54 protein-coding genes (2 of these 54 cut by a window edge) are annotated in these 57,671 nt (G+C 57.2%); 29 read left to right on the forward strand and 25 right to left on the reverse strand.

The features are described from left to right. Window positions 1–494: the 5' portion of a class I adenylate-forming enzyme family protein gene (locus RB602_RS00265; RefSeq protein WP_317081869.1), read on the reverse strand. The gene continues 1,222 nt to the left of window position 1, outside the view; the window shows 494 of its 1,716 coding nt (coding positions 1–494); the start codon lies at window positions 492–494; its stop codon lies beyond the left edge, outside the window. A gap of 68 nt (window positions 495–562) precedes the next feature. On the opposite strand from RB602_RS00265, the gene lgt reads away from it, so the two are divergent. From lgt to RB602_RS00280, 3 genes are all read left to right on the forward strand, one after another. Next, complete coding sequence (lgt, locus tag RB602_RS00270) at window positions 563–1,447, forward strand: prolipoprotein diacylglyceryl transferase (RefSeq protein WP_317081871.1); 885 nt, start codon at window positions 563–565, stop codon at window positions 1,445–1,447. Window positions 1,448–1,458: 11 nt separating this feature from the next. Beyond that, window positions 1,459–2,511 (forward strand): class I SAM-dependent methyltransferase, encoded by a 1,053-nt coding sequence (locus RB602_RS00275; protein WP_317081873.1) that lies wholly within the window; start codon window positions 1,459–1,461, stop codon window positions 2,509–2,511. A 256-nt stretch (window positions 2,512–2,767) separates the two neighbouring features. Further along, the gene (locus RB602_RS00280; RefSeq protein ID WP_317081875.1) at window positions 2,768–3,442 is read left to right on the forward strand and encodes a COQ9 family protein; all 675 of its coding nucleotides are present in this window, start codon (window positions 2,768–2,770) and stop codon (window positions 3,440–3,442) included. A 15-nt stretch (window positions 3,443–3,457) separates the two neighbouring features. Here the strand turns inward: RB602_RS00280 and RB602_RS00285 are convergent, their stop codons facing one another. Together RB602_RS00285 and RB602_RS00290 are read right to left on the reverse strand one after the other, a co-directional pair. Then, window positions 3,458–3,982 (reverse strand): hypothetical protein, encoded by a 525-nt coding sequence (locus RB602_RS00285; protein ID WP_317081877.1) that lies wholly within the window; start codon window positions 3,980–3,982, stop codon window positions 3,458–3,460. A gap of 77 nt (window positions 3,983–4,059) precedes the next feature. After that, window positions 4,060–5,103, reverse strand: coding sequence for a TAXI family TRAP transporter solute-binding subunit (locus tag RB602_RS00290; protein WP_317081879.1), 1,044 nt, complete (start codon window positions 5,101–5,103; stop codon window positions 4,060–4,062). 108 nt (window positions 5,104–5,211) lie between these two features. On the opposite strand from RB602_RS00290, the gene RB602_RS00295 reads away from it, so the two are divergent. The 4 genes from RB602_RS00295 to RB602_RS00310 all read left to right on the forward strand — a co-directional run bounded on the left by RB602_RS00295 (window position 5,212) and on the right by RB602_RS00310 (window position 9,357). Then, window positions 5,212–5,475, forward strand: coding sequence for a FeoA family protein (locus RB602_RS00295; protein WP_317081881.1), 264 nt, complete (start codon window positions 5,212–5,214; stop codon window positions 5,473–5,475). After that, window positions 5,472–7,334 (forward strand): ferrous iron transporter B, encoded by a 1,863-nt coding sequence (gene feoB, locus RB602_RS00300; protein WP_317081882.1) that lies wholly within the window; start codon window positions 5,472–5,474, stop codon window positions 7,332–7,334. The genes RB602_RS00295 and feoB overlap by 4 nt, the downstream gene beginning before the upstream one ends. A gap of 48 nt (window positions 7,335–7,382) precedes the next feature. Beyond that, the gene (gene ssb, locus RB602_RS00305; protein ID WP_317081885.1) at window positions 7,383–7,913 is read left to right on the forward strand and encodes a single-stranded DNA-binding protein; all 531 of its coding nucleotides are present in this window, start codon (window positions 7,383–7,385) and stop codon (window positions 7,911–7,913) included. A 70-nt stretch (window positions 7,914–7,983) separates the two neighbouring features. Then, a complete protein-coding gene (locus RB602_RS00310) occupies window positions 7,984–9,357 on the forward strand; it encodes an MFS transporter (protein WP_317081887.1) in 1,374 nt (457 codons plus the stop codon). A 3-nt stretch (window positions 9,358–9,360) separates the two neighbouring features. On the opposite strand, the gene RB602_RS00315 is transcribed toward RB602_RS00310, so the two are convergent. The 4 genes from RB602_RS00315 to RB602_RS00330 form a co-directional block, all read right to left on the reverse strand. Continuing rightward, window positions 9,361–10,620 carry a YdcF family protein gene (locus RB602_RS00315; RefSeq protein WP_317081889.1) on the reverse strand — a complete coding sequence of 420 codons (1,260 nt, stop codon included), beginning with the start codon at window positions 10,618–10,620 and terminating at the stop codon, window positions 9,361–9,363. Between the two features lie 124 nt (window positions 10,621–10,744). Continuing rightward, window positions 10,745–13,357 carry a TonB-dependent receptor gene (locus RB602_RS00320; RefSeq protein WP_317081891.1) on the reverse strand — a complete coding sequence of 871 codons (2,613 nt, stop codon included), beginning with the start codon at window positions 13,355–13,357 and terminating at the stop codon, window positions 10,745–10,747. 100 nt (window positions 13,358–13,457) lie between these two features. Beyond that, the gene (locus tag RB602_RS00325; RefSeq protein ID WP_317081892.1) at window positions 13,458–14,570 is read right to left on the reverse strand and encodes an ROK family transcriptional regulator; all 1,113 of its coding nucleotides are present in this window, start codon (window positions 14,568–14,570) and stop codon (window positions 13,458–13,460) included. A 134-nt stretch (window positions 14,571–14,704) separates the two neighbouring features. Next, window positions 14,705–17,344: a helix-turn-helix transcriptional regulator gene (locus RB602_RS00330; protein ID WP_317081894.1), complete on the reverse strand. Its 2,640-nt coding sequence runs from the start codon at window positions 17,342–17,344 to the stop codon at window positions 14,705–14,707. Between the two features lie 309 nt (window positions 17,345–17,653). Here RB602_RS00330 and RB602_RS00335 point away from each other — a divergent pair, with 309 nt between their 5' ends. Genes RB602_RS00335 through RB602_RS00350 form a run of 4 tightly spaced genes read left to right on the forward strand, consistent with a single transcriptional unit; the run spans window position 17,654 to window position 23,707 of the window. Further along, a complete protein-coding gene (locus RB602_RS00335) occupies window positions 17,654–19,759 on the forward strand; it encodes a TonB-dependent receptor (RefSeq protein ID WP_317081896.1) in 2,106 nt (701 codons plus the stop codon). Between the two features lie 13 nt (window positions 19,760–19,772). After that, complete coding sequence (locus RB602_RS00340) at window positions 19,773–21,008, forward strand: metal-dependent hydrolase family protein (RefSeq protein ID WP_317081898.1); 1,236 nt, start codon at window positions 19,773–19,775, stop codon at window positions 21,006–21,008. Between the two features lies 1 nt (window position 21,009). After that, window positions 21,010–22,590 carry an ROK family protein gene (locus RB602_RS00345; protein ID WP_317081900.1) on the forward strand — a complete coding sequence of 527 codons (1,581 nt, stop codon included), beginning with the start codon at window positions 21,010–21,012 and terminating at the stop codon, window positions 22,588–22,590. A gap of 16 nt (window positions 22,591–22,606) precedes the next feature. Next, window positions 22,607–23,707: an S-methyl thiohydantoin desulfurase family protein gene (locus tag RB602_RS00350; protein WP_317081902.1), complete on the forward strand. Its 1,101-nt coding sequence runs from the start codon at window positions 22,607–22,609 to the stop codon at window positions 23,705–23,707. A gap of 126 nt (window positions 23,708–23,833) precedes the next feature. On the opposite strand, the gene RB602_RS00355 is transcribed toward RB602_RS00350, so the two are convergent. Both RB602_RS00355 and RB602_RS00360 read right to left on the reverse strand, forming a co-directional pair. Beyond that, the gene (locus RB602_RS00355; protein WP_317081904.1) at window positions 23,834–24,370 is read right to left on the reverse strand and encodes a YceD family protein; all 537 of its coding nucleotides are present in this window, start codon (window positions 24,368–24,370) and stop codon (window positions 23,834–23,836) included. Beyond that, entirely contained in the window at window positions 24,367–24,900 is a 534-nt protein-coding gene (locus RB602_RS00360) for a ubiquinol-cytochrome C chaperone family protein (protein WP_317081906.1), read from the reverse strand. The genes RB602_RS00355 and RB602_RS00360 overlap by 4 nt, the downstream gene beginning before the upstream one ends. Window positions 24,901–25,044: 144 nt before the next feature. On the opposite strand from RB602_RS00360, the gene RB602_RS00365 reads away from it, so the two are divergent. Beyond that, the gene (locus RB602_RS00365; RefSeq protein WP_317081908.1) at window positions 25,045–25,530 is read left to right on the forward strand and encodes an outer membrane protein assembly factor BamE; all 486 of its coding nucleotides are present in this window, start codon (window positions 25,045–25,047) and stop codon (window positions 25,528–25,530) included. 7 nt (window positions 25,531–25,537) lie between these two features. Here the strand turns inward: RB602_RS00365 and RB602_RS00370 are convergent, their stop codons facing one another. After that, window positions 25,538–26,860: a hemolysin family protein gene (locus tag RB602_RS00370; RefSeq protein ID WP_317081910.1), complete on the reverse strand. Its 1,323-nt coding sequence runs from the start codon at window positions 26,858–26,860 to the stop codon at window positions 25,538–25,540. 96 nt (window positions 26,861–26,956) lie between these two features. Then, window positions 26,957–28,210 carry an FAD-dependent oxidoreductase gene (locus RB602_RS00375; RefSeq protein ID WP_317081912.1) on the reverse strand — a complete coding sequence of 418 codons (1,254 nt, stop codon included), beginning with the start codon at window positions 28,208–28,210 and terminating at the stop codon, window positions 26,957–26,959. A 180-nt stretch (window positions 28,211–28,390) separates the two neighbouring features. Between RB602_RS00375 and RB602_RS00380 the strand changes: the two genes are divergently transcribed. Then, window positions 28,391–30,730, forward strand: a complete 2,340-nt coding sequence (locus RB602_RS00380; RefSeq protein ID WP_317081914.1) for a DNA translocase FtsK — start codon at window positions 28,391–28,393, stop codon at window positions 30,728–30,730. 41 nt (window positions 30,731–30,771) lie between these two features. Next, window positions 30,772–32,832: a beta-propeller domain-containing protein gene (locus tag RB602_RS00385; protein WP_317081916.1), complete on the forward strand. Its 2,061-nt coding sequence runs from the start codon at window positions 30,772–30,774 to the stop codon at window positions 32,830–32,832. A gap of 33 nt (window positions 32,833–32,865) precedes the next feature. On the opposite strand, the gene RB602_RS00390 is transcribed toward RB602_RS00385, so the two are convergent. The 3 genes from RB602_RS00390 to RB602_RS00400 are packed head-to-tail and all read right to left on the reverse strand — an operon-like array spanning window position 32,866 to window position 34,340. Continuing rightward, on the reverse strand, window positions 32,866–33,591 hold the full coding sequence (locus tag RB602_RS00390; RefSeq protein ID WP_317081918.1) for an SDR family NAD(P)-dependent oxidoreductase: 726 nt from the start codon (window positions 33,589–33,591) through the stop codon (window positions 32,866–32,868). After that, complete coding sequence (locus RB602_RS00395; RefSeq protein WP_317081921.1) at window positions 33,588–34,001, reverse strand: hypothetical protein; 414 nt, start codon at window positions 33,999–34,001, stop codon at window positions 33,588–33,590. Before RB602_RS00395 ends, RB602_RS00390 begins: the two co-directional genes overlap by 4 nt. A 21-nt stretch (window positions 34,002–34,022) precedes the next feature. Next, complete coding sequence (locus RB602_RS00400) at window positions 34,023–34,340, reverse strand: hypothetical protein (protein WP_317081922.1); 318 nt, start codon at window positions 34,338–34,340, stop codon at window positions 34,023–34,025. Window positions 34,341–34,436: 96 nt separating this feature from the next. On the opposite strand from RB602_RS00400, the gene RB602_RS00405 reads away from it, so the two are divergent. Beyond that, entirely contained in the window at window positions 34,437–34,877 is a 441-nt protein-coding gene (locus tag RB602_RS00405; protein WP_317081924.1) for a winged helix-turn-helix transcriptional regulator, read from the forward strand. Window positions 34,878–34,912: 35 nt separating this feature from the next. On the opposite strand, the gene RB602_RS00410 is transcribed toward RB602_RS00405, so the two are convergent. Both RB602_RS00410 and RB602_RS00415 read right to left on the reverse strand, forming a co-directional pair. Next, entirely contained in the window at window positions 34,913–35,335 is a 423-nt protein-coding gene (locus RB602_RS00410; RefSeq protein WP_317081926.1) for a hypothetical protein, read from the reverse strand. 34 nt (window positions 35,336–35,369) lie between these two features. Continuing rightward, a complete protein-coding gene (locus tag RB602_RS00415) occupies window positions 35,370–35,732 on the reverse strand; it encodes a response regulator (RefSeq protein ID WP_317084596.1) in 363 nt (120 codons plus the stop codon). Between the two features lie 53 nt (window positions 35,733–35,785). Here RB602_RS00415 and RB602_RS00420 point away from each other — a divergent pair, with 53 nt between their 5' ends. The 4 genes from RB602_RS00420 (at window position 35,786) to RB602_RS00435 (ending at window position 38,509) form a co-directional block, all read left to right on the forward strand. Then, on the forward strand, window positions 35,786–36,055 hold the full coding sequence (locus RB602_RS00420; RefSeq protein ID WP_317081929.1) for a DUF3572 domain-containing protein: 270 nt from the start codon (window positions 35,786–35,788) through the stop codon (window positions 36,053–36,055). Next, the gene (locus RB602_RS00425; RefSeq protein WP_317081931.1) at window positions 36,052–36,705 is read left to right on the forward strand and encodes an HAD family hydrolase; all 654 of its coding nucleotides are present in this window, start codon (window positions 36,052–36,054) and stop codon (window positions 36,703–36,705) included. Before RB602_RS00420 ends, RB602_RS00425 begins: the two co-directional genes overlap by 4 nt. Window positions 36,706–36,860: 155 nt before the next feature. After that, window positions 36,861–37,325: a RidA family protein gene (locus RB602_RS00430; RefSeq protein ID WP_317081933.1), complete on the forward strand. Its 465-nt coding sequence runs from the start codon at window positions 36,861–36,863 to the stop codon at window positions 37,323–37,325. Window positions 37,326–37,336: 11 nt separating this feature from the next. Then, window positions 37,337–38,509 carry a GNAT family N-acetyltransferase gene (locus RB602_RS00435; RefSeq protein ID WP_317081935.1) on the forward strand — a complete coding sequence of 391 codons (1,173 nt, stop codon included), beginning with the start codon at window positions 37,337–37,339 and terminating at the stop codon, window positions 38,507–38,509. Here RB602_RS00435 and RB602_RS00440 read toward each other — a convergent pair whose 3' ends face one another. Both RB602_RS00440 and panC read right to left on the reverse strand, forming a co-directional pair. Further along, on the reverse strand, window positions 38,510–38,806 hold the full coding sequence (locus tag RB602_RS00440; RefSeq protein WP_317081937.1) for an SEL1-like repeat protein: 297 nt from the start codon (window positions 38,804–38,806) through the stop codon (window positions 38,510–38,512). Between the two features lie 164 nt (window positions 38,807–38,970). Then, a complete protein-coding gene (panC, locus tag RB602_RS00445; RefSeq protein ID WP_317081938.1) occupies window positions 38,971–39,831 on the reverse strand; it encodes a pantoate--beta-alanine ligase in 861 nt (286 codons plus the stop codon). Window positions 39,832–39,997: 166 nt separating this feature from the next. Here panC and RB602_RS00450 point away from each other — a divergent pair, with 166 nt between their 5' ends. The 4 genes from RB602_RS00450 (at window position 39,998) to pgmG (ending at window position 43,639) form a co-directional block, all read left to right on the forward strand. Next, window positions 39,998–40,819: a division plane positioning ATPase MipZ gene (locus RB602_RS00450; protein ID WP_317081939.1), complete on the forward strand. Its 822-nt coding sequence runs from the start codon at window positions 39,998–40,000 to the stop codon at window positions 40,817–40,819. Between the two features lie 168 nt (window positions 40,820–40,987). After that, a complete protein-coding gene (locus tag RB602_RS00455) occupies window positions 40,988–41,575 on the forward strand; it encodes a phosphoribosyl-AMP cyclohydrolase (RefSeq protein ID WP_317081941.1) in 588 nt (195 codons plus the stop codon). Between the two features lie 93 nt (window positions 41,576–41,668). Continuing rightward, window positions 41,669–42,145, forward strand: coding sequence for a J domain-containing protein (locus RB602_RS00460; protein ID WP_317081943.1), 477 nt, complete (start codon window positions 41,669–41,671; stop codon window positions 42,143–42,145). A 63-nt stretch (window positions 42,146–42,208) separates the two neighbouring features. Next, window positions 42,209–43,639 carry a phosphoglucomutase/phosphomannomutase PgmG gene (gene pgmG / locus RB602_RS00465; RefSeq protein WP_317081944.1) on the forward strand — a complete coding sequence of 477 codons (1,431 nt, stop codon included), beginning with the start codon at window positions 42,209–42,211 and terminating at the stop codon, window positions 43,637–43,639. 194 nt (window positions 43,640–43,833) lie between these two features. Here the strand turns inward: pgmG and xth are convergent, their stop codons facing one another. From xth to RB602_RS00495, 6 genes are all read right to left on the reverse strand, one after another. Then, entirely contained in the window at window positions 43,834–44,628 is a 795-nt protein-coding gene (gene xth, locus RB602_RS00470) for an exodeoxyribonuclease III (protein ID WP_317081946.1), read from the reverse strand. 136 nt (window positions 44,629–44,764) lie between these two features. Next, the gene (gene erpA, locus RB602_RS00475; RefSeq protein ID WP_317081948.1) at window positions 44,765–45,106 is read right to left on the reverse strand and encodes an iron-sulfur cluster insertion protein ErpA; all 342 of its coding nucleotides are present in this window, start codon (window positions 45,104–45,106) and stop codon (window positions 44,765–44,767) included. Between the two features lie 70 nt (window positions 45,107–45,176). Beyond that, entirely contained in the window at window positions 45,177–45,575 is a 399-nt protein-coding gene (locus RB602_RS00480; protein ID WP_317081950.1) for a BLUF domain-containing protein, read from the reverse strand. Window positions 45,576–45,682: 107 nt separating this feature from the next. Continuing rightward, window positions 45,683–46,321 (reverse strand): glutathione S-transferase family protein, encoded by a 639-nt coding sequence (locus tag RB602_RS00485; protein ID WP_317081952.1) that lies wholly within the window; start codon window positions 46,319–46,321, stop codon window positions 45,683–45,685. Between the two features lie 82 nt (window positions 46,322–46,403). Further along, window positions 46,404–48,734, reverse strand: a complete 2,331-nt coding sequence (gene clpA / locus RB602_RS00490) for an ATP-dependent Clp protease ATP-binding subunit ClpA (RefSeq protein ID WP_317081954.1) — start codon at window positions 48,732–48,734, stop codon at window positions 46,404–46,406. A gap of 160 nt (window positions 48,735–48,894) precedes the next feature. Continuing rightward, window positions 48,895–49,092, reverse strand: coding sequence for a DUF1192 domain-containing protein (locus RB602_RS00495; protein ID WP_317084598.1), 198 nt, complete (start codon window positions 49,090–49,092; stop codon window positions 48,895–48,897). Between the two features lie 97 nt (window positions 49,093–49,189). Here RB602_RS00495 and RB602_RS00500 point away from each other — a divergent pair, with 97 nt between their 5' ends. The 6 genes from RB602_RS00500 (at window position 49,190) to RB602_RS00525 (ending at window position 56,207) form a co-directional block, all read left to right on the forward strand. Beyond that, a complete protein-coding gene (locus RB602_RS00500; protein ID WP_317081956.1) occupies window positions 49,190–50,194 on the forward strand; it encodes an NAD(P)H-quinone oxidoreductase in 1,005 nt (334 codons plus the stop codon). Window positions 50,195–50,346: 152 nt separating this feature from the next. Beyond that, complete coding sequence (locus RB602_RS00505) at window positions 50,347–51,291, forward strand: UDP-2,3-diacylglucosamine diphosphatase (RefSeq protein ID WP_317081958.1); 945 nt, start codon at window positions 50,347–50,349, stop codon at window positions 51,289–51,291. Between the two features lie 21 nt (window positions 51,292–51,312). Further along, window positions 51,313–52,341: a glycosyltransferase family 4 protein gene (locus RB602_RS00510; protein ID WP_317081960.1), complete on the forward strand. Its 1,029-nt coding sequence runs from the start codon at window positions 51,313–51,315 to the stop codon at window positions 52,339–52,341. A 158-nt stretch (window positions 52,342–52,499) separates the two neighbouring features. Further along, window positions 52,500–53,204, forward strand: a complete 705-nt coding sequence (locus RB602_RS00515) for a DUF1013 domain-containing protein (RefSeq protein ID WP_317081962.1) — start codon at window positions 52,500–52,502, stop codon at window positions 53,202–53,204. A gap of 8 nt (window positions 53,205–53,212) precedes the next feature. Beyond that, a complete protein-coding gene (locus RB602_RS00520; protein ID WP_317081964.1) occupies window positions 53,213–54,358 on the forward strand; it encodes an MBL fold metallo-hydrolase in 1,146 nt (381 codons plus the stop codon). Window positions 54,359–54,500: 142 nt separating this feature from the next. After that, a complete protein-coding gene (locus RB602_RS00525) occupies window positions 54,501–56,207 on the forward strand; it encodes a long-chain-fatty-acid--CoA ligase (RefSeq protein ID WP_317081966.1) in 1,707 nt (568 codons plus the stop codon). Window positions 56,208–56,376: 169 nt separating this feature from the next. Here the strand turns inward: RB602_RS00525 and RB602_RS00530 are convergent, their stop codons facing one another. Beyond that, on the reverse strand, window positions 56,377–57,671 hold the 3' portion of the coding sequence (locus RB602_RS00530) for an NADH:flavin oxidoreductase/NADH oxidase family protein (protein WP_317081968.1). Its footprint extends 7 nt past the window's final position; only the last 1,295 of its 1,302 coding nucleotides appear in the window; its start codon lies beyond the right edge, outside the window — the gene reads right to left on this strand; its stop codon occupies window positions 56,377–56,379.

Raw genomic sequence — 57,671 nt, forward strand, 5'->3', positions numbered from 1 at the left:
ATCTGCGAACCCGGCAACTGCTCCCCTTCGAGCCGCGCGGCGCGTTGTTTGTCCGCCAGGACCAGCTTGCACTCGACGGCATTGATCCCCTGGGCCAGCTCCTCGCCGGCCCACCAGCCATTGAGCAAGGTAGCCACGCCGCCAGCCATGATGATGCCCATATAGGCGACTATCCAGTTGGCCGAGTTGCGCGCCGCGATGCCGACTCGGTCCCCTTTTTGCAAGCCATGCTCTGCCAGCAATCCCTTGGCCACCTGATGCGCAGCGGCATAGGTCTGGGCGAAGCTGAGACGCAGATCGCCATCGACCAGAAACTCCGCATCACCATGCTGGGCGCAGAAATGGGCGAAATAATGCGACAGGCTGGGCGGTGCCATGGCCAGCATCGGCAGTTGCTGACCATATTTTTCATAAGGGACGGTCGCCAGAGGAGCGCCCTCTGCCGTCATCTCGTCCATCGTCACCTGCATCATTTTATCAAGCTCTGTCGCCATTCGTCATCTCTCCTATTGGTATTATTGTTTCAGCCCTATATGCAGGCGAAAATCATTGGGGAAAAGCCTTGATACTGTCTATTCTCGCCAGTTCTACCGACTATTTACGTTTTGAAGAGCTGGGATTGTCCAAAACGCTCTTCACAATCGGCTTTTTTGAGCTGCGCTGGTACTCGCTCGCCTATCTTGCCGGGATATTGGTCGGCTATTGGTATCTTTTGAAACTGATCGCCCAACCCGGTGCGCCAATGGCGCGGCGCCATGCCGATGATTTCATCCTTTATGCCACGCTAGGCATCATCCTGGGCGGACGGCTCGGCTATGCGCTGTTCTATAAGCCGGAACTGTTCACCACCTTCACCGAAGGGGAGCTTATTAGCTACAATCTGCTGCGTATCTTTGATGGCGGCATGTCATTGCATGGCGGCGTTCTTGGCGTTTTGCTTGCGATCTGGCTAATGACGCGCAAGGAGAAGCTCTCCTTTCTGCGCTTCTGCGATTATATCGCCTGTGTCGTGCCGTTCGGGCTGTTCTTCGGGCGGTTGGCGAATTTCGTCAATGGTGAGCTTTGGGGCCGTCCTACCGATATGCCCTGGGCGATCATCTTCACCAATACCGACCCGCTGGCGCTGCCACGCCATCCGAGCCAGCTTTATGAGGCCGCAAGCGAAGGCCTGTTGATGTTTATCATCCTCTACTGGCTGTTCTGGCATACACGCAGCCGTTACAAGCCCGGCCTGCTTGTCGGTGCAGCGGCGGTTATCTATGGCGCGAGCCGCTTTATCGTCGAATATTTCCGCAATCCCGACGCGCATCTGATCGAATTTGCCGAGCGCACCGGGCTCAGCATGGGCCAATGGCTTACCGTGCCGATGATCCTGATCGGGCTGGCGTTGATTGCCACCGCCGGCAAGCGCAAGGTTAGTGCCGATCCTGTACCGCGTGAGGCTTGAGGCGTCAGCACATGCCCTCTGAACTAGCGCAGCGATTTGCCCGTGTGATTGAGTCCACCGGCCCTATATCGGTGGCGCAATATATGGGCGAGGCCAATGCTGCCTATTATGCCAGCCGCGATCCGCTGGGGGCTGCAGGCGACTTCATCACCGCCCCGGAAATCAGCCAGATGTTTGGCGAGATGATCGGCCTGTGGTTTGCCGATCTGTTTCTGCGCTCGGGCTATAAGGGGCAGCCGCATTATGTCGAACTCGGCCCCGGGCGTGGCACACTCGCCAATGATGCACTGAACGCCATGGCGAAATTCGGCGTCGAGCCCAAGGTGCATTTTGTCGAATTCAGCCCGGCGCTGCGCGAAAAACAGGCGGCGCTGCGACCCGATGCCATCTGGCATGATATGCTCGATACCTTGCCGCGCAGCGGCGCGCTGCTGGTGATGGCGAATGAGTTTTATGATGCGCTGCCGGTACGTCAGCTCATCGCCACCCATGCCGGATGGCGCGAACGTGTTGTCGCGCGCAATGGCGAGCGCTTTATGGCCCTGCCCGGTGCGCGTCCGATGGATGCAGTGGTACCCGAGCAATTCCGCAATGCGCAGCAAGGCAGCATATTGGAAACCTGCCCGGCCGCCAGCGGCTTTGCCTATGAACTGTCAACACGGATCGCGGCGCAGGGCGGCGCAATGCTGACCATCGATTATGGCTATGACACACCACAGCTGGGCAGCACATTGCAGGCGGTGCGCGCGCATGAAAAGGTCGATCCGTTCAGCGATCCCGGCGAATGCGACCTCACCGCGCATGTCAATTTTGATGAGCTGAAACAGATTGGCCTGTCGCAAGGGCTGAACGCCTATGGCCCGGTTGGGCAAGGTGCGTTTCTGAAAGCGCTGGGCATACAAACGCGGACCCAGATGCTGTCGCAGCAGAACCCCGATCACGCCGAAGCGCTGAAGGCCGCACAGGACCGGCTGATCAATGAAGATGACAGCGCCATGGGCGAACTGTTCCGTGTCCTCGCGGTAACCGGCGCAAGCTGGCCCGCACCGGAAGGCTTTGCTTAATTCATCCTCCCCGGCACGGGGAGGGGGACCGTCGAAGACGGTGGAGGGGCACCCTCGGCATGTCTCAAGCTATAAGATGCAGAGAGGTCTTAGCTCCCATTATGTGGGCCTCCCAAAATAGGATCATGCGGCATGTGCCCCTCCACCAGCTCCGCTGGTTCCCCTCCCCCGAGGGGGAGGATTGTTTGAGATGCTGTTGAGCCAAGCCGATATCATCCCTAAATAGGGCCTACTATTGCAATGCTGGAGCATGAAGATGCCTGACCAAGCTATTCCAAGCCTGCCCGAAGACCCAACGCTGGAGGAAATCCAGCTATTCCTCGCGCCACATATTGCCGAGGAAGCGGCCTTTGATGGCTGGAGCGATGAGGCGCTGACCTATGCCGCCGAGGCGCATGATATCGACCCGGCAACAGCCCGCCTCGCCTATCCCGATGGTGCGATGGATATGATCGATGCCTGGATCCAATCGGTCGATGCGCTGATGCAGGCAGAATTCACCGAAGAGCGCCTGGCAACCATGAAAATCCGCGAAAAGATCACCGAGCTGGTCTGGTATCGCATCAGCGTGGTCATGCCATTGAAAGAAGCGTTGCGCCGCGCTGTCTCGCTGATGGCGCAACCCCAAAATGCGCCCCGCTCCGGTCGGATCAGCTGGCGCTCTGCAGACCTGATGTGGCGCATGGCGGGCGACACCGCCACCGACTATAACCACTATACCAAGCGCACCATTTTGATGGGCGTCTATTCCACCACGCTGATGTGCTTCCTCGACGATGAGAGCGACGAATATGAAGACACCCGCGCCTTTCTGGAGCGGCGGATCGAGAATGTGATGCAGTTTGAAAAAGCCAAGGCGAAGTTTCTCAAGCCACGGGAAGGCTTTGACCTGACGCGGTTTCTGGGGCGGCTACGCTATCGTGCGGATTAAGCGCCCTCCGCTAACTCACATATCCTTCCAGCACACATCGAGCGAATCGTTGATCCAGCATTGCTCTCCCGGTTCGCGATAGGCGGTGCCGAAACCGGGCCGTTCACCATCGCTCATCCGCACCGACATTCCCGCCCGTGTCGGCGTATCTGCCTCGATGATCACTTCGACAATCTGCTCAAAAAACGGCAGGCCATCGCTGCGCACCATGGTGAAGCTGTCGCCGCCAAGGATGAAATATTCGCACTGGCCCTTATACTCTACGTCGCCGGGCGCGGAGGAGACGGTGCAGTCCACTGTTTTCGATGGCCCATCGGCCTTGTCTTTCGCCACCGAGTTTTTCAATTCCTCGGTGATCTTGGCCTCTTCCTCGCTTTCGGTCTTGGGCTTTTCGCCCTTGGCCGGTGGCTTGTCACCCGACGCGGCAACATCGCTTCCTGAAGACGATGTTTGTGCCTCGGCTTCATCACCATCGTCGTTTATTTCCGGTTCATTACAAGCCGCCAACGCCAAGACCGATGCCAATATCAGAATACGCATAATACCCCCTGTCACTATTCACAAAGGCACATGTAAAGTCAGCACTTGCCAAACGCCGACCGTTCGGAATATCGGGCCTATTGCAGCCCCGCTTCACGAAAGTAACTCTCTGCACCAGCATGGAGGAAAAGGCCCTCTGGCATCCCCGAGGACATTCGCTCCGCTGTGAGGGGTTTAAGGCTTGGATGCAGGATGGTGAATCGGTTCACATCTGACAGGGTCAATCGGGTGACGTCATAAACCGTACGCGAGTCAACATTGGTCGAGGACACGAGCAAGGCGGATGTTCCGATCGTCTGAACATCGCCGCTCATGCCGCGATACGCCCCATTGGGAATGCTCGCGGCGCGCAAGCCGGGCTCGGCAGCCAGCATGGTGTCAATCGCTGCGCCTGTCACGGGAACAAGGACCGCATCACAGGCGGTTGCGGCTTCCGTGATGCCGGAATTGATCACCCCATCCACGACGATATAAGCATCTATGTTACGGTCACAAAGATCCATGACCGCATTGCCAATTCTGCCGGGCTGTTCCGATATTGATGTCTGGGTCCAGCCTTTGGCGGCAAAAATGGCATCTGTTATTGCTGCCGCGTCGGAGCCTTCGCCCCCAAGCGCGACCTTCTTGCCCTTCAGATCATCAAAAGTCGCAATGCCCGCATTGGGGTGCGCCACAACAAACATCACCTGTTCGTGCAGCCGCATAACGAAGCGAAGGTTATTGGCTGGCCCGGCTGAGGCGAAAGGGCCAGTTCCTGACCAGGCTTTGCCGACAAGATATTCATTGGTGATAGCGAAATCCATCTCTCCATCGAGGAGCGTCTGGAGATTGTACCCGCCGCCAGCTGTGGCTTCGACAGACACTCGCAGCCCCAACGCGCGAGCCTGTCGAGCTGCGACACGCGCAATCGCACCTCCAGCCGGATAGCTGACGCCCGTAACGTGTCCGGTTCCAATAGTGGCGAATCGTAAATCTTGTGCGAGGGCGGATGCTCCAATGAGAAGGCCGCAAGCAACCAACATAGCCAATCTCTTGAACATCGACTCCTCCATTTTGGATATATATTCATCAGTAATGGGCCTAACGCAACCGCAAAGCTGGCATAAGTTTGAGCGATGCATGCATTGCGCAAACGGACCTAATGATAACCATTTGCAATAACGCGGGAGACAGCCTAGAGCGAGGTAAGCGCAGCATTGGGCTGTGCGTTCCAATCAACAGCGTGCCGCATGTTCCTCGACCAGCTTTCCCCCGGCCACAGTGCCGAGATCACCGATATTGCATGGGACCAGCTTTCCGATGATGAAGGCCGCCGGTTGCGGGCGCTCGGCATCTATGAGGGGCAGCGGGTCGCTGTACGGCATCGCGGGGTGTTTTTCGGGCGCGACCCGATCGCACTGGACATTGGTCGCACCACTATTGCGATCCGACGGATGCACGCCAGACTGATCGGTGTTGCCGAGGCGACGAGTGCTGAGGAGACAGGCCAATGACCGCCGCGCAGCCTCTCATTGCTTTGGTCGGCAACCCCAATGCCGGCAAAAGCGCGCTGTTCAATGCGCTGACCGGGGCGCGGCAGAAGATTGCCAATTATCCCGGCGTCACGGTGGAGCGCAAAGCCGGACGGATGGCATTGGCCGATGGTCGCCCGGCGGAGATTATCGATCTGCCCGGCAGCTATAGCCTCAACCCGACCAGCCCCGATGAAGCGGTGACGCGCAAGGTGGTGATGGGCGAACAGGAGGGTGAGCGCCAGCCAGACCTGATCATCCTCGTCATTGATGCGACCAATATGGAACAGCATCTCGCCTTTGCGCTCGAGGTGCTGGCGCTGGGCCGTCCGGTGGTGATGGCGCTCAATATGGTCGATCTCGCCGCCCGTGATGGCCTGACGATAGACCCTGCGCGGCTTTCGGCACAGCTGGATATTCCGGTGGTCGAAACCGTGGCTGTGCGGCGTCGCGGCCTTGAAGAGCTGAACACGGCAATAAGCGAGCGCCTGTCGGCAAGTGACGCAACGCACCAATTGCCGATCACCCCGGGCGCACCAATGCGCGAGCGGCGGCGTTTGGCCGAGACCATAGCGCGCGAGGCGATTGTCGGCGAAACAACGAGCCGCCGCCTCTCACAACAGGCCGATGCGATATTACTCCACCCGATCTTTGGGCCGCTGATTCTGTTAGCACTGTTATTCGTTATCTTTCAGGCGGTGTTTAGCTGGGCCGATCCCCTCATGGGCCTGATCGAAAGCGGCGCGGAAGCTCTTTCTGGCCTGGTCACCGCGACATTGCCCGAAGGCTTTTTCCGCGACCTTATCACCGAAGGCCTGATTGCTGGCGTCGGATCGGTGGTCGTGTTCCTGCCGCAAATCCTGATCCTGTTCCTGTTCATCCTGCTGATGGAGGCATCAGGCTATATGGCGCGCGCCGCCTTCATCATGGACCGATTAATGGCACTGGTCGGCCTGTCGGGCCGCTCTTTCATTCCGCTGCTCTCCTCCTTTGCCTGCGCCATTCCGGGCATTATGGCAACGCGCAGTATCTCGGACTCGCGCGACCGTCTCACCACCATCCTGATCGCACCGCTGATGACCTGCTCGGCGCGCCTGCCGGTCTATACCGTGATCATCGGCGCATTTATTCCCAATACCAGCATCGCCACTGGTGTCGGGCTGCAAGGCCTTGTGCTGTTTGGCCTCTATCTCTTCGGCGTGGTCGGCGCGATGCTGGTCGCATGGGTGCTGCGCGCCACTGTCACCCGTGGTGCGGCAGGCGGTTTTCTGATGGAAATGCCGAAATATCAGGTGCCGCGCCTCCGTGATGTGCTGCTCGGCCTGTGGCAGCGGGCATGGATATTCCTGCGTCGCGCCGGCACCATCATCTTTGCCGTCACCATCGGCCTGTGGCTGCTGCTCAGCTATCCGCAAAAGCCGGTAGGCAGCGATATCAGCCAGGTCGATTACAGCGCCGCTGGACGCATTGCCGGAGTGATCGAGCCGGTGGTCGCCCCGATAGGTTTCAGCCGCGATATCGCGCTGGCGCTGATCCCGGCCATGGCCGCGCGCGAAGTAGCCGTTGCCGCACTCGCCACCACCTATGCCGTCGATGCCGAAGATGAGGATGAACAGGCGGTTGAACTGGGTCAGCAGCTTGCCGGACGCTGGTCACTGCCCACCGCGCTGGCGTTTCTCGCCTGGTTCGTTTTTGCGCCGCAATGCCTCTCCACCATCGCAGTCACAAGGCGCGAGACCAATAGCTGGCGATGGCCGATTTTCATGCTGGTCTATCTTTTTGCGCTGGCCTGGATTGCGGCGGGGATAACCTTTTGGACGGCTAGTGCATTGGGCCTGTAATTTGCTAGACAATGCCCCGAGCAAACACAGAATCTAAAGGGCATTTCCATGGCAGGATCGGTCAACAAGGTCATTCTTATCGGCAACCTCGGCGCAGACCCGGAAGTGCGCAGTTTTCAGAATGGCGGGCGCGTCTGCAATTTGCGCATCGCCACCACCGATAGCTGGAAGGATCGCAACACTGGCGAGCGCCAGGAGCGCACCGAATGGCACAGCGTTGCCATTTTTCAGGAAGGCCTTGTAGGCGTAGCCGAGCGCTATCTCAAAAAAGGCTCCAAGGTCTATATTGAAGGCGCCCTGCGCACCCGCAAATGGCAGGACCAGTCAGGCAATGACCGCTACACCACCGAGGTTGTGCTGCAAGGCTATGGCGGCAACCTCACCATGCTCGACAGCCCCGGAGGCGGCCAGCGCGGCGGTGGCGGCAATTATGGTGGCGGTAATGATTATGGCTCAGCCGGTGGTTCCGGCGGCGGATCAAGCTGGGGCCAGACTTCGGGTGGTTCTTCTGGTGGCGGCTCCGGCAGCGGAGGCCCTGCTGGCGGCTATGACGATCTCGACGACGAAGTGCCGTTTTAACCCATAGGTCCTAGGGTAATACCTCATGATGTGGCATCGACACAAGCTTCTACGACCCTAAGCTTGGCCCGTGAAACCAGAGACTTCACAAAAATCACATCAACAAAGCGGGACGCTCTCTACACCCGCCATGCTTGGCTATTGCGGCGGCAATCTTGGCAAGAATATTCTCGCCGGGTCGCTGGGGTTGTTTCAGCTATACTTTATGACCGATATATTGGGGCTGGCCCCGGCGCTAGCCGGGGTTCTGGTGTTGCTGGCGCTGCTCTGGGATGCGCTGCTCGATCCGCTTGTCGGTCTGTGGTCCGACAGGGTCTATAATCGTTTTGGCAAATATGGCGCGTTCATTCTGTTGGGAGCGCCGCTCGCCAGTGCCAGCTTTTTGCTGTTCTTCTTCCTGCCCTTTCTCTTTGGTTCAGATGGTGCAGGTTTCTGGCTCGTGCTGGCGGCACTGCTGCTGTTTCGCAGCTGCTATACCATTTTGGATCTGCCGCATAATGCGCTGATTGCCCGCATATCGCCCGATAGCCGTGAGCGCGGGAAGATTGCGGTAACGCGGTTTTTCTTCAGCTCTTTGAGCATGTTGATGATCAGCGGCGCATCGTTTCTGATCTTTTCGGATCAGGCAGGCTCAGGCGAGGCCTGGCTGTTTGCTCAGGCGGCACTGGTGGCGGCAGGCATCTCGCTGGCGGTGATGTGGCTGTCATGGCTGTCGGTTGCACGGCGCGATCGTGCAGGGCCGCGACAAACACGCCGCGAGTCATTCTCCTGGCAGGCGCATCTGGCCGCATTGCAATTGGGTGATGTGCGCCTGTTGCTGGCGGCAGGGATGCTCGGCGCTTTCGGGCCACCGACTTTCATGCGCATGCTGCCCTATATGAATGTCTATGTCTTTGCTGACGACCGTGCTGTTTCCACCGGGCTGCTCGCCATCGTCCTTGGTCAACTGGTGTCGGCACCGGTCTGGGCCTGGCTGTCGCATCGGTGGAACAAGGCCACCACCATGATTGCGGCGCACGGCCTGTTGATCCTGGCGATGCTGGCGTTTCTTGTGACGGTAGAGACCGTCGGCCCCATATTCTGGGCGCTGACCTTTGTCATGGGTATTGCCTATTGCGGTATGTTCTCGATTGTCTGGGGCATGGGCGCAGATGTGATTGATCTGATCGAACTGCGCACCGGGGTGCGGTTGGAGGCGATCCTGATCGGCCTGCTGGTGCTGGTTATGAAGGCGGGAGAGGGGCTAAGCGGTGCCGCTATTGGCATGGGGCTTGATCTGGCAGGCTTTAGCGGTAACAGCATCAGCGATCAGGGACGCAGCGCGATCATCTGGCTTGCCTGCCTGATCCCGATCGTTGCGGCCAGCGGGGCCATGCTGTGTCTCTTTCGCTATTCGCTCAGCCATGCCGAACATGCGCGCATTCGTGCGGCGCTTCCAGGCTAGACGCTATGGATCCAGCGGGTCGCGGGCATCTCTATGAGTGCTGAGCGGGTTGATGCGGAAGCTGTAATCATAGGGTGATATCCGTTCAACGAATTCGCGCGGAACATAGCCCAGCTCCTCGATACAGCGGCGGCGGAACTCTTCACTTTGGGCGTAGCGGCTATGGCCGGTACTGGTAGAAACCAGCGCCAATTTATCCGTGGGCACGCCATAGCGCAGCATCAGCCGTGCGGCATTGCGAAAGTTGGTGGTGGTATGGCGGGCATAGGGCTCCATTATGATCGCGGCCTCTGGCACAGCATAGCGTTGCATCAGCACGCGTTTCATCTCCAGCGCCTCATTGATCGGGGTGCGCGCCGGATGGACATTGCCGCCCGATACAATCAGCAGCGGCGCCAGGCCGGAATGATAGAGCCGCGCGGCATGGGCGAGGCGTATTTTGCCAAAGCTGCCAACGCGCTGCCCCGGCGCATCGGGGCCATCGCCCAGCACCAAAATGGCGCTGTAACGAAAGACAGACCAGTCAATCGCCGCCACGGCATTTTGGGCAGCACGGTTGTGATGGCTATGCAGATCGGGGAAGTATCCGGCATTTTCACGCATATTGACATGCAGCAAATGCAGCGCCGTGCGATAGCCGGGGTCATCAGCCAGGGTGGTTGCATCACCGCGTGTATGCCGAAGCCAGCCGAGTAACTCGACGGTGAGCTTGGCGAAATCCTCTGATTGCGGATCAAAGGATATCGCATCAATCCGGGGATAGCGTGGTTCTTCGCCGAGGCCATAAATGGCTATGATATGGTTCTGCGCCGCCACCAGGTCGCGCCAAGCCTGATCGAGCAGCGCGCCATCATCAAGTGCGGCATGTCGGGCAAATTCACCGCTGGCCCGCATATTTTTGGCAAGCAATGGCAGTGCCGACGATGCATCCAGCGCGGTGCGCAGAACAGAACCGGCCTCCTCAGTCTCATCGGCTGTCCATTGCAGAGCGCGATATGTGCAGGCCGTATCCGTCCCGCAGCGCTCTACCTCATGGTCTATGCGCCGCACCCGCTCCGCCAGCACCGAGCGCAGCAGCACATTGTCTGCCAGCATCGGCGCCAGATCTTTGCTGGCAAGCCGGTGCGCCAACGGGAAGACCCGTGAGGCGACCAGCTTCGGATCAGCAAGTGGCTGCGCAGCAAGATGCGCCTCTGCACTTGCTTGCTCTGCCAGAGCGTGGCCGGGCACGGCACTGCTGCCCAACAGAAGTAGCGCGGCCATTGCTGGTCCCGCGATTGATGCGATACGTCTCTTGCCTAAATCCATGCCAAACCTTTGCGCCCTATCCCCATTGGCCGGGCGGTGTCTGGCTGGGGATAGCCAGACGCCGCCCGTATTCCTCGCCTCAATAGCGGAAGGTCAGCCCCAGATGGAACTGGCGGCCGATAATCGTTTCGCCAAAGAGCAGATCGAAATTCTCTCCGGTCCATTGGCGCCGACGCGAGTTGGTGAGGTTTCGCCCTTCCAGTGAAACGAGGAAATTGTCGGTAATATAGTAGCGCAGAGATGCATCGATCTGCTCAAAGCCATCATCGGTGCGGTTGGCGCGGATAAGGAAATCATCGGTATAGTTATAGACGACACGGGCCTCGAAATCACCGGTATTGTAGAACAAAGAGGCGTTGGCGATCAGATCAGCCTGCCTTATCCGCCGGTCAAGCGTGGTGCCGTCCAGAAAGGTGGTCTCGCCATCTAGGAAGGTGACATTGCCGGAAAAGCCAAGCCCCTGTAGCACCGGCGGCAGAAAAGGCATGGTGCCGACATAGGCCTGCAGTTCGAGACCCTGCACCATTGAGTTGGACGCATTGGTGTTCTGGGCAAAGATCACCGGCTCACCATCCAGCTCCCCCTCGGTTTCGGTGAAGAAGATGTCGCCATCGATCTCCTTGCGGAAGATCGCCGCTGACAACAGGCCCTCGCCATTGTTGAAATAATATTCGAGCGAGAGATCGAAATTGTCCGAGATACGCGGTTGCAAGTCGGGGTTGCCGCGGCGGATGCGGCGGATGCCCTCATCGGTCTCCTCTGCCGGCGTATCAATAGTAGTAACCGCCAGATCATTCGGATTGGGCCGCCCCAGAGTGCGGCTATAGGCACCGCGCAGGAAGAGATTATTCGCCAACTCCCATTTGACGTTTATTGAGGGCAGGAAATTGTCAAACGAGCCGCTCACCGCCTGGACCTCAGCCTGGGCGCCAGCGCGGAAATCGGTATGCTCATAGCGCACGCCCGCAATGATATCGAGATTGTCGGTGCGGTAGGTCACCATGCCATAGGCGCCGATAATATCTTCCTCATAGTTGAAATCGGGCGTTGTCGAACGCCGATCATCACGCGGTATATTGAGCGAGTCAAAGAACGCGTTCACCGCCTGACCATCATAGAAAAGGAAAGCATCGGGCGAATAATCCGAAGTAAAATTGTCATTGGCGAGCAGCGGAGCCAGAGAGGTGTTGGCCGAGAGTTCGTTGAACTCGTCTGCCGAGAAACGAAATTCCTCATTGTCGCGCACACGTTCAAGATTACGATAGGCAATACCCGTCTTGAAGCCAAAGCCGCGATCACCGGCGAGATTATTATAGCCGATGTTCATCAACGCATTGAGCACCTGCTCATCCGTGTTGAGATCACGCTGGCGGATAAACGACAGCGCATAGTTTTCCGGATCGCGGAAATAGGACGGATCATTGAAGGTTGAGCGTGTCGGCACCGTGGTCGAGGCGTCGATATCCACCCCGAGCTCCGGCACGAATGGTGTGCGGAACACCAGCGCCGGGGTGTCATGGTCAAAATTCTGCTCGGCCCAGCCAATATCGGCATCAAAATTGACCCGGTCGCCGATCAGCGCCTCAAAATGGCCCTGCACGCCAAAACCCTGGGTGCGGATTGGGAAGTCATCAAAGTTGAGCTCCATCCGGCCATTGGCAAGCTGCGCCTGATCAGGGCCGGTTTCGATCAGATCATTGGCGGAGAAGCGCAGATTGTTGCGATATCGAACCTCATTTTCCTGTTGGCGATAAAAATAACCGCCAACCGAGGCATAGACATCATTCTTGCTATATTCGAACTTGCCATTGCCGCCATAGCGCTCCTGATTGTTGGAGGTCAGCGAGGAATCAAAGCGGGTCGGCGGTGTGACATTGTCAAACCGGTTTTCAATGCCGCCTACAGTAAACAACCGGTCCTGTTCGCGCGGCCGCTGGCCATAAAGGCCTGTAAGGACAATGCCGAATTCATCCTCTGCGCCGAAACGCTGCGAAAAGGTGCTTTCGAGACGGAAGGCCTGCTCCTGCTCATCTGAATCCTCTGCAATATCATTGGCGGTAAAATAGCTGCCGGTGACTCGCGCTACCAGAAAGGTTGGATCATCTGAGTCAAAGGCCGAGCGAGTGACAACATCGACATAGCCGCCGATCGAACTGCCATCCATATCGGGTGTGAAGGTCTTGTAGACATCCAGCCGCTTGACCGCTGTTGACGGGAAGAACTCGATATTCACATTGCGCCCGCCACCGCCAAAGGAGCCGGACGATGGTACGCCAATGCCATCAAAGGTGACATAGTTGAGATTGGCGTCGATGCCACGCACATTGACGAAACGGCCTTCATCCTCGTCAAATTCGGCGGCAACACCGGGAATCCGGCGCAGCGCGTCGGCGACATTGAAATCGGGCACCGCCGCGATCTCATCCTGTGACAAGGAATCGGACACGACGTCGCGTTCGACCTTTTTATTAAGCTCTTCCCGACCCCTTGCGCGGGTGCCGGTGACCACGATGGTTTCGCCCTGAATGATGCCTTCCTCGCCAGAAGCATCCTCAGCCGTTTCGTTCTGCTCAATATTGTCTTCGGCGTTTTCGCTATCGCCATTGTCTGCGGCCTGTGCGGGGACGGCCATAGTCCATGCCATCGCGATCAGACTGCCACCCAGTATTCGGTAGAAATGCTGCTTTCTCATAATTTCCCCCATCACTGCGCCATGGCAGAAACCCCGGCGCTTCTCTCAGGCAGGGAAAATAGAGATTCGTTATTAAACTTAAGTGACAAGTTTAATATTATTATTCGAGCTGCCCCGAAAACTCATGCAGCGGTAGATAGGCCGCTCCCATGGCGGTAACCGCGCTGCCCAGGGATGATGCGTGCAATTTTGGCGCGGGACGCTCTGAAAAGCTGCCAAACAGGCTCGGCGCGTCCATGGCCGACACCAAAGCCTCGAGCAGCTCGGTCGGCAGCGCGCCCGACAGATGGATACTGTCAGGGTCAAACCAGGACCAGGCCGATTCCACGAGCTCTGCCAGTTGTGGCCCTGCCCGCTCTGCCCATTGTGCGCCCATTGCCGCCTGATCGCTATCGCCCCAGTTCATTGTCTCCAGCGAGGGCAGCTCCAGCCCCCGCTCGGCCATAAAGCCAAGCAGATCAGTGCCTGACGGCCGCGCCTTATCGAGCGGGAAAAACGCGCCTATCTCTCCGGCATTGCCATGGCCGCCGCGAAACGGTCGTCCCTCCAACACCAATCCGCCGCCAATGCCATAGTTGATCAGCAGCGTAATCAGGCAGCGGGTCTCGCTCGGCGCATGATAATACTCCGCCAAGGCCGCCGCGGTGGCATCATTCTCCATAAAACAGGGCAGGTTCAAAGCTTCTGAGAAATAGGCAGTAAGGTTGATATCGCGCCATGAGGCATGCTCATCGACAAGCCGCATATGCTCATGATCGGCAAAGAAATACCCCGGTACCGCGAATCCCAGACCCAAGATCCGATCAGCGTCAAACAGCCGCACCTTGCGCGAAATCTGATCGATATGCTCCTGCACCAGCATCGCCACTGACTCCGGTCCATTGCTGGGCATATCGGCAATGTGATCATCCACCAGCGCGCCGGTAAAATCCACGGCAACAATGCGAATACGCCCCGGCGACATCGCCACACCAAAGCTCAGCGCACCACCGGGCTCAAGCTTCAGCGGAAGCGCAGGCTGCCCCCGGCCGCCCCGAATACGTTCCCCCTCACCGATAAGCCCGGCAAGCAAGAGGTCACGCGTCAACTGGGTAATCGGCCCGGAGCCCAATCCTGAAATCTTGCCTAAAGCCGCGCGGGTCACCGGCTGATGCTGACGGATTAGCCGCAACACACGGCGATGCGATTCATTGAGTTTAAGCGAGAGAGCCATGCATCCTTGAAGCCAATATGTGATTATACTTCAAGGTTAATTTTAAAATATGGATATTGCTCGGCTGCCTGTTGGTATGCTTTGGTGTTGGAGAAAGGTACTCAGGTTACAAATTTTGTAATGCACAACTCCACTCAAAGAGCGCGGCGATACGCTTCTGAGACCGCGTCTTTGCGATTTTCAACTTCGAGTTTCGCAAAGATATTCTTGAGGTGATGCTTCACCGTTTCTGGTGACACGCCAAGATTGCGAGCGATCAGCTTTGTCGGTTGTCCTTTTGCCAATTCCGCCAGCACATCGCTTTCCCTTGGCGTGAGGAGCTTGGCAAGCTTTGCGGAATGCATGGACTCATCCCATAAGCTCAGAATTGTCGTGAGATGCGCATCGTTCGCATCATCAATATGGGCTGTCCGCATCCCCTCAAGAACAGGTGCGAGATTAAGCGATAGATCGAAATAGGGCCTGACTATTCCCGCATTGTGATGGACTGCCAGCGATCTTTCCAGACACAAGCGCGCCGCCTCTTCGTCTCCCATCTGTGTATAGGCTCCAGCCATTGCGATTCGCGCGAGCTCGGCGGTTAAGACCCGCCCCATTTGTTCGGCGCGCCGACAGATTTCTTGTCCAAGCACGAGCAATTCTTGCGGTTCCTCTCTTGACAAGTGCAGGTTTGATGACGACCGCAGAAAAGCCTCTACAAATATCCAGTTCCAATGGGCGTGCTGTCGCTCTGCCTTCCATGCGCCCACCAGATCACACGTCTCATAATGTGCCGCCGCCGCATCGACTTCCCTGCCGCGAACAAGGAGTTCAACGCGCAGCGCATCCAGTGTCGGCAGCATATTGTTGAGCCCATAGAGTGATCGCTGTTTTATTGTGCGATCCAGATGCTCGATCGCCCGCGGGATAGAGTCCTGCTGGGCAATACAGCGAGTCTTGGTAACATCTCGTGCCTCAATCAACTCCATAAAAGTCGCTTCACGCACTTCTGGCACCGCTCTTATATTGGCTTGCGCGTCGTTCAGCCTATCCTGCTCATAAAACATCTTTGCCAGGAAGCTATTGCCGACGCGTATCAACAGCTCTTCACGGCCGACAAAGCCATCCCAATGGTGCGCGAGATTCTCGCTAAAATACCATGCGGCCCGGTCGAACTCGCCAGATTGAAAGGCAATCATCCCCAAATGTGGGGAAATGGAAGGCAATTGCGATGAGAAGGCAAGGCGATCACAAACCTCCTCATATTCTGTAACTGTCTTCTGCGCCTCAATGATCGAACCATGCCGCGCTTCAAGAAAGAATTTGAATGCCAGGAAAAGGCCGAGAATTCTTGGCTCGTCTTCCGATCTGCGGCGAACCAGCACTTCAATTGCGGGCATGCGTTCCTCAAGAAAGGCATGGATAGGTTCGCAAGCGTCAATCAGCATCGCGCGGCCCAGCTCGACAAGTAACGCCAACTCCTTGCTATTCAGAAGCAGGTCCTGCGGCTGCTGGTCCAGCAACTGTTGGAAGCGAGGATAGAGATGCTGCGCACCCAATCCGTCTCCCAATGTTATCGCACGCAATATCTGCGTACCACTTAATGCAACGCGACCGTCGATGAGAGGCCGTGGCATCTGGCTGAGGAACGACCAGACCTTGGCCGGTCCGTGGCTTAAAATGGCCAAGGGTCCGCCAATCTCCTCAAATATCTCAGCGGCAAATTCGGGGTTATGGGCTTCCATCGCATGCTCAATGGCGCGAAAGATATCGCCGCGATCGGTGAAATAGCGAGAAGCACGGAGATGAAGCTCTGCTACTGCGCTTGATCCCTTGCGCATCAATGCCTGTTGAAGATACCCCTGCATCACCGGGTGAAGCTTGAGTGTCAGCACGGGCTCGGTCTGCGAGCTGATGAGCGGGTCAAGCAGGGTAAGTGCCATCAGGGTCGCCTCAGCGCGATCCGTTCCCGTGAGCGCTTCAGCTATACCTGCATCAATATAATCAATGATCGAGCAATCGATCAGCAAGTCGGCCTGTTCCTTAGGCAGCGTCCCGACGACCTCTTCTGCAAGAAAACCAAATAGTTCTGAATGTGGCCGCAGCAGATTCTCGACAAGGTGCGCATTGCCGCCTGGCTGGCTGGCCTTGATGCGAGCAAGCTGCAGCATCATCGGCCACCCCTCGGACACCTCCAAAACACGCGTTATCGTTGCATTGTCGCAGGTATCTCCAAGCAATTCGCGTGTTTCCGTATCCGAAAGCGCCAACGCCGCAGCATCAATGGCCGTGGCTGTTTCATCGAGAAGAAACCGCGCCAACCGTGCTTCATCAAAATGGCGCGAAGCGAGCAAAACGCGATGCCCATCGGGCAGCAATGTGACCAACAACTCGATAACAGAATAGGCCTCTTCGCCTGCAATGCGCTCGAAATCATCAATGACCAGCACCGACGGCTCGGATTTGTTCTCTAAGGTCGCGATGATCGCTGAAATCGTTGGCCGACATTCGGCAAATGCCGTGTCTGAACGTGCCAGAGCCAGCCGCAAAGACTGGACAAAGTTCTCCGCTTCGGAATCGGAGTTCTCACAGGTCAGCCATGCCAGTGTTGCACCTTGATACTCAAATCTGGCACCGATCTGGCCTAACAGCGTGCTTTTGCCAAAGCCGCCCGGCGCCAGCAAAATTGTGAGCGGATAATCTGTTCCTGAGACTATGCGATTAACCAGAGCTTGTCTGAGCACCTGATTGCGCAGCACTTTGGGCGGACGATATTTGCGCTCTTCCACTTTCATCTGTGCGCATCCCCCAAGGTTCTCGGCACATCCCCCACCTGCATTATTGCGCAAGATGCGATCATGCGACGACAAAGACAAGTAGGGGAAAGAAGATGGGACCAGCATGGTTGTTTAAGGCGGAAGTTCACCGTCATTTTGGACCAAACATCCCATTTTGTGTGACCCGTGCGTCGCCGCTGATCACTACTGAGGCAATAGCCTCAAAATCTTATGCTGCGACCGGGTCAGGCTCCAAAGAGCCGAATTGAATTGATCAAGGGAGGGATCAAAATCATGAGAAACTCTAAATTGCTTTCAGCTTGCAGTGTGTTCGCACTGATTGCCTATCCGGGCCATGCATTCGCTCAGAGCAGCGAGCCTGCGGAACAAGAAGCGGAACAGGAGGCCGAAGACACGCAATACGGCAATACGATTATTGTCACAGCGCAGCGGCGTGAGGAGAATCTTCAGGAAGTTCCTGCGCAGATCACTGCCTTTACCGCGGACATGATCGAAGACGCCAGCATCAGGTCGACGCAGGATTTTGTTAATCTCACACCCAACATGTCGCTCGACAGTTCAGACACCTATAACAACACCTTTGTGGTGGTGCGCGGTGTAACCCAGATCAACAATGCCGATGCACCGGTTGCGATCGTCATCGATGGCGTGCCGCAGAATGATCAGAAGCAGTTCAACATGAATCTGTTTGATGTTGAGCGGATCGAGGTGCTCAAAGGGCCTCAAGGCGCGCTTTATGGCCGTAATGCCATTGGCGGCGCGGTCAACATCGTGACGCGTGAGCCGACCGACTATCTCTCTGGCTTCGCCATGGCGAGCTATGGCCGAGGCGATGCGGTCAATCTGTCGGCGGGCATTTCCGGGCCTCTGGGCACCGACAATATCAAATTCCGCCTCTCCGGTGTCTATGTCACCGATAATGGCCGGATCAACAACACTTTCGCCAATGAGAACGTGGATTTTGTCGACCACGATTATACCATCCGCGGTCGGATCACGGCCGATGCTGCTGATTGGCTCGAACTTGATCTGAGAGGATCTTACCGTGACTTCGATGCTGGAAGCCAGTTCGACTCCGTCGTGTTCAGCGGCGATGCGAATGATTTTGTTAATCCGCAAAACAATCTGATTGGCTTCACAACCGGCGAGCAATGGGACCTCACATTCAAAGCCGATGCGGATTTGGGCTTTGCAACCCTGACCAGCATCACCGGTTATAATGACGTATCCGAGGTTAATCGTGGCGATCTCGACTTCCGCAACCCGGTCGACAGTCCCGGTGGTTTTCTTGGCCTGGGCATCCAGGTCGGGCAAGGCCAGGATCGCTTTGTCGAACTGTTCAGCCAGGAATTGCGCTTCACTTCACCCGATGATCAACCTGTGCGCTGGATTGCCGGGGTCTATTATCTCAATACCCAAAGAGCGTTGCGCACACGGGGTTTCGTTGACCTTGATGGAACGTTCGAACAGATCGATAATCCAGCGCTTTTGCTGATCGATCGACAGGAAGCGAACGAGTTCGACTCATACGCCGTATTTGGTCAGCTTGACGTTGACTTGACGGACTCGCTCACCCTGTCGGCTGGCCTGCGCTATGACCGGGATGATCGTGAACAAACTGATCTTGCAACCAATAATGTGCGCTCCGCCTCCTATGATTCAGTGCAGCCAAAGGTCACTCTGACGTATAATTTTGACGACGAAAAACTGCTCTATGCCACGTATGCGACCGGCTTCCGCTCCGGCGGTTTCAACGCTCCGGGCGTCGCTTTGGATAGCTTTGAGGATGAAACACTCGAAAATTTTGAGGTTGGCTTCAAAACCACGCTGGCTAACGGGAAGCTGCGCTTTAACGGTGCGGCCTATCTCTCAAATGTCAATGATTTCCAGTTCTTCTTTGTTGAGGCAGCAACGGCCTCGCAGATTATCTCCAACATCGACAGGGTGCGGTTGTTCGGTTTTGAACTTGAGGCCCAGTATTTCCCGCGTAGCGACTTACAGTTTTTCGCCGCTTTGGGCAGCACCGACAGCGATATCAGGGAAATCACTGTCTTTCCCGGAAATGAAGGTAATCGCACACCGAAGACCACGCGCTATACCGTCAATATGGGGGCGCAATACACGCCAGAATTGAGCGATGATCTCGATGGCTTCTTCCGCATCGACTATGAGCATCGCGGTGATCGTTTCTGGCAAGTTGATAATGTAGACGTGCAAGAGCCGCTTAATTTGCTCAATTTCAGGCTCGGGATCGAGAATGACACCTTCGGTGTCTATTTCTGGGGCAAGAACATCACAGGAGAGAGATTCTTCACCGACTTCAATCCGCGCGAATTCTCCGGGCTTGATATTGATATCGGCTTCCGGGGACAGCCCGCAACATATGGCGTAGAAGCCCGCTTCAACTTCTAGGTCGGGGCAGACCATGTCATTCGCTCTCACAAACTTTCGCCTGTTTGATGGCGAGAACCTTCTGGACGGCTTGCATCGGGCGGTTGTGGTTGAAGGCGATCGCATTGCTGACATCTATGACAGCGTGGAGGCGCTGTCGCCCGAGGTTGAGCGCATCGACCTGAACGGCTCCACCTTGATGCCGGGCCTGATTGATGCGCATTTTCATTGCAACAGCCCTTCGCTCGATGTCGGGTCGATCGACCATTTGCATCCCTCGCATCTGGCCCAATTTGCGCGCGAACATCTTGAATCCATGCTCAATCGTGGCTTCACCACAGTGCGAGACGCGGGCGGGGCGGATTACGGCTTGGTCAAATCCATCGAGGAAGGCCTTATCAGCGGGCCACGGCTGTTCATTGCCGGCCGTGCTATCTCGCAAACAGGCGGGCATGGCGATTTGCGCGCAGCGCATGCATTTGAGCCTTGTGGGTGCGGCTATAAGGGTGTGCTCGCAATGGTCGTCGACGGCGAAGATGCCATGCGCGCCGCCGTGCGCAATGAACTGCGCAAGGGCGCGCATCAGATCAAATTATTTGTTTCCGGCGGCGTGCTTTCGCCGACCGATCCCATCTGGATGGACCAGTTTACCGATGTCGAGATCAAAGCAGCGGTTGAAGAAGCGGAACGCTGGCGCACCTATGTCATGGCGCATTCGCATACTGCTGAGGCATCAACCCGATGCTCGGTCAATGGCGTGCGCTCAATTGAGCATGGTACTTTGATCGACGCTGAGGCGGCAAAAATCATTGCTGATCATCAGACATATGTTGTCCCGACAATCTCGGTCATGCAATCGCTGGGCGAAGAGGTCAAAACCCTGCCACAGGCGGCGATGGATAAGCTGGACCGACTCCTCGATGAAGCAGGTGAAGCGATTGCCCATTGTCACAAGGCGGGGGTCAAGCTTGGCCTGGGAACCGACCTTTTCGGGGAATTGCACGGACGCGAGCTGAACGAGTTTACCGCGCGGGCGCAAATTGACGGCGCGCTTAACGCCTTGCGCTCGGCAACCAGTGTCAATGCCGAAGTCATGGACATGAAGGGCCAAATCGGGGTGATCCAAAAAGGCGCATTCGCAGACATGATCGCCATAGACGGAAACCCGATTGAGAATATTGGCCTGTTCGACGATCCGGACAACACGATCAGAATGATCATGCGCGGCGGAAAGACCATACGAAACACATTGGACTGCGGAGTAGCCTGAAATGACCAAAGCCTCGAACGGACGCTCTTCAGCGTCAAAACTCCGACTGGGCATTGATGTCGGCGGAACGAACACCGATGCGGTTCTGATGGACGGTGATAATGTCGTCGGCGCGGTCAAGCGCGCGACATCTGAAGACATTGCACAAGGCGTGATCGACGCGGTCACCGCCTTGCTAGACGAGACGAGCTCGTCTCCGTCCGAGGTGTCTCGGGTGATGATCGGGACGACGCAATTTGTGAACGCCTTTTTGCAGCGGCGCAATCTGGCCCGCACCGCCGTTTTGCGCGCGGCTTTGCCAAAAACAGACGGGGTTCCGCCCAAGGTGTGCTGGCCCGAGGATCTGCTGGCGAAGATCGGCCATAATGTGCACATGGTCGAGGGCGGCGCTTTCTACACCGGCAAGGATTATCGCACGCTGGATACAGATGCGGTCGCCAGAATTGCAGCGCAACTGGTGGAAGACGGCGTTGAGTCTCTGGCAATTTCCAGCGTCTTCGCCCCGATACGGCCCGATCTTGAAGAGGCGATTGCAGATATAGTGGCTGACATCGCCCCCGGCATAGCGATCACAAAGTCTGCCGATCTCGGCGGTGTGGGGCTGGTAGATCGAGAGAATGCGGCCATCATCAATGCAAGTCTGGTGCCTTTCGCGCATCAGGTGGTCGCTTCGATGCAAGGCGCATTTCGTGACATGGGGTTCGCGGTCAGTCCCTTGTACAGCCAGAATGACGGTACGTTGATTACCGGAGAGCGCGCCGAGGCCTTTCCGATCCTGACATGCGCGGCGGGACCGACCAACTCGATCCGCGGTGCCGGTTTCCTGACCGGCTCGCAAGATGCCGTCGTTGTCGATATTGGCGGCACCACCACGGATATCGGGTTTCTCACCAAGGGGTTTCCTCGGGAAACTTCCAGTGCAAATTACATTGGCGGCGTCCGCACCAACTTCCGCATGCCGGACATATTGTCGATCGCGCTGGGCGGTGGATCGCATGTGAAGACCGATGGCGACAACATCTCGATTGGCCCTGAATCTGTTGGCTTCCGCTTGACAGAAGAAGCGATGATCTTTGGTGGAACGGCCACCACGGCGACGGATATTGCGGTCGGCTCGGGCCTTGCCAGCTTGGGCGATGTCACCAAGGTCCAGTCTCTGCCGGATGATCTATTGAAGCAAGCGGTCGGCATGATGCAGCACATGGTTGAAGATGCCATCGACCAGATGCGTTCGAGTGCGAAGCCTATAGACGTGATTTTGGTTGGTGGCGGTTCCATCCTGATTGGCAATGATTTGCGCGGCGCGGCGCGGCTGTTGCGGCCGGAACATGCAGGCGTTGCCAATGCCGTGGGCGCTGCCATTGCGCAGGTCAGCGGGCGGATCGACAAGCTCTATGACTATGGCGAGGCTGGCCGCGAAGCAGCGCTTGAGCGTGCGAAGAGCGATGCGATTGCCAACGCAGTCTCCGCAGGCGCGACAGAGAATACAGTCGAAATAGTCGATATCGAAGAACTGCCGATGACGCATATGCAAAGTTCGGCAGTGCAAGTGCGCGTCAATGCGGTTGGCGAACTGAGCTGAGGCGGGAGACAGGGCGATGAGCATTATCCAAAACCAGAATGACATCCGCGATATGGCACGCGGCGCGGTTTTCCTGGGCGCAGGCGGCGGGGGTGACCCGCAAATTGGGGAGCTTTTTCTGCACAATCAATTGGCGCAGGGACGCAAGCCAAATATCGTTTCGGCAGAGACACTTGATGATGACGCCTTTGTCGTCTCAATCGCCGGGGTTGGCGCTCCTACGGTTCTGGTCGAATATCTTGTGAGCGAAGCCCATTTGCTCGACCTGCTTGAGAAAGCCGAGGCATTTTATGGCCGCAAGGTTGATGCCCTGATTTCCGCAGAAATCGGTGGCGCAAATTCGATGTTCCCGCTGGCACTCAGCGCGTCCACGGGATTGCCCGTTATTGACGCCGATGGAATGGGCCGCGCATTTCCGCATCTCGAAATGACAACATTCAGCGTCTATGGCTCCAAGGCAACGCCCGCAATCGTTACCGATGAATTGGGCAATAAGGTCACGCTCGATTTGCTGACAGATCGTCTGGCTGAGGAAACCCTGAGGCCAGTCGTGGCAGCCCTTGGCGCCATGGTCTTTTCAGCGATCTATCCGATGACGGCGAAATTCGTAAAGGCAAACGCCGTACATGGTTCGATAACGCACAGCCTCGCTATCGGCAGATGTATCCGCGAAGGCCGCGACAAGAGCGAAGATGTCTTCGAAACGCTGCTGCAATATCTCAATCAACCCGATGAAGATCGTCACGCCAAAATTCTGTTTGATGGCAAGATTGTCGATGTTTCGCACGAAACACGTGACGGATGGCATTGGGGCAAGGCGGTCTTGCGACCGCTCGATAACGGTCCGGACGAATTCGAGATCGAGATTCAGAATGAATTTATCATCGCGCGCAAAAACGGCGAGCCAGCAGCAGTGGTCCCCGAGCTTATCATCGTCCTTGACCGCGAAACAGGTGAACCGATGACCGCAGAGATGCTGCGTTACGGTTTGCGTGTGAAGGTCGTCGGATATAGCTCTGCTGAAATCATGCGCCGCCCTGAATGTTTGGAGGTCTGGGGACCAAAGGCATTTGGCCTCGACATGGACTTTATGCCCATTTCCGAATGCGTGGCCTGATTCCCTGTTGCTAGTGTGGCTGTTGCATGAGCTTCGAGTTTGTTAGGTGGCAGGGTCCCGGCACCGTGCGCTTACTATAGCTTGAATTCTGTTAAGCAGCTCTTCGGTGAATAATTGCCTTGCTTATCAGTCCTTTTTCAGCGCACCCAGCGCGGCGAATGGGCTTTCCTTCTCTTCACCCTCGCGCAAAATGCCTTTCCGGCTGATCGCCGCATCAGCATTAGGTCCGCGCGGATAAGGGTCTAGCGCCAGTGCCAGCGTCTGCGCCACAGCCTCGCCGATATCAAAACGGCCATTGTCCATTGGCATAAGGTCGATATCATCCTGCTCGACCAGTATCTCGGCTTCATCGCTGTCATCTGCCAGCGTCTCTTCGGCGACAAAGTGGAGTTGAAATGGCTGGTTAATATGGCTGGCAAAATCCTCCAGCGTGATAACACAGCTTTGGACAATATCGGCCCTAAGTGTGCCGGTGACATGCACATCCTCGCCCTGGCGTTCATAGGAACAGTCTGCCGACAGCGTATTGATGCGCACGAGGCCAAAGCGCGCAGCTAATGCGGCGCATTCTGCTTCGCTTGCGGTAATGCTCGCAGGCGCCTGTTCCAACTGTGCGGCAAAAGCCAAACGCGACAGTTCTGCTAGGTGCGTATCACCACTCATAGAATCTCTCCCGCCAGCACGGTATCAATGCCGCGTCCAACCAGACCGGCATGCACGGCAATCATCCCGTCACACGCATAGCCAAGCGCCTCCTCGCTGACCTCGGTCTGATAGACATTGCGGCGCAGCACATCTTCGAGCGCAGCGCGGCGCGCATCATGATCTTCCAGCGCGAATGCCTCGCGCAAGCCGCCCAGACGGCCGCCCAAAATGCTCATCATTTTGCCGACACGCTTGCCGACAACTACATCGCCCACGCCTTCCTGACGCAATTGCCCGTCCATATCATCAACGAACAGCTCGGTCAGTGCCACCCCTGCCTCGGCCTTGTCCGGAGCGTCCTCCAGCCGCAACAGCACCAGCGATAACAGGGTAACCAGAAGATTGAACCGCCCCTCCACATCATCAGCGACTCCGCCATCGAGATACCAGTGCGGCTGTCTGCCCAGTGTAATCACCGAGTTATAGAGCGGCACCATCGCATCTTTGCGATCTGGACCACGGGAAAACAGGCGCGAGAAAATAGACATGGCGGAAAATTCACTTCTGGTTCAGCGAGGGATTGAGAAAAGTCTTGCGGCAAATATATTGCTATTTGCCGCGCCAGATGCAATGCGCGATGGCGTTGGCAGCTTATGCCATACACAAGGTAAGACAGGCACGAACAGAAAGCCATGACTATCAAGGCGAACTCCATCCTTATCGCCAGTGCTATCGCACTCATGCTGTTGAGCGGTTGCACCCGGCTGCGGGCCCATCGTGGCTATGTTGTAGATCCGGTGCTCACCACTTCGGTTTCGCCCGGCATTGATGACAAGCGCTCTGTTGAAGATATGCTGGGCCGCCCGACTTTTGTTGGACAGTTTAATGAGAGCGAATGGTTCTATGTCTCGCGAAATACCAAACAGCTCGCCTTTTCTCGTCCAAAGCCTGAGCGCCAAACGGTGCTGCGCGTGCGTTTTGATGAGCGCGGTCAGGTCGTGGATGTTGCCGAAACCGGTGTAGAACTGGCCGTCAATCTCTCCCCCGATGGCGATGCCACCCCGACACTCGGCCGTGAACGTGGCTTTTTTGAAGACCTGTTCGGCAATATTGGTGCCGTTGGCGCGGGCGGCCCCGGCGGCCCTGGTGGTCCGGTTGGTCCCGGCGGCGGGCCTTAACCTTAGTCTAATCCGACTCTACAGCTTCTTTGGCATCGGCGACCTGCCGAGCGATCAGCTTGTCGATCTTGCGACCATCCATATCGACAATTTCAAAGCGCCAGCCCTGATCCTCAAACTGCTCGCCCTCCTCTGGAAGATGGCGCAATATCGCAAGCGCATATCCCGCCACTGTTGCGAAATCACGTGTCTCGTCAAATCTGAGACCAATGCGTTCCGCCAAAGCATCTGCGGGTAGCGCGCCGGAAATCAGCAGCGAGCCATCATCACGTTCCAAGATCGCGGGCAGGTCGCCATCTTCCTGATCCGAAACAAAGTTCCCCGCCAGCGCGGACAAAAGATCAGCAGGGGTTACGATCCCGTCAAAATGGCCATATTCATCATGCACCATCGCCATGGCAACATCGGCCTGTTGCAAAACGCCAATGGCATCCATGGCATCGACTTGATCGGGGATGATGGCTGAAGGGCGCATCAAGGCGCGAATATCGGGTTGCTCATTTTGGACAAGGCTGCGCAGCAGCTCACGCACTTTCACGACGCCGATAATCTCATCGATCGTGCCCTCGGCGACTGGCCAGAGGCTATGCTGAGAGCGCTCAAGCAAAGCGGAAATCGCATCGCTATCGGCATCGACATCGATCCAGTCAACCTCGGTGCGTGGCGTCATCACCTCTCGTACAGGGCGGTCGGCCAGTCGCACCACGCCGGAGATAATCGCCCGCTCCTGCTCTTCGATCACGCCCGATTTTGTCGCTTCGGCAAACACCATTTGCAGCTCTTCGGCGGTAACCAGATCATCGGCGGTGCGGCGCAGGCCGAGCAGGCGAAAGATCATCGCGCTGGTCATATCCAGCACCCAGACCAGAGGCGCGGCGATACGCGCCAACAGGTCCATGGGTATGGCCATCACCACCGCAATCCGCTCTGCCGAGCGCAGCGCGATCTGCTTCGGCACCAGTTCACCAATCACAAGCGAGGCATAGGTGGTGAAGCCGATCACCAGCGCAAAGCCAAGCGTCTGCGCCAGATCAGCAGGAACGCCCAGCGGCTCCAAACGTGCCGCCACCGGACCGCCCAGACTGGCGCCGGAATAAGCGCCTGCGATGATACCGATCAGGGTAATGCCGACCTGGACGGTAGAGAGAAAGCGCCCCGGATTGGCGGCCAGCTCAATCGCCTTGGCCGCTCCGCTATTGCCCTTTTCCGCAAGCGCCGCCAGCCGCGCGGTGCGCGCCGACACAATCGCCAGTTCGGACATGGCGAAGACCCCGTTCACCAGCACGAGAACGAGAATGATGATGAGATCAAACCAGGGAAATGGTGGCATTATGCTTTCCCTATTGAGGAAAACGCCGAAAAGCACAAGCGCCCGCATGTAACCTCTAGTCTAGCGCCAATGCGACTATACCAAGCTTCTCAGCCCTTATACGGCGACACCCTGCAACAAACGCGGCAAATTGCCGCTTTCACCGCGCGCTTCTGCGGCAAGCCAGTTGCGCAGCGGTTCGACCGCGCCCACCGCCTCCATGCCGGTACGGCGCAGACCAGCGAGCGGTTCGGGCAATGCGAAAATCCGCATAAGGCTGTCAGTGACCGACGCCATCAGCGTGACATCGCCTGCACGCCAGTCGCTATAGCGTTGCAGCATATCACTATTGCCGCATTCCAGCCCCATGCGCACCGCCTCGGCCATGATCTCGGCGAAACAGGCGACATCGCGCAGGCCAAGGTTAAAGCCCTGCCCGGCAATCGGATGCAGGGCATGGGCCGTATCGCCGATCAGCACTGTGCGTCCGCGGACAGGATTGGTAACATTGTGAAAGGTGAGCGGGAAGCGACCGCGATCACCGGCAAGCTGCACATCGCCGGTGATATCGCCAATATGGCGCGCCAGCTCAGCACAAAAACCGCGTGGTCCCAATGCCATCAAGCCATCCGCCTGCTCCGAAGGCATCGACCAGACGAGAGAGCTGCGATGCGGCGGCAGATCAGAGCCATCAGACACATCACCCAGCGGCAATAGCGCCACCGGGCCTCCGGGGAGAAAATGCTGAAATGCGACGCCATCATGGCCATGCGCATGCGCCAAAGTCGCGACAATGGCATGATGGTCATAGCCCCATTCGGTCGCCGAGAAGCCGCCCGATTTCAGACTTTGCGAATGCCTGCCTTCGGCGACCACCTGTACATCGGCGGTCAGCTCTGTCCCATCATCCAGTGTGAGCGTCACGCCTGAATCATGCTCTTCGCGCGCAACGCAGCTTTTGCCGAAATAGCAGCTTATCGCAGACTCTTTGGCAATCTGGGCAAGCAAAGCTGCTATCAGGGCCGTATTGGGCACCATGTAGCCCATGACATCGCCTTGCTCGGCATCGAAGCGCAGCGGTTTCGCGCCCTGCTTTTCGCGCACCGCAATGGCGTTGATCGGAGAGGCAGCATCGCCCAGTTGTTCTGCAACACCGATAACATCAAACATTTCCCAACTTGAGCGGATAATCGCGGTCGCGCGCTGATCATCTTGCTGGCTGACATGCGTTGCCGGATCGACCGGATCAATCAGATGCACGCTGAGGCCCGAGCGCGCCAGCGCCAGTGCCAGCGTCAAGCCGATCATTCCGGCTCCGGAAATGGCAATGTCGTAATGCAAGGGCGGCGCGGGCGAGTCCTGTTTGGTCATATTGTGGTTTTTAGGGGAACGGGACGCAGGTTGCAAAAGGCAAATTATGCCAATGTTCTATCGTAATAATACAGTTGCAAAGCTAGGTGAATCCACGAGTCGCTACCTATCTCAGACTTGACGGGGAGTCCTGAGTCTGCGCATAATTGGCATCTGAATAACGATTATGGACTGACAGCTATGGCCAGCAGGGCAATTGCACAGAAAAACAGCGACTGGCGCGCGATTATGCGTCAGAGCCTTGGCCGCAGCCTTGAGCTGATCTTCGGCGCAACACTGTTTATCTTCGTCATCTTCTTCGCGCTGGCGCTGTTTAGCTATAGCCTGACAGACCCTTCCCCCAGCACCGCAGCGGGCGGAAGCGTCAGCAACTGGATGGGCCGCCCCGGCGCATGGATTGCCGAACGTGCGCTGAGCTTTTTCGGTCCCGCCTCAGTGCTGTTTCTGCCCTTTGCTTTCGTCACCGGGCGGCAGCTGTGGCGCAATGATGAAAAGCGCAATGGCTGGCGCTCTCTGGCGCTGATGACCGCTGGCACGGCCTTTATCGCCGCCGCTATTGGTCTGGCCTTCCCCGGCACAGCAGGCGATTTGCCAGCCGGATGGGGCGGCCTAAGCGGCCTTACCGCCACTATCACGGGGGACGCGATAACATCACGCCTGCCGGAAGCAGCGCAACCATGGCTGGGTATCGCGGTGACCGCATTGCTCGGCCTTGTCGGCGCGGTGAGCGTTTGGCGCGCTATTCCGGTTGACCGCAATGTGCTGCGCCTGCCCAGCTTCACCCTACCGCGCCTCGCCCTGCCATGGGGTGGCAAGAGTGAGGACAATGAAGAAGAAGGTAATGCGCCGTTTATCGCCGATCCAGAGACCGACAAAGCTCCGGCAAAACCCGCCAAGCCTCGGCCCTCTGTCGAGCCCGACAACCGCCCGCCACCGGAGATCAGCGAACCCTCATTGCCACCAAAACAGGCCCAGCTTGGTCCGACCAGCCGTCAGGGCGACTTTTTTGGCGATTATGATCTTCCCGAGCTTGATCTGCTCGATCAGGCTGAACATGCCGAAGGGCCGCGTCTCGACAAGGTAGCGCTGGAACGCAATGCACGCTTGCTCGAAAGCGTGCTCGCCGATTTCCGGGTGCAGGGTGAAATCAAGGCGGTCCGGCCCGGACCGGTGGTCACCATGTATGAGCTGGAACCCGCCCCCGGCACCAAGGCCAGCCGCGTGATCCAGCTGGCCGATGATATTGCCCGCAATATGTCCGCCATCTCGGCGCGCATCGCGGTCATCCCCGGGCGCAATGTCATCGGCATCGAACTGCCCAACAAGAAACGCGATATGGTGGTGCTGCACGAGATGCTGGCGAGCCATCACTTTGCCGAGCATAAGGGCCAGCTGCCAATCATTCTCGGCAAGAATATCAGCGGTGACCCGGTAATTGCCGATCTTGCTCCCATGCCGCACCTGCTGGTTGCGGGCACCACCGGATCGGGTAAATCGGTGGGGCTGAACTGCATGATCCTGTCGCTGCTCTATCGGCTTACCCCCGATCAGTGCCGCCTGATCATGATCGACCCGAAAATGCTCGAACTATCGAGCTATGATGATATTCCGCACCTGCTTTCACCCGTCGTCACCGAACCGGCCAAAGCGGTGCGCGCGCTCAAATGGGCGGTGGAGCAGATGGAAGAGCGCTATCGCATGATGTCCTCGATCTCGGTGCGTAACCTCGCCAATTTCAACGAAAAGGTGAAGGCCGCCAAGGCCAAGGGCAAGCCGCTCGGCCGCCGGGTACAGACCGGCTTTGATCCGGAAAGCGGTCAGCCGCTTTATGAGGAAGAGCAGCTCGATTTCGAGCCGCTGCCGCAGATTGTCGTTATCGTCGATGAGCTCGCTGACCTGATGATGACCGCAGGCAAGGAAGTCGAATTTCTGATCCAGCGTCTGGCGCAAAAGGCACGTGCGGCGGGCATCCATCTGATCATGGCGACGCAGCGACCCTCGGTCGATGTTATCACCGGCGTGATCAAGGCGAACCTGCCGACGCGGATCAGCTTCCATGTCACCTCCAAGATCGACAGCCGCACCATCCTGGGCGAACAGGGCGCGGAGCAGCTGCTCGGCAAGGGTGATATGCTCTATATGCCCGGCGGCAAGGGCCTGACCCGTGTGCACGGGCCGTTTGTCTCCGACGATGAAGTCCGCCGCGTCGCCGATCACTGGCGCGCACAGGGCCAGCCCGATTATGTCCAGTCGGTCACCGAGGAACCGGAAGATGGTGGCTTCGCCCTTGAAGGCGCATCACTCGACGATAATCCCGAAGCCGAGCGCTATCGCAAGGCGTGCCAGATTGTGTTTGAAAGCCAGAAAGCCTCGGTCAGCTGGCTGCAGCGCCAGTTGCGCGTTGGCTATAATACCGCAGCGCGCCTGATCGAACAGATGGAAGAAGAGGGCCTTGTCAGTCCCCCAAACCATGTAGGCCGTCGTGAAGTCTTCCGAGACCGCGACGGTAACCCGATTTAGGGCGGTATCGAGCATTGCACGGTTAATAAGGAGGTTAGGCAGTGATTGGTAAGTTCTTACCGGCAGGCCTGTTCAGTATTCTCCTTGCTGCATGTGCAACCCTTGAACCAGCGCCGCCCAATGCTGGTGTTAGCAATGGGACACTGGAATCAAATCCTGGCCCAAAGTTGGCGCAGTTCAAATCCGAACGACAGTTCAACCGATACATAAGGAAATTGGCTCGTGCGCAGAAGCGCTATTCGGAGAATTATGAATATGATGAACAGGTCATAGTTGTCACGGCCCAAAAGCTATCACCACCACCACCGAGCCCAGCCGTTGAGAGTGACGGCACATTCGACCCTGATAATCCCGAAATAACTAACAATCAGATGATTGGAGTCGATGAAGGCGGTATCGTGAAACAGATCGGCCGCTATCTAGTTACACTGCAAGATGGTCGTGTATTCTCAATCGACCTGGGCAAAAGTCAGGGCGAACCCCTGATGCTAACAGATCGTATCAATGTCTATCGCAACAAGGAAGTTGCTGCGAGTTGGTATGACGAAATGCTGGTTCGTGGAAACAGGATATTGGTGACTGCCTATAATTATCGGGAGGAGGCCACCGAAATCACTGTGATCGCTATGAATCGGGAGGGCAAATTATCGCGCGAAGGCCGCTTCCTGATCAGTTCGAATGACTATTACAGTACCGATAATTATGCGACCCGCCTGGTTGGCGACAAGCTGGTTTTCTATACGCCTCATGCGCTGCGCGCTGATCCGCGGACGGGCTATAGATGGCCTACACTCAGGCGAGCCTTGAGTGATTCTGAAGAAGCCCTTTCACAGAACATGTTTGGCGCGACACAGATCTACCAGTCTTTCGATAAGGATATTCTCTTTCCAACACTGCACAGCATTTCGATATGTCCGCTGAAAGGTATGGATTTAGCCTGCCAGACGACGGCATTTATCGGTGGTGCGATGCAGGAGTTTTACGTCTCGCCTGAAAATGCTTTCCTCTGGATAGATGCGCCTGACGATCGCCCATGGGGAATCGACTATGATTTGCGACGACGCATGTCATGTCGCGGCGATCAGCGGGAACATGATGGCGATGACAATGAAAGTGCTCTGTTATATCGCTTGTCAATCACCTCAGGAGAGATCGGCGTAGTCGGTCTGGACGGCGTGCCAGCTAACCAGTTCTCTTTTGACAGCCGCGATGATCGTTTTCGCGCCCTGCTCAACCGGAAACGGCGCGGCTGCCTGACGGAAGAAGAGTATGATCGTGACCGCAATCTGAGCTTGCTTGATATCCCGTTGAGCGTTTTTGATGAGCGCGTCCATCAGACAGCAGAAAAAGCGTATATCTCCTTGCCATCAAAGGGAGACGGTCGGCTCAAAAACCGTTTTGTAGGAGACTGGCTGCTCTACAGCGCTTCAGATGAATATTGGTCGCTATATGATGATCCGGACTATCCTGATGATTATACCGGAGATGAAAGCGAACCACCTTCAGAGAAACCTCAACAAGACATCGTGTTCGCAACGCCGCTACGGCAACCTATGGCGACCAAGCAGCTTTTGTTACCACATAATGCACTGAGAATCGAACGTGCGGGTCGCGGTGCCGTCGTCACGGGCTATCGAGACGGTCGGGGTCTGTCGTTAAGCATGATCGCTTTGGAGAATAGCCCGTCTGTCGAAGCCACAACCACGCTTTATGGTAGAGTAGAGACAGAACGTCGCAGCCATGCCTTTGGTGCATGGATCAAACCGGATGGCAGTGGGGTAATCGGCATTCCTACGAGTCAACGGATATGGCGCGCTGGTCGCGGCTGGTCGGATAGCGAAGATTCAGATCTCAGTTTTGTAAGGATCGGAAACGACAGTGCCATGTCCTCAGCTGGAGAACTGGCAGTCTCCAGTATCGATACAGCTAACGGCTATAAATGCCAGGTTTCCTGTATTGATTGGTATGGTAATGCACGGCCCATCTTCACCTATGGGCGTATTTTTGCGTTGATGGGTACAGAATTAGTGGAGGGCGCAATGCAGGATGGCAAGATAGTCACACTTGGAAGGGTCGATCTAACCGGTGAGACAGTTCATTAGAAAGAGCAGTGACGATCACTGATACCAGCCCGCTCACCACCGTTCTTTGAACGGACGCAACTCCACCTCGTGCGACCAGGCCGAGCGGTGTTGCTTATGGGTGGTCCAGAAAGCATCGGCGATGGCGGCGGGTGAAAGCGCGCCGTCTTCGCCCATCTGATCGAGATAATCGGGATAATTATCGCGCACCCGATCGCCATCGATCACGCCGTCGATGATGAAATGTGCGACATGAATGCCCTGCGGCCCATATTCGCGCGCGAGTGACTGGAGCAGATTGCGCAGCCCGGCTTTGGCCGAGGCGAAATGCGCGAAATTGGGCTTCCCGCGCAATGAGCCGGAGGCACCCGTAAAGAACATGCTGCCATGCCCCTGCTCCTTGAGCAGCGGCACCGCACGTTGCGCGGTGAGAAAGGCGCCAAAACAGCAGACGCGCCAGAAATTCTCAAACTGCTTGGCCGTCAGCTGCTCAAACGGGATGATGGCATTATTGCCGGCATTATACAGCACAGCGGCAATCTCGCCGCGTTCTGCCCCATGCGCGAAGAGCGCGTCCTGATCCGCTTCACTGGTGACATCGACGCGCATCGCTTCGATGGAGCCACCTTTTGCTGCAATCGCATCCGCCGTGGCCTGCACTGTGTCCAGTGTGCGCCCGGTAAAGAGCACATGATGCCCCTCATCAGCAAAACGCTGCGCCAGCGCGCCGCCGACGCCATTGAGCGAGCCGCCGCCAAGAATGATGACCGTGCCGCTCATTGTGCGGCCTCCGCTTTCAGCTTCGCCTCATGCGCCTCCAGCCATGCGGCCTCCTCGCCCGGCTCGGGAAGCAGATCGCCGCCTTCCATAACCCAATGGGCCGGGACATCCTGTGTCGACATGGTGATATTCTCCAGCGCGATGCCGCTGTGCCGCGCCACCGATTGGCGCATCTGTTTAACAATCTCTTCTTTGGTCGCATCATCGCGCCCGGCGCGGATATTGCCGTGCAGATGCACTGTGGCATTGCCCAGCGGCGGCATAGGCGCATCCTCGAAGAAGAACGCATGCACAAAGGTCGGCGGCGCGTCTGTCTGTTCGCAATGGATATCGGTGATGTCCTTGGCGATCTTTGCCTTGGCAGCCTCGGGAATGACGCCCGCATGGGCATTGCAGAGATAAAGCGGCATGGTCTTCTCCTTTACCCGGGCTTATTGCGCCGGGTCGTTGATGCTGGCGACAATCTCGTTGATCGAACAGGCGGTTTTTTCCATCCACAGGTCACATATGTGCTGCAGCATCGCGATCCGCTCAGGCTGGGCCAGTGCCTGTGGTGACTGGATGCTGACCAGCGAGCTGGTCGACGGCTTGGCCTCGGTAAAGCCGTTACCGGGTTTGACCTCGATCCAGTTGATCATCGCCTCGCCATCCAGCTCCGATTGCGTCAACGCACCGAGCTCCTCACGCAATGTGGCGGCGATATCCGCGCCAATCTGCCCCTGCTGCACAAAGCATGTAATCGGTATCATCGGGCATCTCCTCTTGGCCGAGCGACTCTGTCTGTAGGGCTTGCACGATAATAAAGTGGTCCTATAATGCAACCACTTTATCGATGAGAAAGCGTCATGCAGCCAAAATCCTTTGCCGATATGCAATGCTCCATCGCCCGCACTCTGGAGATGATCGGACCTTGGTGGTCATTCCTGATTATCCGCGATGCCTTTATGGGCGTGCGCCGTTTCCGCGATTTTGAGCGGTCATTGGGGATCGCCAAAAATACGCTGACCAAAAGGCTGAACCAGCTTGTCGATGCCGGGCTGCTGCAAAAAGCCCCCGCCAGCGATGGCAGCAAATATGCCGAATATCAGCTGACGCAAAAAGGCCGCGAGCTATTCCCGGTGATCCTGTCGCTGACCCAATGGGGTGACAAATGGGCCGAGCATGAGGATGGCCGGACCTTTATGATTATCGACAAGCGCAATGGCGAGGAGATTGTCAGGCAAGAGGTACATGATGCGGAAGGCAGGCTGGTGCCATCCAGCGCTATCGGCGTGCGGCGGGCATGAGAAGGTCGGTGTAGAATAAGCGGACCGTATAACCGCTATCGAGTATCACCGTAGAATCTGTTTTGGATATCTTTCACTGCTTGCCTGCCTTCATCGACTAGCTGAGTTTCGGCAATTCTCTCCGGCGTCAATGCATCGAGGAATTTTGTTGAGACCCTGTCTTTGGGGTTGTTCCAAATATCAAAAAAGATCTCATCCAGCTCAGCCTCTGAGAGATTGAAATTTCGCTTCAACCAGTGACGATTGCCATACTCGCTACCGCCTCGTTCTTGGCTGTCTTTAATGCGATTACGGCAATACTCTTCCTGAAACTCTGGAGTAGAAAGCCAGAGTGACTTGGCACCTAGTGATGACAGAGAGAATCGGTCTTTGATTTCGGCAGCCATTTCAGAAGAGTAACGCTCTCCCTTATCAAGCTTGGCTCTAATATAGTCATAGGGACCGATCATGTCACTCATAGCGTCCAACTCTGGCTTGCTCTTTGACCCCGCTTCATACCAACCCGTTCACTGCCTCCATAAACGGGCCGATGCTTACCGGCTTTGAAATATACCCCTCTGCCCCGGCGGCGCGGATGCGGGCTTCGTCGCCGGTGCCAGCATAGGCGGTGACGGCGAGGATCGGGATGGCGCGCAGGTCCTTGTCGGCCTTGATCTGCTCGATCAGTTCCAGACCGCTAATATGCGGCAACTGGATATCCATGATGATCAGGCCGGGGACAAATTCGCCTGCCTTCTCGACCACATCGCGGCCATCGGCAACCGGCTCCACCGCATAGCCATGGGCGCGCAGCACATCGCAGAATAATTTGCGATTAAGGTCATTATCCTCAACCACCAGCACCCTTTTTGCCACGTCGGCCATCCTTTCTCTTGTCCCCACCGCCTGCCACTGCCATTTAAGCAGTCATGGTGCAACAACGCGATGACACAGACGCCGAAACACAGGCGTTGCAGGTGCTGGCCTGGGCGCTGGGCAATGACAATCGGCGGGATCGGTTGTTGGCGATGACCGGCATGACGCCCGATGATCTGCGCGCCCGCGCCGGATCGCGCGAGGTGCTGGGCGCGGTGATGGGCTGGCTCGCCAACCATGAGCCGGATCTTTTGGCCGCGTCAGAGGATTTACAGATACGGCCGGAGCAACTGGCCGCCACTTATCAGGAGCTGAGCCGATGAGCAGGCCATTATTGATTACCGATTGCGACGAGGTGCTGCTGCATATGGTGGTGCCGTTTCGCCAATGGGTGGATGAGGAGCATGGCGTCAATTTTGACCTGAGCGGCGGCGATTTTTCGACCGCGCTGACCGATCAGAAGACCGGCGATGTCCTGAAACCGGAGAAAATCTGGGCGCTGCTCGGTGGCTTTTTCGACACCGAGATGCACCGCCAGACGCCGATTGACGGCGCGGTGGAAGGACTGGCCGCGATCAACGAAGTCGCCGATATCGTCATCCTTACCAATTTGATGGACCATCGCCGCGACCATCGCGCCGAACAGCTGGCAAAATTTGGCATCGACTATCCGGTCTATACCAATCAGGGGCCCAAGGGCGGCGCGCTGAAAACCATTCTCGACGAGCATCAGCCGGGATCAGCGCTGTTTATCGACGATCTGCCGCAGCATCATGACTCGGTGGGCGAAGTCGCGCCACATGTCTGGCGGTTGCATATGGTGGGCGAGCCGGAAGTCGCGCCGCATATTGATTGCGCCGAAACCAAAGGCCATGCGCATGTCCGCATCGACCTTTGGAGCGAGGCGCAGCACTGGATTATTGACCGGCTGACCAGCGGTGCGGATGCGCCCGCGATTGCGAAGGCGGCTTAGGCACCATTGTGATATGAACTGCCATATCCCCCAACGTCATTCCCGCGAAGGCGGGAATCCAGAGCCGCAAGCATTGTGCCCCGTTGTTCTGGACCCCCGCTTTCGCGGGGGTGACAGTAAGATTTGATACATTAGGATTGCACAGAAAGACCCTTATGACCGACACGATTGACGCCCGTCTTGCCGAACTTGGCATCACACTGCCCACGCCGGCCGCGCCGGTAGCGAGCTATAAGCCTGCGGTTTTGCACAATGGCATACTCACTATCTCCGGGCAGCTCCCGTTTATCGATGGCGAGCTGGCGACGGGCAAGCTAGGCGCGGATGTATCGCTGGAACAGGGGCAGGCCGCAGCGCGCGCTTGCGGGATGATGATTTTGGCGCAGGCCAAGGCGGCGCTCGGTTCGCTCGACCGGGTGACACAGGTGGTCAAGCTGGGCGGTTTTGTCGCCAGCGTGCCCGATTTTCATGACCAGCCGAAGGTGGTCAATGGCGCTTCCGATCTGATGGAAGAAGCATTCGGCGAACTCGGCCGCCATGCGCGCAGCGCGGTAGGTGTACCGGTGCTGCCGCTCAATGCCGCAGTTGAAGTCGATGCGATACTGGCGGTGAAGGACTAGCCTTAACCTCAATGGCCCATGGCGACCCGACAACTCAGGATGATGGCCCGGCCATAGCGGCGCGTATCGAGAAAGGCGTCAGCAAGATTGATGCCGCGGAATGGGATGCGTTGAATATCGCCAGCGGTGACAACCCGTTCACCAGCCACGCCTTTCTCTCGGCGCTGGAGGATTCGGGCAGCGTCGGCAAAGGCACGGGCTGGCAATCGGCGCCGATCACCATCCGCGATGACAATGACAGGCTGGTCGGCGCGATGCCCGCCTATCTCAAAGGCCACAGCCAGGGCGAATATGTCTTCGACCATAGCTGGGCTCATGCCTATGAAAATGCCGGTGGCCGCTATTATCCCAAGCTGCAGATTTCCGCGCCCTTCACCCCGGCAACCGGGCCGCGTCTGCTGGTGCTGGAGGAGCAATGGAAAACGCCACTGATCCTTGCCGCACAGCAACTGACTGAGCAAAATGGTCTGTCATCGGCCCATGCGACCTTTTTGACCGAGAGCGACCGACAGGACTTTGGCGATCTTGGCTGGTTGTTGCGCAGCGATACTCAGTTTCATTGGGCTAATCAGGGTTTCGACGATTTTGACGGCTTTCTTGCCACGCTTTCATCACGCAAGCGCAAGACCATCCGCAAGGAACGGCGCACCGCTCAGAGCGATGTCGAGATTGTTCATCTGTCCGGCGATAATCTCACCGAAGCGCATTGGGATGCGTTCTGGGTCTTTTATCAGGATACCGGCGCACGCAAATATGGCATGCCCTATCTGACCCGCGAAGCGTTCAGCCTGTTTGGCGAGCGGATGGCCGACCGGATCGTGCTGGTGCTCGCCTATCTCCACGGTGAACCGGTGGCCGGCGCGCTCAACTTTGCCGGGCCGGATACACTTTATGGCCGCTATTGGGGCTGCACCCGCGACATTAACTGCCTGCATTTTGAGCTGTGCTATTATCAGGCCATCGATATCGCCATTGCCCGCGGCCTTAGCCAAGTCGAGGCAGGCGCACAGGGTGGCCACAAGCTGGCGCGTGGCTATGCCCCGGTGACGACATGGTCAGCGCATTATATCCCTGACCTAGGTTTCCGCCGCGCCATCGCCGATTTCCTCGAGCGCGAGCGCGAGGCAGTGGCGCATGATCAGGAATTTCTCGCCGAGATGACGCCGTTTAAAAAGGGTGGATAGTCAAGCCGCGCGACGGCTATGCTCGGCAATCCAGGCGCGGGCTTCGCGCTGGGCTTCAGCGATTTCGCGTGCGGTCATTTCCTCGGCGATTTCCGCGCGACAGGTAGCGCTTTCAACATGGCCTGATACGGCGGCGAGGTTGAACCATTTATGCGCCTCGATCAGATCAATGTCATTGCCTTCGCTGCCGGTAGAGAACGCCACGCCGAGGTCAAAATAAGCAGCCGGATCACCGGTTGCAGCTTCCGCCAATTTGCTCTCGATCAGAAAACGTGCGCTCTTGATACTGTTAGCCATTGTCTGGCCCCCTTTACTGTCTTTCTTAGTAACGACAGGGGCAAGTTCGGCTTAACTGATAAAAATATGGTTAACGCAAATGGCGTTTCCGTTAATCAACTATCCAAATCGGTAGAAATCGGAAATATTTTACATTTCTTGCGGCGATTCCGGATTTTAGCCGCTCACGGTACCATGAGCGGCCAATTGTCGATAAGCCGTGTCTTGCCCAGCCTTGCGGCAACCAACAATCGCGCGGCAATCGGGCCATTTTCGATCTTTTCGCCCATTATCGGCGCCAGCGTATCGGCGTTGCGGATTTCGGCATAGTCTATCGGGTCAAAGTCGGCTTCGGACAGTCTGCGGATCAAAAGCTGCAAAGCTACCGCGATCTCACATCCGGCTTCGATGGCTGCTATCGCTTCGCGGATCGCATTGGGCAATGTGGTCGCGCGCTGGCGCTCATCCGGTGTCAGATACGCATTGCGTGAAGAAAGGGCGAGACCGTCATCATCGCGCACAGTCGAAACGCCTACAATCTGCGGCGTCATATCCAAATCACGCACCATGCGGCGGATGATTGCCAGTTGCTGATAGTCCTTCTCACCGAACAGCGCGATATCGGGACCTATCTGGTTCAGCAGCTTGCACACCACCGTCGCGACACCATCGAAATGCCCGGGACGCGAACCACCGCACAGCCCCAGGCTGATATCGGGCACGCGGATAACGGTTTCAAAACCATCAGGGTACATCGCCTCAGCCGTTGGCGCCCAGAGCAAGTCAACGCCTGCCTCCTTGAGCAGCGCGCTGTCTTCTGCCAGCTGGCGCGGATAAGCGTCGAGATCCTCATTCGGACCGAATTGCGTCGGATTGACAAAGATCGACACAGCAACGCGATCCGCCTGTTGCTTCGCTGCCTCAACCAGCGCCATATGCCCGGCATGCAGCGCGCCCATAGTCGGCACCAGCGCCAAAGAAGCGCCATCCGCCCGCATCGCCGTCAGCGCATTTTTTAGTGAGTCATGGTCATGAACAGTTTGCACCGGAATGGGCCCTTCTGTATGTGCAGGCGCGAACCGGTCAGGCCTGCGTTCTTGGTATCTGGACTCTCTTGATTGACGGTCCATATCCATGCGCATATCGGCACACTTGCCGGGGGGCAATGCAGGAATGATAAGTGGCCGCAAAGGCCATGAACAGGGGCCAGGAATGACGGCAATGCATGAAACAGGCGACAGGGGCACGCACCGTATTGTCTTTGCCAATGAGAAAGGCGGCACCGGAAAATCAACCACCGCTGTGCATGTCGCCATAGCCCTTGCCTATCGCGGCATGAAAGTCGGCATCATTGACCTCGACCCGCGCCAACGTACCAGCTTTCGCTATATGGAGAACCGCACCGCGACCACTATTCGCCGCGGCATTTCTTTGCCCATGGCGCAATTCAAGGTGTTTGAGCAGGATACCATCGCCCGGCTCGACCAGATGATCGCGCAGGAAGAGAGGAGCCTCGACTTTCTGATCTTCGATACACCTGGACGCGATGACAAATTTGCACGCTATGTCGCAACGTCAGCAGATACACTGGTGACGCCATTGAATGACAGCTTTGTCGATTTCGATCTGATCGGGCAGGTTGATCCCGATACATTCAAGGTCAAGCGTATCAGTTTTTATGCCGAGCTGATCTGGGAAGCGCGCAAAGCCCGCGCCAAAAATGCGGGCAAGGAAATGGACTGGGTGCTGCTGCGTAACCGTACCCAGCATATCGAGGCGCGCAATATGCGTCGTATCAACCGGGCCTTGCATGAGCTGTCCAAACGGGTGGGCTTTCGCATCATTCCCGGGCTGAGTGAGCGGGTCATCTATCGCGAGCTGTTCCCCTCAGGATTGACCCTGCTCGATAAAGGCCATTTGGGCGATCTTGGCACCAGCCATATTGTCGCGCGCCAGGAACTGCGTGAACTGGTTGCAGCATTGAACTTGCCAGGCTTGGAACAACCGGCAAAAGCCCAAGCAAGCCTGTTTTAGGTTATCCTGCCAAAGCATGCCGAATGACTGGACCAGATTTTGCACCTTTCCATAGCGGCTGCACAATATCTTGACTATGCTGTCTCCAAGAGCGCAAAGACAGGGCAGATTCTTGTTCTGTCTGGCCCTTATCGAGATTACTTCCCCCATCCAATGAAAGGACATTTGATGACAAACCTGAGAGATACCGCACGCATTTCGCTGGTCGCGATAGCCGCCATGGGACTGGCTGCTTGCCAGCCAGGCGCGGAACAGGGTGCTGAGACTGCAGAAGGTGCAAAAAGCTGCATCACCGAGGAAGAGGTGGTGAACGCCCAGAAAGCATGGGGTGACGGCATTGTCGCGATCGGCAAGACCTTCACCGAGGAAGGCGATTACACCACCGCCGCCACCGATCATATCAACAAATTCTATGGCTATGATCTGGACGGCGTGGTGCTGTTCAAACCAACTCTGGCTGCCGATGAACAGTTCCGTGGCTCGTTCGACGGCGCGCTTTCCTATTTTGTCGGCGGCAATGAAACCTTCAAGGAAGATAAAGGCTTTGCGCTGACCCCATGGACAGCAGTGCGCTGGGAGAATGCCGGCATCACCAATTCCAGCTGCGACATGGCCGTTGCCATGGGCAATTATTGGTTCACCCCGGCCGAGGGTGACGAGATCAAGGTCGAATATACCATCGGCTATGTGAAGGATGATGAAGGCAATCTGCGCATGGTGGTGCACAAATCATCCCTGCCCTATGCTGGCAGCTAGTCGTTGAAATGGATATGATCCGGGACGCTTAACCAGTGCCCCGGATCAACGGCTCAACTTGCACGCCTTCCCTGTCCGCCCCATATTCAGCCCATGCCGTTACTCTTCATCCTCGCCGCCGGATGTCTGTTCTGGCTTTGGTATTCAGGGCGGCTTGCCCGAATGCAACCGGGTGACTGGTTCGCGCTTACTGTCGCCATGCTTGGGACGCGCTTTCTGACAACCGGGCAACTGCCCGCGGCTGGCGCCATGCTGGTCGGCGCAATTGGTTGGGCGGTGTATCGATCTGCGTCAAAACCGACAGCTAAGGCTGAACAGCAAGGCGCACCAAAAGCGCCGCCTGAGCCACCCCATCTCGCAGAACCCGGGATGACCATTGCTGAAGCCCGAATGCTGCTGGGAATCGATGAACGCGCGACTTCCGATATGATCCGTGCTGCCTATCGCCGTCGCATGACACGTGCACATCCTGATGCTGGTGGCAGCGCAGAGCTTGCTATACGCCTCGGAACAGCACGCAATATCTTGCTGGAAAATCGCACAGAAAAAACCGACTGGCCTATTGGATAAAGGCGCTATAAGGCGGGCGGCGAAAGTTAAAAATGTGTAAACCTATAAAGAGGGTAGTATCTCATGGCCACCGCTCCGCTATACGAAACGCACACATTCCATCCCACCTCTTTACGTGAATATGATATTCGCGGGATCATCGGTGAGACGCTGGGCGAGGATGATGCCTATGCGATCGGGCGTGGCTTCGGGACTCTGGTGCTGCGAGAGGCAGAGGATGGCAATCGCACCGTTGTAATCGGCTATGATGGCCGAACCAGCTCCCCTGCGCTTGCCGAAGCACTGGCGCGCGGGCTGAACGATAGCGGGCTTGATGTAATCAATATCGGCCTCGGTCCAACGCCAATGCTCTATTATGCCGAGGCGGTTATCGAAGAAGCCGCCGGTGGAATACAGATTACCGGCAGCCACAACCCGGCCAATTATAACGGCTTCAAAATGGTGTTTCAGGGCCGCCCCTTTTTCGGCGCGGATATTCAGCGCTTGGGCCAGATGGCCGCTGCTGGCGATTGGGAAGCAGGCATGGGTAGCGTGTTCACCCGCGATATCATGGACTCATATGTCGAGCGGCTGCTTCAGGGTTTTGACGCCAGCCGCACCGATTTTGCGCGGATTCGGATTGGCTGGGATGCGGGCAATGGCGCCGCCGGACCAATTGTCGAGCGTTTGGTAAAACAACTTCCTGGCGAACATCATTGCCTTTTTACTGACGTGGATGGTGCGTTTCCGAACCATCACCCTGATCCGACCGAGGAAGCCAATCTTGAAGACCTTAAGGCACTGGTGGCCGAGAAGCAGCTCGATTTCGGCGTGGCTTTTGATGGCGATGGCGACCGTATCGGCGCGATTGACGGCGAAGGCCGGGTGATCTGGGGCGATCAGCTGCTCGCCATCTTCGCTGAACCGGTGCTGAAAGATGTGCCCGGCGCGACCATCATCGCCGACGTCAAAGCCAGTCAGGCGCTTTATGACCGGGTGGCAGAGCTCGGCGGTGAGCCGCTGATGTGGAAGACCGGGCACAGCCTGATCAAATCGAAGATGAAGGAAACCGGATCACCATTAGCGGGCGAGATGAGCGGCCATGTCTTCTTCGCGCATGACTATTATGGCTTTGACGATGCGCTCTACGCCGCGATCCGCCTGATCCGCGCCGCCAGCGATCTCGGCAAAAGCGTCACCACCTTGCGCGGCGAAATGCCCGAGATGATCAACACCCCCGAAATGCGCTTTCAGGTCGATGAGAGCCGCAAATTCGCGGTGATTGACGAAGTACTGCAGCGACTCAAGGCCGATGGCGCGAACGTCAACGCCACCGACGGCGCGCGGGTCAACACCGATGACGGCTGGTGGCTGCTGCGCGCGTCCAATACGCAGGATGTGCTGGTAGCTCGCGCAGAGGCCGGGTCAGAAGCGGGACTTGAACGGCTGATGGCGCAGATCGACGAACAGCTGGCGTTGTCCGGATTGGAGCGCGGCGAGAGCGTGGGGCATTAGGGTCTTGTTGAGGTAGTGCAAAGACTTTCAGTCCATTGCTTCATCTCCTCATACGAAACAAATTCGCCGCTTAGCTCATAAGCCTCATAGCGAGCGCGCATGAGCGCTTTCTCGGCCTCAACCGGCTCCTTTCTATCGGAATACTCCGCCATGGCCCCCTTTCATGCGATAGTGGATGAAACCATCATACAGGCCTAACCCCGCAATTCCACCCAGGTCGGCGCATGGTCGCTGGCTTTTTCCCGGCCGCGATGGTCTTTGTCGACGCCGACCGCCTTGAGCCGGTCCGCCGCCTGGGGCGAGAGCAGCAGATGGTCGATGCGGAAGCCATGGTCGCGCTGCCAGGCACCGCGTTGATAGTCCCAATAGGTCCAGATCTGGCCATCGGGGTGCCAATTGCCGATCGGATCGGTCCAGCCGTCGTTTAGCAAGCGCTGATAGGCGCCGCGGCTTTCTGGTTGCATCAGCGCATCCGATGCCATGGCAGGGGGTGACCAGACATCATTGTCACGCGGAATGACATTGTAATCGCCCGCGAGTATCGCCGGGACTTCTTCGGCCCAAATCTGGCGCGCACGGGCACGCAGCCGTTCCATCCAGCGTAGCTTGTAATCAAATTTAGGCCCCGGCTGCGGATTGCCATTAGGAAGGTAAATGCACGCCACCCGCAAGGATTGCTCTGCATCACCGATAGTGACATCCGCTTCCAGATAACGCGATTGTTCATCCTCCGGCTCGCCATCCAGCCCGCGTTTGGTTTCCACCGGCTGCGCACCGCGTGCCAATATCGCGACACCGTTAAACGATTTCTGCCCATGCCAGATCGCGCCATAGCCAGCTTTCTCAAACGCATCGGCGGGGAAGCCCTCATCCTGGCTTTTGATCTCCTGCAGACAAGCAATGTCGGGCCGGGTTTCCTCCAGCCATTCGAGCAGCCGCGGCAGGCGCGCCTTGATACCGTTAATATTGAAGCTGGCGATTTTGGTCATGGGTGAGGTGTAGCGGGTTGATAGGCTCGGGAAAACCGAAAAGCGTTGGGGCCCTCCCCGCTGCGACTAAGCGCCTTCGCTTCGCTCAGTCGCCAAGTCTCACTGCCCCTCCCTAAATGGGAGGGGAGAATTGCTGTTAAACCGAAAAGCTGGTGCCGCAGCCACAGCCTGAGGCGGCATTGGGGTTCGTCACCTGAAAGGATGCGCCACCCAGCGATTCAACAAAGTCGACCGCAGAACCGCGAAGCAGATCCAAGCTGATAGAATCCACCACCAGCTTGACGCCATCACGCTCGGTTACATGGTCATCGCTTTCTATGCTCTCGGCCAAGCCAAAGCGATATTGAAAACCGGAACAGCCACCACCTTCTACCGACAGGCGCAGGGCAGCGTCCTTGCCCAATTTGGTGGCAATCGCTGCTACGCGCTTTGCCGCCGCGGGCAGCAGATCAACTTCAATTGTGGCTGTTTCAGTCATGCTTGTAATATAATATCTTACCGCTCTCCGCTCAAGAGCGGTTTGCATTTAGCATGATACAGAAAAGCTATCAGGCCGATTTAAGCGTGGCAAAGCCCTCAAAAATCTCGCGCGTTGCCTGTCGTGCGCCCTGCAATATATCCAGCATAAGCCCGCGACTGGCGCGTCCTTCAGCATCGGGAGTCAGCCGCCCGGCCATGGTCCAGTCCGGAAATTCACGCAGACCGACCGCCTCATCGCGGATTTTGACGATGCCATCATGCCGGCTATCGGCAATGATACGTTCCAGACAGGTCTCAATCGCCTCTTCCGGGCCTTCAATAAGCTGCAGGAAATTGACGCCGTTATAGGCGAGGCAACCGGTGATATCATGCTTACTGTTATACGCACGGCATTGCTGGATCAGCGCATCCAGCGCCGGTTTATCGAATATGCTCGTTGCAGAACTGATATAGATTACTGAACGCATAGCGTACCTCACCCCGCCAGAATTCTATAATAAGCGAATTTTTACACTATGTTCAAGCGGTTAGTTTCGCTTCTGAAATGCCAGGCTTGGCGCAATACAAACTATGCTCAGCTTTGCGCGGCCTGCGCCTTGGCGATCAGTTCACCATCAATCGCCTTGGCCGCCTTATAGGCTTCACGCGGGCGCATACGCTCGGCATAGGCAATGAAGCTATCCCGCTTCTCCATCGTGCCGAAGCTCATGCCCCAATCGACCTGGCTGCCGAGATAGACATCGGCCATGGTAAAGCGTGCGCCACAGACATAGTCCCGGCTGGAGAGGAAGCCGTCAAGAACATCCATGACCATCTCGAAATTGCCATAGCCCGCCATCCGGGTTTGTTCATCTGAAGGGGCAAAGCCCATGGACTTGTTGGTGATCGCGGTTTCCAATGGGCCCGATGCGTAAAAGAGCCAACGATAATAGTCCGCACGCTCGCTATCATCCTGCGGTGCGAGGCCAGAATCGGGGAAACGCTCGGCCAGATAGGCGCAGATGGCCGCGCATTCGGTAATCACCTTACCATCATCGGCTATAGCGGGCAGCTTGCCCATTGGGTTGATGGCGAGATAGGCCTCGCTTTTGATGCTATTTTCGTCCGAGGGGTCATAGCTCATCAGATGCTGCTGATATTCCGCGCCAGCTTCATGCAGCGCCCAACGGGCAATCTGCCCGCGTGACATCGGATTGGTATAAAAGTCGAGCATCGGGTGATCCCTTCAATGGCAATAGAGATGGTACGACAGCCTGTTTACTGGTCGCCCATCCCTATACCCATTGCGGTGAGGATCAATCCTCTTTCTTTTTCGCCGGAGACTTTTTCTGCGGCTTTTTGCGCGAGGCTTTGGGCGGTGCCGGCATAATCTCAAAGGCCAGCTTGCCGTCCTTCATATGCACCGACACCTCGCCGCCTTGCGCCAGCTTGCCGAACAGCAATTCCTCGGCCAGCGGCTCCTTAATCTTCTCCTGAATGAGACGACCCATGGGACGGGCACCGAAGAGCTTGTCATAGCCCTTCTCCGCCATGTAATCGCGCGCATCCTGATCAAGGCGGATATGCACATTCTGGTCGGCCAGTTGCAGCTCCAGTTGCAGGATGAACTTGTCGACCACGCGGCTGACGACTTCGGGTGAAAGATAGGTGAATGGCACCACCGCATCGAGACGGTTGCGGAATTCCGGGGTGAACATCTTCTTCACCGCATCTTCCTGCGCGTCTTCGCGGCTGACATTGCCGAAACCGATGCTTTCGCGCGCCATGTCACTGGCCCCGGCATTGGTGGTCATGATCAGCACCACATTGCGGAAATCGACGGTCTTGCCGTGATGGTCGGTGAGCTTGCCATTATCCATCACCTGCAACAGCACATTGAACAGATCGGGATGCGCTTTCTCAATCTCGTCGAGCAGCAGCACACAATGCGGCTGTTGATCAACGGCATCGGTCAGAAGGCCGCCCTGATCATAACCGACATAGCCCGGAGGCGCACCGATCAGGCGGGAGACGCTGTGGCGCTCCATATATTCGCTCATATCGAAGCGCTTCAGCGGAATGCCCATGATGCTCGCCAGCTGACGCGCCACCTCGGTCTTGCCGACACCGGTAGGGCCGGAGAACAAATAGTTGCCAATCGGCTTTTCCGGTTCGCGCAGACCTGCCCGCGACAGCTTGATCGCGCTGGCCAGTTTCTCAATCGCCAGATCCTGACCGAAGACCACCTGCTTCAGGTCACGCTCAAGATGCTCCAACTGCTTGCGGTCGTCTTTGGAGACCGATTTGGGCGGGATGCGCGCCATGGTCGAGATAACCGCCTCAATCTCGCGTGCGGTGATGGTCTTGCGGCGACGGGATGGCGGCACCAGCATCTGCATCGCGCCAACCTCGTCAATCACATCAATCGCCTTATCGGGCAATTTGCGATCATTGATATAGCGTGCCGACAGTTCGACCGCGGTTTTCAGCGCATCGGGGGTGTAGCGCACCTTGTGATGCTCCTCGAACGCGCTGCGCAGGCCTTTGAGGATTTTGACCGTATCCTCAATGCTCGGCTCATTGACATCAATCTTCTGGAACCGACGCAGCAAAGCGCGATCCTTTTCAAAGTGATTCCGGAATTCCTTGTAAGTGGTCGAGCCGATACAACGGATCGTGCCACCCGACAGCGCAGGCTTGAGCAGGTTTGAGGCATCCATCGCACCGCCCGAAGTCGCGCCAGCACCAATCACCGTATGAATCTCGTCAATGAAGAGGATCGCATGCGGCATTTTTTCGAGCTCTGAAACCACCTGTTTCAGCCGCTCCTCAAAGTCGCCGCGATAGCGTGTACCCGCCAGCAATGCGCCCATATCGAGCGAATAGATCACCGCTTCGGACAGCACATCAGGAACATCGCCCTCGACAATCTTGCGCGCCAGACCTTCAGCAATGGCGGTTTTGCCAACGCCGGGATCACCAACATAGAGCGGATTATTCTTTGAACGACGGCAGAGAATCTGCACCGTGCGGTCGACTTCCGGCCCGCGTCCGATCAGCGGATCGACCTTGCCGGCTTCTGCCTTGGCGTTGAGGTTGACGGTAAACTGGTCGAGTGCGCTTTCTTTCTTCTGCTTGCCCTCGGCCTTGCCGCCTTCTTCTTCCTGATCATCACTGCCTTCCGGCGTGCGCGAATCGACCGGCTGGCCGCCCTTGCCAATGCCGTGGCTGATATAGCTGACGGCATCAAGGCGGCTCATATCCTGTTGCTGCAGGAAATACACAGCATAGGATTCACGTTCGGAGAACAGCGCGACCAACACATTGGCTCCGGTAACGACATCCTTGCCCGAAGACTGGACATGCAGGATCGCGCGCTGGACAACCCGCTGGAACACCGATGTCGGCGCCGGATCAATCTTTTCCTCGATCCGCAACGAATCCAGCTCATTATCAAGATAATGCACCAGCGTATCGCTAAGCTCGCCGAGATCGACGCCACAGGCCTGCATGACCTGCGAGGCTTCCGGGTCATCGATCAGCGCCAGCAGCAGATGCTCCAGCGTGGCATATTCATGCCGCCGCTCGGACGCATGGTGCAGTGCCTGGTGGATGGTTTTTTCAAGGGATTCCGCAAATGACGGCATGCTTTGTTACCTTTTTACCCGATAATCTGAAAACCAGATTATCATATTCCAACCCGATATAGGAATGCACTCGGCCATTTTCATCGCCTGCTGTGCATAGTCCCATATTTTTTCACATCTACCGCTGCGCAATTGAACAGGCGCAAAGGCAGATGGATTATCATTTCTTGAACAGCGCCTCGGCGCTGGCTCTGTGGTCCGAAGCCTTGGCTTTGTGCGCCTTACACCGGGCAATTTCGGCTTCCAACACCGCAATCCGGCTGTCCAGCTCTTCAAGCGATAGCGGATCAAGGTCCTCGCGAACCAGCGCTTCCAGGGGCTGATCTTTGCGTCGCGGAAGATTCTCGTCCAAGTCCATACGGTACAATGTTGACCTCATAGGACGGACTGTCAATAAGCTGACTATCGAAATTCCATTTCCTTTGTTAAAGAGGGCAAAATGGGGGGGGTTAAACATGGCAGTACTGCCAGAGATGATGCGTGCAATTGATATGGACGCACCGGGCGATGCATCGGTGCTGACTGTGCGTGAGAAACCGGTGCCACAGCCGGGGGCTGGGGAAGTGCTGATCCGGGTCTCAGCCGCCGGGGTCAATCGTCCGGATATTGTTCAACGCATGGGGCTGTATCCTCCGCCACCTGGAGCGCCTTCAACCCCCGGCCTGGAGGTTGCAGGGGAGATTGTTGCTATTGGCGAAGGTGTCAATGATGCCCTGCTGGGGCAGAATATGTGCGCTTTGGTCGGCGGTGGTGGTTATGCTGACTATTGTATCGCGAAGCATGATCATTGCCTGCCGATACCCGCATCGCTGACCATGGAAGAGGCGGCTGCCCTCCCCGAAACGCTGTTTACCGTATGGCATAATGTGTTTGAGCGTGCCTATGCCCGCGATGGCGAGACGATGTTGGTCCATGGCGGTACGAGCGGCATCGGCACCATGGCCATCATGCTCGGCAAGATGTTCGAGATGACTGTCTATGTCACCTGTGGCAGCGATGAAAAGTGCGCCAAGGCCGAGGAGCTGGGCGCTGCCGCTGCGATCAATTACAAGACAACGGATTTTGTGGCCGAGATTGACCGGCTGACCGATGGCAAAGGCGTACATATCGTGCTCGACATGGTCGCTGGGGATTATGTGCCGCGCAATATGGCCTGCCTCGCCGAAGGTGGCCGCCATGTAACCATCGCGGTCCAAGGAGGACTCAAAGCCAATATTTCCATGGTCGATATCATGCGCAAGCGACTGACCCTGACCGGCTCAACCCTGCGGCCGCGCACTGATGCATTCAAGGGACTGCTGGCGGACGAGATTGCGCGCAATGTCATGCCATTGGTCGCAGAACGCGCCGTGGTACCGATTATCGACAGCCGCTTCCCGCTTGAAGATGCGGGCAAAGCGCAGACCTATATGGAAAGCGGCGCGCATTTCGGCAAAATCGTCCTGCTGACGGGACAATAAAGGTATTTCATCGCTCCGTCGCACCACTGTCACGAAACCGGCATCAATTTTCGGCCTGATGTCATAAAAGTTTCACTGAACCATGATTCCGTTTGTCACAGTTTCGGGGCTATGCCGCCCTGAAGCGCAACAGGTTCAGAGGAGAGCCTTCCATGGTATCGCCAGCCGATCTTCTGCCGTCCAATATCCGCTCGCTCGCTGATTCCGAGGTGAGCGACAGCGGCAACATTACTGATTTCCCGCTCAATATCCCGGCTCCTGTTATCAAGGAACCGGAAGGCGGTGAACGGCGGCAATATCGCACCATCTGGATTTCCGATATTCACCTTGGCACCAAGGGCTGCAATGCCGAGATGCTGATCGACTTTCTCGACAATGTCGACAGCGAGACCATGTATCTGGTCGGCGACATTATCGATGGCTGGCGGCTGAAGAAGAAATTCTACTGGCCCTCGACCCATAGCGACGTGGTCTGGCGGGTTATGAAGCGCGCCAAGCGCGGCACGCGGATCGTCTATATCCCCGGCAATCATGATGAAATGATCCGGCCATTCTCGGGCATGAAGTTCGGTGATGTCGAGATTGAGCGCGCTGCGGTGCATGAAACCGCTGATGGCCGCAAATTGCTGGTGCTGCATGGCGATGAATTTGACACCATTATGTTGGCGCATCGCTGGCTCGCCTTTGTCGGTGACGCGCTGTATCACTTTATGATGGGTCTCAATCGCTGGGTCAATTGGGGCCGTCAGAAGTTGGGCCTGCCCTATTGGTCGCTCTCCAAAACGGCCAAGCACAAGGTGAAAAACGCGGTCGAGTTTATATCCCGCTACGAGGAACTTGTCGCGCGTGCCGCCAAACAGCGCGGCGTTGACGGGGTCGTCTGCGGCCATATCCATACGGCAGAAATCCGCGAAATTGACGGTGTCGAATATTATAATGACGGCGATTGGGTCGAAGGCTGCAACGCGTTGGTCGAGAATTTCGACGGCAGCATGGAAATCCTGCACTGGGCTGATATCATGAATGCCCGAAAGAAAGCACAGAGGAAGAAGGCTGGCGCTGACGCCCCGAAAGATGGGGCACCTTTGGCAGCCTGACACTATTTGGAGGGCAAGCGGATGCGGATCGCACTTATTACCGATGCCTGGGCACCCCAGATGAATGGCGTGGTGCGGACATTGCAGGCGGTCACGGATCGTCTGGAAGCTGCAGGCCATGATATCTGTGTGATCTCGCCCGACCAATATCTCTCTGTCCCCTGCCCCAGCTATCCCGAAATCCGGCTGGCGTTGGCCAGCACCGCCTCGGTCAGCCGCAAGATCATGGATTTTGGCCCCGATGCGATCCACATCGCTACCGAAGGCCCTTTGGGACTGGCAGCGCGGCGCTATTGCCTGCGCGCTGGCCTGCCGTTCACGACAGCGTATCACACCCAATTCCCCGATTATGTCGCACGACGGACCGGCATCTCGGCGGACTATATCTGGCCCTATATCCGCTGGTTCCATAGCCCGGCCGAACAGATCATGGTTGCCACCCCGTCCATCCGATCACAATTGGCAGAAAATGGTCTGGAGCGGCTGACCCATTGGGGACGCGGCGTTGATCTTGCGTGTTTCGGTCCCGATGTACCGGCGGCCGAATTCTTTGCCGATCTGCCGCGCCCTATCCAGCTCTATGTCGGCCGGGTGGCAGTGGAGAAGAATATCGAGGCTTTCCTCGAAACCAATCACCCGGGCAGCAAGGTGGTCGTCGGAGCGGGCCCGGCGCTGGAAACGCTCAAGGCGGGATATCCAGAGGCCCATTTTGTTGGTGCCAAAAAAGGCCGTGACCTCGCCAGCTATTATGCCGGGGCCGATGTCTTCGTCTTCCCAAGCCGCACCGATACATTCGGGCTGGTGATGATCGAGGCTCTGGCCAGCGGCACCCCGGTTGCCGCCTATCCGGTGGCAGGCCCGCAGGACATTATCCGCGATGGCGTCGGTGTGCTCGATGAGGATCTGCAGAGTGCCATAGCGCAGGCTCTGTCCTGCGACCGACAGGCCGCCGCACGCTATGGCCGCACCTTCAGTTGGGAAACCAGCGCTGAACAGTTTTTACGGTCTCTCGCGCCGCTGCATCGACCATCAACGGCATGGGCTGCTTGAGTTGCAACGATAATCGCCCTTGTCGCATCAGCGATAATCGCCTATCATTAGTTTATCAGAGGCCGCTCCTGCATGGGGCGGCCCTTATTGTTTTTACAATCCGCCGCTAATCAAATGAACCGAAAACCGGGCATAGCGGCGCACAGGAGTTACTAATCATGGCACATCCGTTGATGCCGCACGCCACCGCATCCTGGTTGGTCGACAATACCGGCCTGACCTTTGAGCAGATCGCCGAATTTTGCGGCCTGCATATCCTCGAAGTACAGGCCATGGCTGATGATCTGGCGAGCACCAAATATACCGGCCGCGATCCGGTACAGGCGGGCGAGCTGACCATGGAAGAAATCGAAAAGGCGCAGGCTGACCCGGAATATAGCATGGTCATCACCAAAGGCCCGGAGCAGAAGCACCGCACCAAGGGCCCGCGTTACACCCCGGTTTCCAAGCGACAGGACAAGCCCGATGGCATTGCCTGGCTGCTGCGTAACCACCCGGAAATTTCCGATGCACAGGTCGGCAAGCTGATCGGCACCACGCGCAACACCATCAACGCTATCCGCGATCGCACGCACTGGAATATCGCTAATATTCAGCCCAAAGACCCGGTGACGCTGGGCCTGTGCAGCCAGCGTGAGCTCGATGCCGTCGTCGCCAAGGCCGCGAAGAAGGCTGGCCTGAGCGAAGAAGCGCCCGAGGACAACAAGCTGGGCGGTGATCGTGCTGCGCTGATCGAGGAATTGCAGGCCGAACGCGAAGCGGACAAGCTGGCGGCAGAAAAGGCCGCACGCGAGGCGGAAGCTGAGGCCGCCGCGCAGGAGATGCTGGGCGGCGAAGCACCTTCGGGTGACCCGCTCGCCTGAGCGCGCAATTGGCCCATAAAGCTCCAGCCTGGCCTAAAGCCGCGACACCCCCTGAGGTAACGCCTTCGGTGCTGGAGGCGTTGGCCGATCACGGGCTGGAACCCAATCAGCACAAAGGCCTGCATTATCCGCTCGGCAATCACGCCCCGGAATATGGCACGCTGTTTCCGCTGCTGCCTGATATTGGCTGGACGCGGCTGCCGGTTCCCGGTTCGCTCAACCATATCAATATCTGGCTGCTGGCCGATCGTGATGATGAGGGCGATGGAATTGCGATTGTCGATACCGGCCTCAACATTCCCGCCTCGCGCGAAGCATGGGAAACACTGCTCGCGGGCGATTTGCAGGGTAAACGCATAACCCGCGTTATCTGCACCCATTTCCACCCAGATCATGTCGGTTGTGCCGGGTGGCTGTGCGAGACGCAGGGTGTGCGGCTTTGGATGAATCGCACCGAATGGCTGATGGCGCGGATGCTCACTGCCGATATTCGCGAGGCACCGCCGGAAGCCGCGATAACCCAGATGCGCTATGCCGGTTGGGATGAAGAGCGGCTGGACAAGATGCGCAGCCGTGGCTGGGGCAATTTTGCCAAGGCGGTTTCGCCGCTACCGGTAACCCATGTGCGGCTGGAGGATGAGCAGGTGATTACGGTCGGTGGCCGCAATTGGCGCATCCTTACTGGCGGCGGGCATACACCGGAGCATTGCTGTCTGGTCGATGAGGAGAATGGCGTGGTCATTGCCGGTGACCAGATATTGCCGCGCATCACCTCCAATGTTTCCGTATCGGTCAGCGAACCATTGGCTGATCCGCTTGGCGAATGGCTGGAAAGTATCGCCAAATTCCGAGCCCGCCTGAGCGAAGATATGCTCGTCCTTCCTGCCCATGGCTTCCCTTTTACCGGCGTGTTTGAGCGGCTCGATGTGCTGGCAGGTGGCCATCATAATCAGCTTGAGGCTCTGGAGCATGCGCTTGGCCAAAAACCGATGCGCGCTGTCGATACCTTTGGCCTGCTGTTTGCACGCAAGATTGACGACAGCGTCTATGGCCTCGCCACCGGAGAAGCGATGGCGCATTTGCGGCATCTCGAAGTCACCGGACGCGCCATCGTCGAGAACCGCGATGGTGTTGGCTGGTTCAGCGCTGGCTGACGTTACCTCCGCTTACAAACTTGCGCTTTATCGCAAGCTGCCATAGAGCGGCGCTATAGCGGTTGGGTCACGCTTTCCCCGCATTTTGCGCGTTGCCTTGCTATGATGCAACTTGACATGCCTTAGCGATGAAAGCCTGAAAATGACCGATAGCGCCATGCTTGCCCCCGAACATGACGACGCCCCGCCAATCTGGACAACGCATTATAATCATCCGACCCAATGGGACCAGTTTTTCGCGCCGATGAGCATGCCCGACATGTTCTTCCGCTCTGCCGGACGCAAGGGCGAGGCGCCGCTGATCGATTTTATGGGTCGCAAATACAGCTATGCCGAAACCGCATCAGGCGTCTGCCGCGTTGCCAAGGGCCTGCAAGATATGGGGCTGGGCAAGGGCGATCGTATCGGGCTTTTCTTGCCCAATGTGCCGCATTATGTCGCCGCCTATTATGGCGCCATGGCGGCGGGATGCACCGTGGTCAATTTCTCGCCGCTCTACACCGTTGATGAGCTGACGCATCAGGTTGAGGATAGCGGCACGCAGGTGCTGTTCACCCTGTCTGCTGCGGCGTTGCTGCCTACGGCGCTGGAAGTGCTGGAAAAATCCAGCCTTGAGCGGCTGATTGTCGGCTCGGTTGCGGGTGCACTGCCCGGCGGCAAATCACTCTTCTATCGTCTGTTCAAGGGCAAGGAGACGGTCAAAAAACCCGATGATGAGCGCATCACCAGTTTCTCGACACTGATCGATAATGATGGCGCGTTTCACCGCGCCTCCATTCGCCCGGATCAGGATATTGCCCTGCTGCAATATACCGGCGGCACCACCGGCACGCCCAAGGGCGCGATGCTGACGCACCAGAATCTCACCGCCAATGCCCGCCAGGTGAACCGCATTGACCCGGATCATGATGCCGAAGACCGGATCCTGGGTGTGCTTCCCTTCTTCCATGTCTTCGCCAATACCTGCGTGCTCAACCGCACCGTTCTCAATGGCGGCGAGATGGTCATTCTGCCGCGCTTTGATGCGGTGCAGGCGCTCAAGGCGATTGACCGCACCAAGGTCACTGCGCTGCCCGGCGTGCCGACCATGTATCAGGCCTTGCTTGACAATCCGCGGATTGAGCAGACCAATTTCTCGCCGCTACGCGCCTGTATCTCGGGCGGCGCGCCGCTGCCTGCCGAAGTCAAAAAGAAGTTTGAGGCCAAGACCGGCGCCAAGGTGGTCGAAGGCTATGGCCTGACCGAGTCCAGCGGGGTGGTTTCGGCAAATCCTTATGAGGGCCTCAACAAATCAGGCACCATTGGACAGCCAGTGCCCGGCACTTTGGTGCGCCTTGTCGACAAGGAAGACCCGAACAAGGAAGTTCCCAAGGGCGAGCCGGGCGAGATCATCTTTTCCGGGCCGCAGGTAATGAAGGGCTATTGGAACCGGCCCGATGCCGATGAAGAGGTGTTTATCAACGGCTATCTGCGCACCGGCGATGTCGGCCAGATTGACGAGGATGGCTATATCCGCATCGTCGACCGCATCAAGGACATGATCGCGGTTGGTGGCTTCAAGGTCTTTCCCAGCGAGGTGGAGAAGGTTCTGTATCAGCATGACGCGGTGAAAGAGGCGCTGGTGATCGGGGTTGCTGACGAATATCGCGGTGAATCCCCCAAGGCGTTTGTGACACTAGAGGAAGGTAAAACCGAGGTGGCAGGCGACGCCATCATGCAATGGCTCAACCCGCAACTGGGCAAGCATGAACGGGTTGTCGATGTCGTTACCCGCGATGAATTGCCCAAAACACTCATCGGTAAACTTGACCGCAAAGCCCTGCGGGCCGAAGAGGCGGATGCCGTCTGATCAATTCCCCTCCCGTTTACGGGAGGGGTTAGGGGTGGGGCGATGCGCAGCATCGCTCGTGTCAGCGAACTTCTGAACGTACCGCATGCCCACCCCGCTGCGACTAGACCTCGCTTCGCTCGATAAGTCTCACTGCCCCTCCCGGAAACGGGAGGGGAGTAATGCCGTTTTACCCCCTGATCCGGTTTCGCTCTGCCATAAGTTGCTTGTTGCGGTCCTCGACCATGCGAAACGCCTGGAATGGCGTCAGTGACGGGTCCATCGCGCCGGTTTCTGCAAGCGCATAGATCTGGCCGTAAAACCAGTATTGCACGGCAAAAGTATCCACCGTCTTGATCAGCTGGAAGGCGCGCAGCCAGCTTAGCCAGGAGGGCAGCAATCGCAGTTCACCCTCGGGCGAAGGCAGGTGGTCAATGGTGCCTTCCAACAGCTGTTTCGGCGCATCGGGCATGACGCACATCGGGCGGCCCAGGCCGATCATATCCGCCGCTCCGCTTTCCAGTGCATAGTCCATCGCCACCCGGGTTCGAAAACCGCCGGTTACCATCAGCGGCACCGACACCGTCTCTTGCATTGCTTTGGCAAAATCGACGAAATAAGCCTCGCGCTTGGCGGTGGACGGCGCAACATTCTGCGGTTCTTCGGCTTCCACGCCTTCAACGCCCAGCAGCTTGGGCTGTTCATAGGTGCCGCCGGAAATCTCCAGCAGATCGACCCCGGCATTGGCGAGCCATTGCGCCACCTGCAGGCTGTCCTCAAAGGCAAAGCCCCCGCGCTGAAAATCGGCGCTGTTCAGCTTGACCGCAATGGTGAACTCTTTGCCGACACTGGCGCGCACCTTGCCCACCGTTTCAAGCAATATGCGGGCACGATTTTCGAGCGAACCGCCATAATCATCGTCTCGGATATTGCTGCGTGGGCTGAGGAAAGAGGACAGCAAATAGCCATGCGCGGCATGAATTTGCACACCGGTGAAACCAGCTTCTTTGGTGACGGCGGCGGTGGCGGCAAATCCATCAACCACATCGCCAATTTCTTCCAGCGTCAGTGCCTCTGGCGTGCCAAACTGGCCGCCGGGAAGACCCAGCTTCACCGCAGAGGGCGCTTTGGGATTGGGGTTGACCAGCTTTGTCGTCTGGCGCCCGCTATGACTGAGCTGGGCCCAAAAGTGATTGCCATTGGCGGTCGCCGCTTTGGCCCAGCGGGTCAGCGCGGGCAAAGCATCATCAATGCTCTTTCCAGCGATGATGACATTGCCGGGGCGTTCCAGATGGTCCGGATCAATCATGATATTGCCGCTGATCAACACGCCGGCACCGCCTTGTGACCAATGGCCATAAAGCTGTTCCAGCGCCTCTGTCGGGACACCATCGGGGCGGGCCAGACCTTCGGTCATCGCCGCCTTGGCGATGCGGTTGGGGATTACGGCACCATTAGGAAGGGTGAGCGGACTATCTAGAGTTA

The sequence above is a fragment of the Parasphingorhabdus sp. SCSIO 66989 genome (assembly GCF_032852305.1).
GTDB classification, from domain to species: domain Bacteria; phylum Pseudomonadota; class Alphaproteobacteria; order Sphingomonadales; family Sphingomonadaceae; genus Alterisphingorhabdus; species Alterisphingorhabdus coralli.

Excerpts from the sequence above, each read along its gene's own strand:
- RB602_RS00275 (WP_317081873.1), top strand. The coding sequence starts at position 1,459 with ATGCCCTCTGAACTAGCGCAGCGATTTGCCCGTGTGATTGAGTCCACC.
- RB602_RS00280 (WP_317081875.1), top strand. The coding sequence starts at position 2,768 with ATGCCTGACCAAGCTATTCCAAGCCTGCCCGAAGACCCAACGCTGGAG.
- RB602_RS00285 (WP_317081877.1), bottom strand. The coding sequence starts at position 3,982 with ATGCGTATTCTGATATTGGCATCGGTCTTGGCGTTGGCGGCTTGTAAT.
- RB602_RS00290 (WP_317081879.1), bottom strand. The coding sequence starts at position 5,103 with ATGCATCGCTCAAACTTATGCCAGCTTTGCGGTTGCGTTAGGCCCATT.
- RB602_RS00295 (WP_317081881.1), top strand. The coding sequence starts at position 5,212 with ATGTTCCTCGACCAGCTTTCCCCCGGCCACAGTGCCGAGATCACCGAT.
- feoB (WP_317081882.1), top strand. The coding sequence starts at position 5,472 with ATGACCGCCGCGCAGCCTCTCATTGCTTTGGTCGGCAACCCCAATGCC.
- ssb (WP_317081885.1), top strand. The coding sequence starts at position 7,383 with ATGGCAGGATCGGTCAACAAGGTCATTCTTATCGGCAACCTCGGCGCA.
- RB602_RS00315 (WP_317081889.1), bottom strand. The coding sequence starts at position 10,620 with ATGGCCGCGCTACTTCTGTTGGGCAGCAGTGCCGTGCCCGGCCACGCT.
- RB602_RS00320 (WP_317081891.1), bottom strand. The coding sequence starts at position 13,357 with ATGAGAAAGCAGCATTTCTACCGAATACTGGGTGGCAGTCTGATCGCG.
- RB602_RS00325 (WP_317081892.1), bottom strand. The coding sequence starts at position 14,570 with ATGGCTCTCTCGCTTAAACTCAATGAATCGCATCGCCGTGTGTTGCGG.
- RB602_RS00330 (WP_317081894.1), bottom strand. The coding sequence starts at position 17,344 with ATGAAAGTGGAAGAGCGCAAATATCGTCCGCCCAAAGTGCTGCGCAAT.
- RB602_RS00340 (WP_317081898.1), top strand. The coding sequence starts at position 19,773 with ATGTCATTCGCTCTCACAAACTTTCGCCTGTTTGATGGCGAGAACCTT.
- RB602_RS00345 (WP_317081900.1), top strand. The coding sequence starts at position 21,010 with ATGACCAAAGCCTCGAACGGACGCTCTTCAGCGTCAAAACTCCGACTG.
- RB602_RS00350 (WP_317081902.1), top strand. The coding sequence starts at position 22,607 with ATGAGCATTATCCAAAACCAGAATGACATCCGCGATATGGCACGCGGC.
- RB602_RS00355 (WP_317081904.1), bottom strand. The coding sequence starts at position 24,370 with ATGAGTGGTGATACGCACCTAGCAGAACTGTCGCGTTTGGCTTTTGCC.
- RB602_RS00360 (WP_317081906.1), bottom strand. The coding sequence starts at position 24,900 with ATGTCTATTTTCTCGCGCCTGTTTTCCCGTGGTCCAGATCGCAAAGAT.
- RB602_RS00365 (WP_317081908.1), top strand. The coding sequence starts at position 25,045 with ATGACTATCAAGGCGAACTCCATCCTTATCGCCAGTGCTATCGCACTC.
- RB602_RS00370 (WP_317081910.1), bottom strand. The coding sequence starts at position 26,860 with ATGCCACCATTTCCCTGGTTTGATCTCATCATCATTCTCGTTCTCGTG.
- RB602_RS00375 (WP_317081912.1), bottom strand. The coding sequence starts at position 28,210 with ATGACCAAACAGGACTCGCCCGCGCCGCCCTTGCATTACGACATTGCC.
- RB602_RS00380 (WP_317081914.1), top strand. The coding sequence starts at position 28,391 with ATGGCCAGCAGGGCAATTGCACAGAAAAACAGCGACTGGCGCGCGATT.
- RB602_RS00390 (WP_317081918.1), bottom strand. The coding sequence starts at position 33,591 with ATGAGCGGCACGGTCATCATTCTTGGCGGCGGCTCGCTCAATGGCGTC.
- RB602_RS00395 (WP_317081921.1), bottom strand. The coding sequence starts at position 34,001 with ATGCCGCTTTATCTCTGCAATGCCCATGCGGGCGTCATTCCCGAGGCT.
- RB602_RS00400 (WP_317081922.1), bottom strand. The coding sequence starts at position 34,340 with ATGATACCGATTACATGCTTTGTGCAGCAGGGGCAGATTGGCGCGGAT.
- RB602_RS00405 (WP_317081924.1), top strand. The coding sequence starts at position 34,437 with ATGCAGCCAAAATCCTTTGCCGATATGCAATGCTCCATCGCCCGCACT.
- RB602_RS00410 (WP_317081926.1), bottom strand. The coding sequence starts at position 35,335 with ATGAGTGACATGATCGGTCCCTATGACTATATTAGAGCCAAGCTTGAT.
- RB602_RS00420 (WP_317081929.1), top strand. The coding sequence starts at position 35,786 with ATGGTGCAACAACGCGATGACACAGACGCCGAAACACAGGCGTTGCAG.
- RB602_RS00425 (WP_317081931.1), top strand. The coding sequence starts at position 36,052 with ATGAGCAGGCCATTATTGATTACCGATTGCGACGAGGTGCTGCTGCAT.
- RB602_RS00430 (WP_317081933.1), top strand. The coding sequence starts at position 36,861 with ATGACCGACACGATTGACGCCCGTCTTGCCGAACTTGGCATCACACTG.
- RB602_RS00435 (WP_317081935.1), top strand. The coding sequence starts at position 37,337 with ATGGCCCATGGCGACCCGACAACTCAGGATGATGGCCCGGCCATAGCG.
- RB602_RS00440 (WP_317081937.1), bottom strand. The coding sequence starts at position 38,806 with ATGGCTAACAGTATCAAGAGCGCACGTTTTCTGATCGAGAGCAAATTG.
- RB602_RS00450 (WP_317081939.1), top strand. The coding sequence starts at position 39,998 with ATGACGGCAATGCATGAAACAGGCGACAGGGGCACGCACCGTATTGTC.
- RB602_RS00455 (WP_317081941.1), top strand. The coding sequence starts at position 40,988 with ATGACAAACCTGAGAGATACCGCACGCATTTCGCTGGTCGCGATAGCC.
- RB602_RS00460 (WP_317081943.1), top strand. The coding sequence starts at position 41,669 with ATGCCGTTACTCTTCATCCTCGCCGCCGGATGTCTGTTCTGGCTTTGG.
- pgmG (WP_317081944.1), top strand. The coding sequence starts at position 42,209 with ATGGCCACCGCTCCGCTATACGAAACGCACACATTCCATCCCACCTCT.
- xth (WP_317081946.1), bottom strand. The coding sequence starts at position 44,628 with ATGACCAAAATCGCCAGCTTCAATATTAACGGTATCAAGGCGCGCCTG.
- erpA (WP_317081948.1), bottom strand. The coding sequence starts at position 45,106 with ATGACTGAAACAGCCACAATTGAAGTTGATCTGCTGCCCGCGGCGGCA.
- RB602_RS00480 (WP_317081950.1), bottom strand. The coding sequence starts at position 45,575 with ATGCGTTCAGTAATCTATATCAGTTCTGCAACGAGCATATTCGATAAA.
- RB602_RS00485 (WP_317081952.1), bottom strand. The coding sequence starts at position 46,321 with ATGCTCGACTTTTATACCAATCCGATGTCACGCGGGCAGATTGCCCGT.
- clpA (WP_317081954.1), bottom strand. The coding sequence starts at position 48,734 with ATGCCGTCATTTGCGGAATCCCTTGAAAAAACCATCCACCAGGCACTG.
- RB602_RS00495 (WP_317084598.1), bottom strand. The coding sequence starts at position 49,092 with ATGGACTTGGACGAGAATCTTCCGCGACGCAAAGATCAGCCCCTGGAA.
- RB602_RS00500 (WP_317081956.1), top strand. The coding sequence starts at position 49,190 with ATGGCAGTACTGCCAGAGATGATGCGTGCAATTGATATGGACGCACCG.
- RB602_RS00505 (WP_317081958.1), top strand. The coding sequence starts at position 50,347 with ATGGTATCGCCAGCCGATCTTCTGCCGTCCAATATCCGCTCGCTCGCT.
- RB602_RS00510 (WP_317081960.1), top strand. The coding sequence starts at position 51,313 with ATGCGGATCGCACTTATTACCGATGCCTGGGCACCCCAGATGAATGGC.
- RB602_RS00515 (WP_317081962.1), top strand. The coding sequence starts at position 52,500 with ATGGCACATCCGTTGATGCCGCACGCCACCGCATCCTGGTTGGTCGAC.
- RB602_RS00525 (WP_317081966.1), top strand. The coding sequence starts at position 54,501 with ATGACCGATAGCGCCATGCTTGCCCCCGAACATGACGACGCCCCGCCA.